The 57,388-nt window shown below is 31.4% G+C and carries 67 protein-coding genes and 2 tRNA genes (1 of these 69 cut by a window edge); 43 read left to right on the top strand and 26 right to left on the bottom strand.

Features of this window, described 5'->3' with window-relative positions; all coding sequences use genetic code 11:
* Positions 1-325, bottom strand: partial view of a LexA family transcriptional regulator gene (locus HYY52_00365; protein ID MBI2995151.1) — the 5' portion only. 257 nt of this gene lie to the left of the window's left edge; only the first 325 of its 582 coding nucleotides appear in the window; it begins with the start codon at positions 323-325; its stop codon lies beyond the left edge, outside the window.
* A gap of 191 nt (positions 326-516) precedes the next feature.
* On the opposite strand from HYY52_00365, the gene HYY52_00360 reads away from it, so the two are divergent.
* The 8 genes from HYY52_00360 (at position 517) to HYY52_00325 (ending at position 7,339) form a co-directional block, all read left to right on the top strand.
* Positions 517-1,656 carry a Re/Si-specific NAD(P)(+) transhydrogenase subunit alpha gene (locus HYY52_00360; protein ID MBI2995150.1) on the top strand — a complete coding sequence of 380 codons (1,140 nt, stop codon included), beginning with the start codon at positions 517-519 and terminating at the stop codon, positions 1,654-1,656.
* A 16-nt stretch (positions 1,657-1,672) separates the two neighbouring features.
* A complete protein-coding gene (locus HYY52_00355) occupies positions 1,673-1,954 on the top strand; it encodes an NAD(P) transhydrogenase subunit alpha (GenBank protein ID MBI2995149.1) in 282 nt (93 codons plus the stop codon).
* A gap of 17 nt (positions 1,955-1,971) precedes the next feature.
* Positions 1,972-3,342, top strand: a complete 1,371-nt coding sequence (locus HYY52_00350) for an NAD(P)(+) transhydrogenase (Re/Si-specific) subunit beta (protein ID MBI2995148.1) — start codon at positions 1,972-1,974, stop codon at positions 3,340-3,342.
* A 60-nt stretch (positions 3,343-3,402) separates the two neighbouring features.
* Positions 3,403-3,693 (top strand): nucleotidyltransferase domain-containing protein, encoded by a 291-nt coding sequence (locus HYY52_00345; protein ID MBI2995147.1) that lies wholly within the window; start codon positions 3,403-3,405, stop codon positions 3,691-3,693.
* Positions 3,690-4,025 (top strand): DUF86 domain-containing protein, encoded by a 336-nt coding sequence (locus HYY52_00340; GenBank protein MBI2995146.1) that lies wholly within the window; start codon positions 3,690-3,692, stop codon positions 4,023-4,025. Before HYY52_00345 ends, HYY52_00340 begins: the two co-directional genes overlap by 4 nt.
* Positions 4,026-4,132: 107 nt before the next feature.
* Complete coding sequence (locus HYY52_00335) at positions 4,133-4,435, top strand: hypothetical protein (protein ID MBI2995145.1); 303 nt, start codon at positions 4,133-4,135, stop codon at positions 4,433-4,435.
* 211 nt (positions 4,436-4,646) lie between these two features.
* Positions 4,647-5,417, top strand: a complete 771-nt coding sequence (gene xth, locus HYY52_00330) for an exodeoxyribonuclease III (GenBank protein ID MBI2995144.1) — start codon at positions 4,647-4,649, stop codon at positions 5,415-5,417.
* 113 nt (positions 5,418-5,530) lie between these two features.
* Complete coding sequence (locus tag HYY52_00325) at positions 5,531-7,339, top strand: FHA domain-containing protein (protein ID MBI2995143.1); 1,809 nt, start codon at positions 5,531-5,533, stop codon at positions 7,337-7,339.
* A 78-nt stretch (positions 7,340-7,417) separates the two neighbouring features.
* On the opposite strand, the gene HYY52_00320 is transcribed toward HYY52_00325, so the two are convergent.
* The 8 genes from HYY52_00320 to HYY52_00285 form a co-directional block, all read right to left on the bottom strand.
* A complete protein-coding gene (locus tag HYY52_00320; protein ID MBI2995142.1) occupies positions 7,418-9,142 on the bottom strand; it encodes a sulfotransferase in 1,725 nt (574 codons plus the stop codon).
* Positions 9,111-10,238 (bottom strand): glycosyltransferase, encoded by a 1,128-nt coding sequence (locus HYY52_00315; protein ID MBI2995141.1) that lies wholly within the window; start codon positions 10,236-10,238, stop codon positions 9,111-9,113. The genes HYY52_00320 and HYY52_00315 overlap by 32 nt, the downstream gene beginning before the upstream one ends.
* A gap of 12 nt (positions 10,239-10,250) precedes the next feature.
* Complete coding sequence (locus HYY52_00310; protein MBI2995140.1) at positions 10,251-11,186, bottom strand: glycosyltransferase; 936 nt, start codon at positions 11,184-11,186, stop codon at positions 10,251-10,253.
* Positions 11,187-11,193: 7 nt separating this feature from the next.
* The gene (locus HYY52_00305; protein ID MBI2995139.1) at positions 11,194-12,165 is read right to left on the bottom strand and encodes a GNAT family N-acetyltransferase; all 972 of its coding nucleotides are present in this window, start codon (positions 12,163-12,165) and stop codon (positions 11,194-11,196) included.
* 176 nt (positions 12,166-12,341) lie between these two features.
* A complete protein-coding gene (locus tag HYY52_00300) occupies positions 12,342-14,609 on the bottom strand; it encodes a nucleotidyltransferase family protein (GenBank protein ID MBI2995138.1) in 2,268 nt (755 codons plus the stop codon).
* 17 nt (positions 14,610-14,626) lie between these two features.
* The gene (locus HYY52_00295; GenBank protein MBI2995137.1) at positions 14,627-15,388 is read right to left on the bottom strand and encodes a hypothetical protein; all 762 of its coding nucleotides are present in this window, start codon (positions 15,386-15,388) and stop codon (positions 14,627-14,629) included.
* On the bottom strand, positions 15,372-16,574 hold the full coding sequence (locus HYY52_00290; GenBank protein ID MBI2995136.1) for an SLBB domain-containing protein: 1,203 nt from the start codon (positions 16,572-16,574) through the stop codon (positions 15,372-15,374). Before HYY52_00290 ends, HYY52_00295 begins: the two co-directional genes overlap by 17 nt.
* Before the next feature lie 57 nt (positions 16,575-16,631).
* Positions 16,632-18,761 carry a polysaccharide biosynthesis tyrosine autokinase gene (locus HYY52_00285; GenBank protein MBI2995135.1) on the bottom strand — a complete coding sequence of 710 codons (2,130 nt, stop codon included), beginning with the start codon at positions 18,759-18,761 and terminating at the stop codon, positions 16,632-16,634.
* Positions 18,762-18,970: 209 nt separating this feature from the next.
* Here HYY52_00285 and HYY52_00280 point away from each other — a divergent pair, with 209 nt between their 5' ends.
* The 11 genes from HYY52_00280 to HYY52_00230 all read left to right on the top strand — a co-directional run bounded on the left by HYY52_00280 (position 18,971) and on the right by HYY52_00230 (position 27,096).
* Positions 18,971-19,138, top strand: coding sequence for a Flp family type IVb pilin (locus HYY52_00280; protein MBI2995134.1), 168 nt, complete (start codon positions 18,971-18,973; stop codon positions 19,136-19,138).
* Between the two features lie 95 nt (positions 19,139-19,233).
* Positions 19,234-19,401: a Flp family type IVb pilin gene (locus HYY52_00275; protein MBI2995133.1), complete on the top strand. Its 168-nt coding sequence runs from the start codon at positions 19,234-19,236 to the stop codon at positions 19,399-19,401.
* Between the two features lie 54 nt (positions 19,402-19,455).
* Positions 19,456-19,953, top strand: a complete 498-nt coding sequence (locus tag HYY52_00270) for a prepilin peptidase (GenBank protein MBI2995132.1) — start codon at positions 19,456-19,458, stop codon at positions 19,951-19,953.
* On the top strand, positions 19,944-20,819 hold the full coding sequence (gene cpaB, locus HYY52_00265) for a Flp pilus assembly protein CpaB (protein MBI2995131.1): 876 nt from the start codon (positions 19,944-19,946) through the stop codon (positions 20,817-20,819). Before HYY52_00270 ends, cpaB begins: the two co-directional genes overlap by 10 nt.
* Positions 20,820-20,906: 87 nt before the next feature.
* Positions 20,907-21,329: a pilus assembly protein gene (locus HYY52_00260; protein MBI2995130.1), complete on the top strand. Its 423-nt coding sequence runs from the start codon at positions 20,907-20,909 to the stop codon at positions 21,327-21,329.
* Positions 21,322-22,314: a hypothetical protein gene (locus HYY52_00255; protein MBI2995129.1), complete on the top strand. Its 993-nt coding sequence runs from the start codon at positions 21,322-21,324 to the stop codon at positions 22,312-22,314. The genes HYY52_00260 and HYY52_00255 overlap by 8 nt, the downstream gene beginning before the upstream one ends.
* Positions 22,315-22,387: 73 nt before the next feature.
* Entirely contained in the window at positions 22,388-22,696 is a 309-nt protein-coding gene (locus tag HYY52_00250; protein ID MBI2995128.1) for a hypothetical protein, read from the top strand.
* Between the two features lie 184 nt (positions 22,697-22,880).
* Entirely contained in the window at positions 22,881-23,108 is a 228-nt protein-coding gene (locus HYY52_00245; GenBank protein ID MBI2995127.1) for a CopG family transcriptional regulator, read from the top strand.
* Positions 23,101-23,460 carry a type II toxin-antitoxin system PemK/MazF family toxin gene (locus HYY52_00240; protein MBI2995126.1) on the top strand — a complete coding sequence of 120 codons (360 nt, stop codon included), beginning with the start codon at positions 23,101-23,103 and terminating at the stop codon, positions 23,458-23,460. Before HYY52_00245 ends, HYY52_00240 begins: the two co-directional genes overlap by 8 nt.
* Positions 23,461-23,683: 223 nt before the next feature.
* Positions 23,684-24,841, top strand: coding sequence for an ATP-binding protein (locus HYY52_00235; protein ID MBI2995125.1), 1,158 nt, complete (start codon positions 23,684-23,686; stop codon positions 24,839-24,841).
* A gap of 254 nt (positions 24,842-25,095) precedes the next feature.
* Positions 25,096-27,096 (top strand): hypothetical protein, encoded by a 2,001-nt coding sequence (locus HYY52_00230; protein ID MBI2995124.1) that lies wholly within the window; start codon positions 25,096-25,098, stop codon positions 27,094-27,096.
* 78 nt (positions 27,097-27,174) lie between these two features.
* On the opposite strand, the gene HYY52_00225 is transcribed toward HYY52_00230, so the two are convergent.
* Both HYY52_00225 and HYY52_00220 read right to left on the bottom strand, forming a co-directional pair.
* Positions 27,175-27,248: transfer RNA gene (locus tag HYY52_00225), tRNA-Pro, on the bottom strand.
* A gap of 45 nt (positions 27,249-27,293) precedes the next feature.
* Positions 27,294-28,154, bottom strand: coding sequence for an SPFH domain-containing protein (locus tag HYY52_00220; protein MBI2995123.1), 861 nt, complete (start codon positions 28,152-28,154; stop codon positions 27,294-27,296).
* 141 nt (positions 28,155-28,295) lie between these two features.
* Here HYY52_00220 and HYY52_00215 point away from each other — a divergent pair, with 141 nt between their 5' ends.
* The 11 genes from HYY52_00215 (at position 28,296) to HYY52_00165 (ending at position 35,098) form a co-directional block, all read left to right on the top strand.
* Entirely contained in the window at positions 28,296-28,865 is a 570-nt protein-coding gene (locus HYY52_00215) for a hypothetical protein (GenBank protein ID MBI2995122.1), read from the top strand.
* Entirely contained in the window at positions 28,849-29,535 is a 687-nt protein-coding gene (locus HYY52_00210) for a nucleotidyl transferase AbiEii/AbiGii toxin family protein (GenBank protein MBI2995121.1), read from the top strand. The genes HYY52_00215 and HYY52_00210 overlap by 17 nt, the downstream gene beginning before the upstream one ends.
* On the top strand, positions 29,535-31,496 hold the full coding sequence (locus HYY52_00205; protein ID MBI2995120.1) for a DEAD/DEAH box helicase: 1,962 nt from the start codon (positions 29,535-29,537) through the stop codon (positions 31,494-31,496). Before HYY52_00210 ends, HYY52_00205 begins: the two co-directional genes overlap by 1 nt.
* Positions 31,497-31,505: 9 nt before the next feature.
* Positions 31,506-31,967, top strand: a complete 462-nt coding sequence (gene dut / locus HYY52_00200; protein ID MBI2995119.1) for a dUTP diphosphatase — start codon at positions 31,506-31,508, stop codon at positions 31,965-31,967.
* A gap of 13 nt (positions 31,968-31,980) precedes the next feature.
* Complete coding sequence (locus HYY52_00195; GenBank protein MBI2995118.1) at positions 31,981-32,349, top strand: YraN family protein; 369 nt, start codon at positions 31,981-31,983, stop codon at positions 32,347-32,349.
* Positions 32,346-33,113 carry a site-specific integrase gene (locus HYY52_00190; protein ID MBI2995117.1) on the top strand — a complete coding sequence of 256 codons (768 nt, stop codon included), beginning with the start codon at positions 32,346-32,348 and terminating at the stop codon, positions 33,111-33,113. Before HYY52_00195 ends, HYY52_00190 begins: the two co-directional genes overlap by 4 nt.
* On the top strand, positions 33,106-33,471 hold the full coding sequence (locus tag HYY52_00185) for an aspartate 1-decarboxylase (GenBank protein MBI2995116.1): 366 nt from the start codon (positions 33,106-33,108) through the stop codon (positions 33,469-33,471). Before HYY52_00190 ends, HYY52_00185 begins: the two co-directional genes overlap by 8 nt.
* 7 nt (positions 33,472-33,478) lie before the next feature.
* Positions 33,479-34,309 carry a 4-hydroxy-tetrahydrodipicolinate reductase gene (locus HYY52_00180; protein ID MBI2995115.1) on the top strand — a complete coding sequence of 277 codons (831 nt, stop codon included), beginning with the start codon at positions 33,479-33,481 and terminating at the stop codon, positions 34,307-34,309.
* A gap of 85 nt (positions 34,310-34,394) precedes the next feature.
* Positions 34,395-34,574, top strand: a complete 180-nt coding sequence (locus tag HYY52_00175; protein ID MBI2995114.1) for a hypothetical protein — start codon at positions 34,395-34,397, stop codon at positions 34,572-34,574.
* Positions 34,575-34,616: 42 nt separating this feature from the next.
* Positions 34,617-34,781, top strand: coding sequence for a hypothetical protein (locus tag HYY52_00170; GenBank protein MBI2995113.1), 165 nt, complete (start codon positions 34,617-34,619; stop codon positions 34,779-34,781).
* A 74-nt stretch (positions 34,782-34,855) separates the two neighbouring features.
* Entirely contained in the window at positions 34,856-35,098 is a 243-nt protein-coding gene (locus tag HYY52_00165; protein MBI2995112.1) for a hypothetical protein, read from the top strand.
* A 27-nt stretch (positions 35,099-35,125) separates the two neighbouring features.
* Here HYY52_00165 and HYY52_00160 read toward each other — a convergent pair whose 3' ends face one another.
* The 4 genes from HYY52_00160 to HYY52_00145 all read right to left on the bottom strand — a co-directional run bounded on the left by HYY52_00160 (position 35,126) and on the right by HYY52_00145 (position 38,775).
* A complete protein-coding gene (locus HYY52_00160; GenBank protein ID MBI2995111.1) occupies positions 35,126-35,410 on the bottom strand; it encodes a hypothetical protein in 285 nt (94 codons plus the stop codon).
* Positions 35,411-35,551: 141 nt separating this feature from the next.
* Positions 35,552-36,796 carry an ATP-binding protein gene (locus HYY52_00155; protein MBI2995110.1) on the bottom strand — a complete coding sequence of 415 codons (1,245 nt, stop codon included), beginning with the start codon at positions 36,794-36,796 and terminating at the stop codon, positions 35,552-35,554.
* Between the two features lie 88 nt (positions 36,797-36,884).
* The gene (locus HYY52_00150; protein MBI2995109.1) at positions 36,885-38,183 is read right to left on the bottom strand and encodes a hypothetical protein; all 1,299 of its coding nucleotides are present in this window, start codon (positions 38,181-38,183) and stop codon (positions 36,885-36,887) included.
* Between the two features lie 118 nt (positions 38,184-38,301).
* A complete protein-coding gene (locus tag HYY52_00145) occupies positions 38,302-38,775 on the bottom strand; it encodes a hypothetical protein (GenBank protein MBI2995108.1) in 474 nt (157 codons plus the stop codon).
* Positions 38,776-38,789: 14 nt separating this feature from the next.
* Here HYY52_00145 and lpxA point away from each other — a divergent pair, with 14 nt between their 5' ends.
* Genes lpxA through HYY52_00130 form a run of 3 tightly spaced genes read left to right on the top strand, consistent with a single transcriptional unit; the run spans position 38,790 to position 40,981 of the window.
* Positions 38,790-39,572, top strand: a complete 783-nt coding sequence (lpxA, locus tag HYY52_00140; protein MBI2995107.1) for an acyl-ACP--UDP-N-acetylglucosamine O-acyltransferase — start codon at positions 38,790-38,792, stop codon at positions 39,570-39,572.
* A complete protein-coding gene (lspA, locus tag HYY52_00135) occupies positions 39,572-40,024 on the top strand; it encodes a signal peptidase II (protein MBI2995106.1) in 453 nt (150 codons plus the stop codon). Before lpxA ends, lspA begins: the two co-directional genes overlap by 1 nt.
* Positions 40,025-40,078: 54 nt before the next feature.
* Positions 40,079-40,981 carry an RluA family pseudouridine synthase gene (locus HYY52_00130; protein ID MBI2995105.1) on the top strand — a complete coding sequence of 301 codons (903 nt, stop codon included), beginning with the start codon at positions 40,079-40,081 and terminating at the stop codon, positions 40,979-40,981.
* Here the strand turns inward: HYY52_00130 and HYY52_00125 are convergent.
* Positions 40,950-41,414, bottom strand: coding sequence for a hypothetical protein (locus HYY52_00125; GenBank protein MBI2995104.1), 465 nt, complete (start codon positions 41,412-41,414; stop codon positions 40,950-40,952). The genes HYY52_00130 and HYY52_00125 overlap by 32 nt on opposite strands.
* A gap of 72 nt (positions 41,415-41,486) precedes the next feature.
* On the opposite strand from HYY52_00125, the gene HYY52_00120 reads away from it, so the two are divergent.
* Positions 41,487-41,684, top strand: a complete 198-nt coding sequence (locus tag HYY52_00120) for a hypothetical protein (protein ID MBI2995103.1) — start codon at positions 41,487-41,489, stop codon at positions 41,682-41,684.
* A gap of 9 nt (positions 41,685-41,693) precedes the next feature.
* Here the strand turns inward: HYY52_00120 and HYY52_00115 are convergent, their stop codons facing one another.
* Entirely contained in the window at positions 41,694-42,659 is a 966-nt protein-coding gene (locus HYY52_00115; GenBank protein ID MBI2995102.1) for a M28 family peptidase, read from the bottom strand.
* A gap of 17 nt (positions 42,660-42,676) precedes the next feature.
* On the opposite strand from HYY52_00115, the gene HYY52_00110 reads away from it, so the two are divergent.
* Both HYY52_00110 and HYY52_00105 read left to right on the top strand, forming a co-directional pair.
* Positions 42,677-42,844, top strand: coding sequence for a hypothetical protein (locus tag HYY52_00110; protein ID MBI2995101.1), 168 nt, complete (start codon positions 42,677-42,679; stop codon positions 42,842-42,844).
* A 237-nt stretch (positions 42,845-43,081) separates the two neighbouring features.
* Positions 43,082-43,900 carry a 3-deoxy-7-phosphoheptulonate synthase gene (locus HYY52_00105; GenBank protein MBI2995100.1) on the top strand — a complete coding sequence of 273 codons (819 nt, stop codon included), beginning with the start codon at positions 43,082-43,084 and terminating at the stop codon, positions 43,898-43,900.
* Here the strand turns inward: HYY52_00105 and HYY52_00100 are convergent.
* The 4 genes from HYY52_00100 to HYY52_00085 are packed head-to-tail and all read right to left on the bottom strand — an operon-like array spanning position 43,889 to position 48,180.
* A complete protein-coding gene (locus tag HYY52_00100) occupies positions 43,889-44,548 on the bottom strand; it encodes a hypothetical protein (GenBank protein ID MBI2995099.1) in 660 nt (219 codons plus the stop codon). The genes HYY52_00105 and HYY52_00100 overlap by 12 nt on opposite strands.
* Before the next feature lie 48 nt (positions 44,549-44,596).
* A complete protein-coding gene (locus HYY52_00095) occupies positions 44,597-44,959 on the bottom strand; it encodes a hypothetical protein (GenBank protein ID MBI2995098.1) in 363 nt (120 codons plus the stop codon).
* Positions 44,960-44,963: 4 nt separating this feature from the next.
* Entirely contained in the window at positions 44,964-46,952 is a 1,989-nt protein-coding gene (gene ligA / locus HYY52_00090; GenBank protein ID MBI2995097.1) for an NAD-dependent DNA ligase LigA, read from the bottom strand.
* Between the two features lie 10 nt (positions 46,953-46,962).
* Positions 46,963-48,180 carry an ATP-binding protein gene (locus HYY52_00085; GenBank protein MBI2995096.1) on the bottom strand — a complete coding sequence of 406 codons (1,218 nt, stop codon included), beginning with the start codon at positions 48,178-48,180 and terminating at the stop codon, positions 46,963-46,965.
* Positions 48,181-48,520: 340 nt separating this feature from the next.
* Here HYY52_00085 and HYY52_00080 point away from each other — a divergent pair.
* The 5 genes from HYY52_00080 (at position 48,521) to HYY52_00060 (ending at position 52,756) form a co-directional block, all read left to right on the top strand.
* Positions 48,521-48,594: transfer RNA gene (locus tag HYY52_00080), tRNA-Pro, on the top strand.
* Positions 48,595-48,668: 74 nt separating this feature from the next.
* Positions 48,669-49,778, top strand: a complete 1,110-nt coding sequence (locus HYY52_00075) for a tyrosine-type recombinase/integrase (protein ID MBI2995095.1) — start codon at positions 48,669-48,671, stop codon at positions 49,776-49,778.
* 95 nt (positions 49,779-49,873) lie between these two features.
* The gene (locus HYY52_00070; GenBank protein MBI2995094.1) at positions 49,874-51,046 is read left to right on the top strand and encodes a hypothetical protein; all 1,173 of its coding nucleotides are present in this window, start codon (positions 49,874-49,876) and stop codon (positions 51,044-51,046) included.
* Positions 51,047-51,048: 2 nt separating this feature from the next.
* Positions 51,049-52,251 (top strand): DUF262 domain-containing protein, encoded by a 1,203-nt coding sequence (locus HYY52_00065; protein ID MBI2995093.1) that lies wholly within the window; start codon positions 51,049-51,051, stop codon positions 52,249-52,251.
* Between the two features lie 22 nt (positions 52,252-52,273).
* Positions 52,274-52,756, top strand: coding sequence for a hypothetical protein (locus HYY52_00060; GenBank protein MBI2995092.1), 483 nt, complete (start codon positions 52,274-52,276; stop codon positions 52,754-52,756).
* A gap of 26 nt (positions 52,757-52,782) precedes the next feature.
* Here the strand turns inward: HYY52_00060 and HYY52_00055 are convergent, their stop codons facing one another.
* Entirely contained in the window at positions 52,783-53,007 is a 225-nt protein-coding gene (locus HYY52_00055) for a helix-turn-helix transcriptional regulator (GenBank protein ID MBI2995091.1), read from the bottom strand.
* Positions 53,008-53,130: 123 nt separating this feature from the next.
* Between HYY52_00055 and HYY52_00050 the strand changes: the two genes are divergently transcribed.
* Complete coding sequence (locus tag HYY52_00050) at positions 53,131-53,577, top strand: hypothetical protein (protein MBI2995090.1); 447 nt, start codon at positions 53,131-53,133, stop codon at positions 53,575-53,577.
* A 186-nt stretch (positions 53,578-53,763) separates the two neighbouring features.
* Here the strand turns inward: HYY52_00050 and HYY52_00045 are convergent, their stop codons facing one another.
* The 4 genes from HYY52_00045 to HYY52_00030 form a co-directional block, all read right to left on the bottom strand.
* The gene (locus HYY52_00045) at positions 53,764-54,144 is read right to left on the bottom strand and encodes a hypothetical protein (protein ID MBI2995089.1); all 381 of its coding nucleotides are present in this window, start codon (positions 54,142-54,144) and stop codon (positions 53,764-53,766) included.
* Positions 54,113-54,262, bottom strand: a complete 150-nt coding sequence (locus HYY52_00040; GenBank protein MBI2995088.1) for a hypothetical protein — start codon at positions 54,260-54,262, stop codon at positions 54,113-54,115. Before HYY52_00040 ends, HYY52_00045 begins: the two co-directional genes overlap by 32 nt.
* Positions 54,263-54,374: 112 nt before the next feature.
* Positions 54,375-56,249 (bottom strand): AAA family ATPase, encoded by a 1,875-nt coding sequence (locus HYY52_00035; protein ID MBI2995087.1) that lies wholly within the window; start codon positions 56,247-56,249, stop codon positions 54,375-54,377.
* A gap of 104 nt (positions 56,250-56,353) precedes the next feature.
* The gene (locus HYY52_00030; GenBank protein MBI2995086.1) at positions 56,354-56,539 is read right to left on the bottom strand and encodes a hypothetical protein; all 186 of its coding nucleotides are present in this window, start codon (positions 56,537-56,539) and stop codon (positions 56,354-56,356) included.
* Between the two features lie 488 nt (positions 56,540-57,027).
* Here HYY52_00030 and HYY52_00025 point away from each other — a divergent pair, with 488 nt between their 5' ends.
* Positions 57,028-57,270 (top strand): DUF4935 domain-containing protein, encoded by a 243-nt coding sequence (locus tag HYY52_00025; GenBank protein MBI2995085.1) that lies wholly within the window; start codon positions 57,028-57,030, stop codon positions 57,268-57,270.
* Positions 57,271-57,388 lie beyond the last annotated feature (118 nt).

The raw sequence follows: 57,388 nt of genomic DNA, 5'->3' as shown, positions 1-57,388 counted from the left end.
TAAAAGTTCTCTCATTATCAGCTCTCATATAGTTTTCAAAGTCAAATATTTCATAGCTTTCTTCAGCAAGAGCTGGATGACCAGCAGGAATTCTTGAATCATAAATTTTCAAGCAAAAGAGTTTTTTATCTAGGAATAAAAAATTATCAATTTTTTTAACTACTCCACTAAACATAAGAGTCTCCAAATAATGTTGTACAGAATTGTGAAACTTAAAATTTAAATCCTCAGCAATTTGTCTCATTGAAGGCAAAGGATTTTTTCTGTATTGCTTTTTAAGTGCTAAAAGAAAATTATTTTGATTTTCGGTGAGTGTAGCTAGCATTTAAGCTATAGACTTGTACAAACGTACAAAGGTTCCTTTTTATATAGGTTCAGACAAGCTGAACCTTCCTTGGGTCGCTCCTATCTTGCAAGACCGGTTTTGGTGAGTAAATCACACAAAACCTATATTTGCTATTTATAAATTATATTCTGCCTAAAAAATTGCTTTGACATTTATAATTATATTCGATTATGAAGATAGGTATTCCTAATGAAATACAAGGAAATGAAACAAGAGTTGCACTTGTACCTCAAAGCATAAAAAAAATTACTCAAAAAGGTATCGAAGTTCAGGTTGAATCTGGTGCAGGTGAAGCTTCTTTTTTTAGTGATAAAGAATATGAAGAAGCAGGTGCAAAAATTATTAAAGATACAGATTTGCTTTATTCTACATCTGACTTAATAATAAAAGTAAGAAAGCCAGAGTTTAATGAAATTGGTTTAATGAAAGAAGAGGCAGCACTAGTTTCAATACTACAAGCAACAATAAACATAGATACCTTAAAAAAATTAACTACCAAAAAGATAACAGCATTTTCATTAGACAGCATTCCTAGAATAACACGAGCCCAGAGCATGGATGTTTTAAGTTCAATGAGTACTATTAGTGGTTACAAAGCTGTTCTAATAGCAGCAAATCACTTACCAAAGTTTTTCCCAATGCTTATGACAGCAGCAGGTACAATTGCACCTGCAAAAGTTTTTATTATTGGTGCTGGTGTTGCTGGCCTTCAAGCAATTGCTACTGCTAAAAGGCTGGGTGCAGTTGTTGAAGCTTTTGATACAAGACCAGTAGTAAAAGAACAAACAGAAAGTTTAGGTGCAAGATTTGTTGAACTTGATTTAGGTAGTGAAAAAACTGAAGGTGAAGGTGGTTATGCTAAACAAATTTCAAAAGAACTTCACCAAAAAGAATTAGAGTTAATTGGAAAGCATGTTAAAAAATCAGACGTGGTAATTACAACTGCTCAAATCCCAGGTAAAAGAGCACCAATATTAATTACAGAAGCTATGGTAAAAGAAATGCAAGCAGGAGCAATAATTGTGGATCTAGCAGTTGATCAAGGTGGAAATTGTGAAGTTACTGAGCTTGGTAAAACAATAGTTAAAGATGGCGTAACTATTAGTGGACTTTTAAATCTTCCTTCAACAATGCCAAATCATGCAAGTCAAATGTTTTCAAAAAATATGGAAAGTGTAATTGCACACCTTGTAAAAAATGGACAGTTAAACTTTGATTTAAATGATGAAATAAACAAAGGAGCATTGGTTGCTCATAAGGGTGTGATTCTGCAAGAAAATATAAAACATCTTCTTGCAGGAGTACGTTAGAATTGGAGAATAAAAAATGTCATTTGGTGAACTTTTAATTACAATTTATATTTTTGTCTTAGCAATTTTTATTGGTTTTGAAGTTATTTCAAAAGTACCACCAACTCTCCATACACCACTTATGTCTGGTTCAAATGCAATTTCTGGAATTACCGTTGTAGGTGCATTAATTGCAACAGGAGATGTTAACACTACAACTACCTTTGTTGGTCTTGCAGCAGTTGTACTTGCAATGATAAATGTAGTTGGTGGTTATGCTGTCACGGACAGAATGCTAAAAATGTTTAAGAGAAAATGAAATTGGAGCATTAGACAGTGCAAGAAAATTTAATTAACTTATCTTATCTGGTTTCTGCAGTTTTGTTTATCCTTGGATTAAAAATGTTAAGCTCACCTAAAACTGCAAGGTCTGGGAATTTTTATTCTGCGCTAGGTATGCTTATTGCAATTTGTTCAACGCTAATAGATAAACATATTGTTAGCTACCAATATATTTTTCTTGGATTGTTAATTGGTTCAGCTATTGGTGCATATTTGTCTGTTACTGTAAAAATGACACAGATGCCTCAAATGGTAGGTCTTTTAAATGGCTGTGGCGGTTTAGCATCAGCACTAGTAGCAACTTCCGAGTATATAAGCCACTATAATAATCAAACCTTATATGGCATTACTACTACAACAATAACTTTAATCATTGGAGCAATAACTTTTACAGGAAGTGTAATGGCTTATGGAAAGTTAGAAGGCTTTATTAGCGGGCAGCCAATTACATATCCATTTCAAAAGACATTAAACTTATTTCAGTTTTTTGCAATCGTATGGGGATTAGGTTATTTATGCTTTCATCCGGAAAATTTTATTTGGTTTATTGTAGTTGGAGTAATATCTTTTATCTTAGGTGCACTTTTAGTTCTGCCAATTGGCGGGGCTGATATGCCAGTTGTAATTTGCTTATTAAATTCATATTCAGGTATGGCAGGATGTGCAGCTGGTTTTATCTTATCTAACTATTGTTTAATTATTACTGGTTCACTTGTTGGTGCATCAGGGATTATTCTTACTCAAATCATGTGCAAAGCAATGAACCGTTCAATGTTAAATGTTATGTTTGGAGCATTTGGAAAGTTAGATCTAAGCAGCATAGATAAATCAAAGACACAGACCGTCCAAGGATATACACCTGATGATGCAATTGTTGTTTTAGAAAATGCAAGTTTAGTAATTATTGTACCTGGATATGGACTTGCAGTTGCACAAGCCCAGCATAATGTAAGGGAACTTGCAGACCTGCTTGAAAAAAAAGGAGCAGAAGTTAAATATGCAATTCATCCTGTAGCAGGAAGAATGCCAGGACACATGAATATTCTGCTTGCTGAAGCAAATGTGCCTTATGAAAAACTTTATGAGATGGATGATGTAAACCCTGAGTTTGAAAGAGCAGATGTAGCACTTGTAGTAGGTGCAAATGATGTAACAAACCCTGCTGCAAAAAATAATTCAGCAAGTCCAATATATGGAATGCCAATTTTAGATGTAGAAAAAGCAAAGACAATTATATTCTTAAAACGCTCTATGGCTCCAGGTTTTGCAGGAATTGAAAATGAACTTTTTTTACTTCCAAAAACCATGATGCTTTTTGGTGATGCAAAAGATACAATTGTAAAGCTGGTTAATCTTTTAAAATAAGACAAGCTAACTTGCTGGATTTAGAGATTAGTGTGTATAATTTAGCTAGGAATTTTTATCATGGGACTATATGAATTAGTAAAAAGTAAGAGAAAAGAAATTTTAAAGCTTGCTCAAAAGCATGGAGCTTTCAATGTCAGAGTTTTTGGCTCAGTGGCAAGGCAGGAAGCAAATGAGAATAGTGACATTGACTTTTTAGTAGATTTCCGACCTGAAGTTGGACTTTTAGGCTGGAGTGAATTATGGCTTGATCTTGAAGATTTACTTGGTCATAAAGTTGATGTTGCAACTGAAAAAGTTTTAAAAGAAAGAATTAAAGATCATGTTTTAAAAGAAGCTAAGCATTTATGAGAGATGATAAATCAAGGCTCTTGGATATTTTAGAGGCTATGGAGCTTTTAGATAAGAACCTGTCCTTCGGTAAGTCTCTACACGAATTAGATGAATTAAAGTTTATGGGTGTAGTTAGATGCATTGAAATCATTGGTGAGGCTTGCAGATATTTATCAGAAGAATTGAAGAATAAGTATCCTGAAATACCTTGGCGACAGATTGCTAATATGCGAAATATTCTTGCACATCAGTATTTCAATATAGATACAGAAAAAGTAGAAAAAGCTATCAGAGAAGATCTTCCAAAGATCAAAGAAAAGGTGAAGGAAATTCTGGAAGTCATAGAGTAAACTTTCTTACCAAAAACCATGATGCTTTTTGGTGATGCAAAAGATACAATTGTAAAGCTGGTTAATTTATTGAAGTAATTTTAGTATTTGTACTATACTAATCAGTTATGCCTAAAAAATATTTGTTTAAGATCAATACTCCAATCGGTTTAAACATTAGAACTACTCAAGAGTACTGGGAACTCATACAAATAAAACACCCAGAAACCACAATGTGTTTAACATTGATAAAAAATACTTTAAAAATGCCTGACTTAATTACAAAAAGCAAGATAGATAATAATGTCCTGCTTTTTTATAAGAGAATAAACAGTTATTGGATTTGTGTTGTCACGAAATCTATGGACTTAGATGGATTTATAATCACAGCCTATATTACTGATAAAATAAAGGAAGGAGAAAAAATATAGCCAAGTTAAAAATAATTCATGACAGAAAAGGTGAAACCTTAACAGTATATTTTGATAAGCCTTCTAGAAATCAAGTTTGTGAAGAAGCTGGCGATGGGATCATATTAATAAAAAACAAAAGAAACAAAAAAATTATTGGCTTTGAAAAGCTTTACTTTAAGACAAGAAAAAAAGAAAAACTGTCTGTTCAGGCTATTTAGAAATTTAAACTATGAAGCTACTCTCCTGGAACGTAAACGGCATACGTGCTATTCAAAAAAAAGGATTTTTAGAATGGCTTCAAAAAGAAAGCCCTGATATTTTATGTGTACAAGAAACAAAGGCTCAGACAAATCAATTAAATAAAGAATTACTGGAGCCTAATAGTTATAAAACATTCTGGTCAAGTGCAGAAAGAAAAGGATATAGCGGAGTTGTAACTTTTACAAAAAAAGAACCCAAGAAAACTGAAACAGGTTTTGGTGTAAAAAAATTTGATTCAGAAGGAAGGATTTTAATTCATGATTATGGTGATCTTATTTTATTTAATATTTATTTCCCAAATGGTCAGAGAGATGAAGAAAGATTAAATTATAAGCTAGCTTTTTATGATGAGTTTTTAAAGTATGTAAATAAGTTAAAAGAGAAAGAGAAAAAAATAATTATTTGTGGAGATGTAAACACTGCTCATAAAGAAATTGATCTTGCAAGACCTAAAGAAAATGAAAACACAAGTGGATTTTTACTTGTTGAAAGAAAATGGATGGATAAGTTTGTAGAATCTGGTTACATAGATACTTTCAGGCACTTTGTAAAAGATGGTGAATATTATACTTTTTGGGATCCAATAACAAGAGCTCGGGAAAGAAATGTTGGCTGGAGAATTGATTATTTTTTTATAACTCTTAATCTTGTAAACAATCTAAAAAAAGCATTTATAATGTCAGAAGTTATGGGATCAGATCATTGTCCTGTTGGAATTGAGATTGAAAATGTTCAATAGCAATACCATTTTATTTAGGAAAATTTAATTGTTTCTTTAACTTTGCCTCTGGATTTATCATTGGAAAAGGAGTAGTATACTTTTAACAATAATATTTTATTTAAGGAGGTTAGATGTTAGTACCTGGAGCAAATGTCAGTGCTGTAGCAATAGCACTGCCACATAGGATTCAAGGAGGAGAAGTTGGTAATAAAAAATTTCATGGTGAAACACCAATAATAGTTATTGCTGAGCAAGGTACAGCACCTTCAGGGAAAAAACCTATTTGTCAAGTACCTGTTGGAATTGGCGCTGGCGGAGAGGGTCAGAAGATATCTTTAGTAGAAGAATCAAGTCCTCCTCAATTAGCAACACCAAAATATTACAAAGTCCCGCATATTGTAATTGGGCTTGATAAATCTAGAAGTATGATTAACCACATTACACCTTCTGATAAAACTTCAAAACTAGAACATTTTAAAAAAGTAATTCAAAGCTTGCGAAATATTGGATTTCCACCAGAGTCAAAAATTACACTTTTGGTTTTTGATCGTAATGCTAAAGTTGCATACGATCCTCAAGGAAGGCCATATGAATATCGAACAGATCTTAACACACTGATTGATACTATTGGAGCATTGCAAACTAATAGCGGCACTAATATTCAAAGCTTAGTAAAGTTAGCATGTGATAAAGTAAGAGGAATTCAAGAGTATAAAGAATCTGATCCACCAAGAAGTTTATTTATGGGATTTACTGATGGACAAAATAACCCCGTGGCAGCTAGTCCTTTTATTGATAGTGAAAGACTACGAGACTTAAATGTGACTTCTATCTGGGGTGGAATAGGTGCTGATTACGATCAAGCTATGCTATATCAACTTGCTTCATGTTCAGGTCCTTCATTTCTTGTGCATACTCCATCACAAGGAGATATCCTAGGTAAATCTTTGCCTGTAACACTACAAGGTTTATGTGAGTCAGATTTTTATTTAAGACTTACTGGGGAAGAGTTAAAAGATTTTTACAGAATAACTCCTTCAATTGGAGATGGGACATATCATCCTTCTGGGACAAGATTTCTTAGTAATCCACATCATCAAATTTGGGGTGGTTATCAAAAGCACTCAGTAAATCTTGCTTTTGCAAATGATCCTAGAAAGGTAAGACTAATGCTTAGGCTAGGACAATATGCAACAGGAGATTTTGATGAAAGGGAAATACCTGTGATTAATTTTGATGATGCTCCTGCATACGGTGAATTTGAAAACGCTCAATTAGCAGATAGAGCACTAAATATATTTCTTTCGTATTTCAGAAAGGCCGATTCTTTGCAAAGTGGAGTTGTTAATGATCCTCAAATAAGACTTAATTTTCTTGAGGATCTCAGTGAGATAGGCACAAGTATGTCACTTCCTGATTCACCGCAATCAGGATCACGAGTAAACCCATACTCCAGGGTAGAGAGACTTGATCCAGGAAGTGGAGATCCATCTCCCATTAGTCAATCATTCAGTTCTTCTCCTGGATTACATTCAGGCATTGTTGCTCCATTAGATGTACCACCTGGAGAATCTATACCACCTGTTGAAGGACCAAAAGATATAAATGCAGGAGCTTATGGAAAACCGCCAGTTAGATTTACACTCAAAGAAGAAGTTTCTGGTAAAGAGATGGACTTTGAACCACAAGAAGGAGAGAGTCGTACTTTTGGAAGAGCAGAGTCAAAAGATTCCCATGTGCAAATCCCAGGCTCACTATCTGTTAGCAGATATCATTTTGAAATATACAGGCAAGGAGAATTTCTTTTGATAAGAGATTCAAATTCAAGCAACGGTACTTTCTTAAATGATGAACTACTTTTACCGGATGATGGTGTTGAACTTAAAGACAATGATTTAGTAAGAGCTGGTGGAACTGTATTTAGAGTTCGTATTAGATGATCCTTTTAAATTCGAGAAGCAATGTAGAAGATTAAACTTTATACAATATTGTGCATGGAAGAACAGATTTTAAAGATATTATAAACGTAAAGCTTCTAGTACCATAGTTTCAAAGCAGTTAAAGTCTTCTCCATACTTTAAGTTTAGTGTTTTGTAATATTTGCCATGATATTCAATTCCTTTTAAAAAATCATCATTGCTTTCTTGTGGCTTAAAAAAAGTTACATTAATAAATCCTACTTTTTCTAAAGTCATCTTTAGTATTTCGAAATCATAGACAAATTTATGTCCAAAGTTTTTAAATATACTATTTATTACAATTATATCTTTTTGAATTCCTATGCTTGAGTTGTAGTTATTAGAAATAAAATTAATATAACGTTTTTGAATATTACTTTTTTGTGGATTATATAAATCAATAAATACTTTTAAATCAGGTGTAGCAATCCGGATTTTACCTTTTGGTTTTAAAATACGGTAACATTCTTTAAGCATATGTAAGCCTTCAAAATAACTTAAGTGTTCAATATGATGTTCACTAAAAATATAATCAAAAGTATTATTCTTAAATGGGAATTTTTTAGTGCTGTCAAGAAATACAATGTTATTTGAACATGGATTACTATCTGTATTAAGCCAACCTGGAAGAATGTTAGAACCAGAGCCTACTTGAAGCATTTTAATAGGGTGTAATTTCAAATAAGTTTTTATTTTTACTGGGCTTCTTATTTTGTGACTAAAATCTATAATATTATTTTTAATAGTCTTAATAAATAAGAGCCTTTTACTAAATTTTCTAATTGACAAGGATTTTATTTGTTCTATTTCTACTATGCCTCTAGTAAGTAAGTAAAAAGTAAAAGGTAATATAGCAGTAATTGAAATTTTCGTACCTGAATCAGGATAATTTAAATTCTTTCTAAATTCTTTTGTTCTAAGATCTATAAAAATTTTTTCAATTCCTGTTAGCCCTTTTTCCCATCTATTAACTGGTATTTTTGAAAACCCACTTTTTTCTTTTATATCACCAAAAAAGGTGTTTCTTACTTCTACATTTAACATTGCTGGCTCAAATTTTTCACCTAAAAAATCACAAAGTTCTATAAGTTCTTTCTCAGGTAAGTTAACTAAGTCTTCATATTTTATTTGATAGTATTGTTTAGGAATGAACTGCTTAAGTTTTTGTCCATTTGTAATAGCCCTTCTCCAAATAGAAGAACATTGTATGGGTTTGCCTTTTTTAAAATACGAGTGATTAACATTATTCCAGGAGTGATAAACAGCTCTAGGATCCCTATAAATTTCAATAAACTTTGCATTTGGATAAATTTCTAAAATAAAAGGAACATTAAAAATCTGAAAAGGTGTTTTTTCTACCCATCTTATTTTATTTTCTTTTAAGGTTAAAAATGTTGCACATAAATCAAAAATATCAAACCTTGTAGATACTGTTTTAAATTCTTCTAAGCTGCTTATGTCCTTAAATATTTTAATTATTTCAGGGAATTTCTCACCTAGATATATTTTTTTTTGCATGAATTCTTCAGGAGTAACAAGATAAAACATCCTTGTCAATATCACTAAGGTAAGAGTTTCAATGTCATTAGTTCGTTCAAGTTTGTCAAGAATAGCTTGATTCTTGAGATTATAAAACAAATGTGTTTCTTCTTTAACATTGTAAATGTTTGAGTGCTTCCCAATAGTGTTTGCTAATAATGTAGTTCCAGATCTTGCACAACCTACAACAAAAATTGGCGGCAGTAATTCTTTATTAGAAAATTCTTTTAAATAGTCTGTTTGCATAATACCTTTCTGTAGTAGCTAGTGAAATATTCTCTAAATAATTTAGATATTCTTGTTTAAGAATTTTATTGTAATTCAAAAATTCCTTTTTAAATATAAGCTCAAGTAATCGTGGGCTAATTCCAGTTAATGGGTTTAATACTCTTACAATTAAAATTGTTTGAAATAAAATTAGTAAACTCTTAATTTTTCCTTTTAGAGTATGAAAGTTCTGAAGTGAATATTTAAAACATTTTATTAAAGAGCCAGTTGCAAAATAACAATTTAACAAATCATTAAACCTCCATTCATTGTGGTTTGACTCTAAATGCTTGATCATTTTTAAGATTCTTGGTATATTCTTTTTTTTATATTTGACTCTTAAATTTCTTATGTCCTTGTTTAATAAAACTGTTTTGTGTGTAAGCCTGTCTGTTGACAGGTAAAATCTGTATACATAGCCTGGAATAGGGGCTACTATTGTTTTATCAAGCAGCTCATCTGAACACATTATTTGAAAATTAAGATCAATATCATCAGAAGAGTGAAACATAGAATCAAAACTTAAGATTTCAAATGCTTTCTTTTTAAATGTGATTCTAGGAGGAAGAAATACATCTCCACTTTTAATTAAATAAGGAAGCTTGTTAAACATTTCTTTTTTATTTAAGAATTTTAAGTAGGTATCTTTTATATATACTTTCTTCAACCTGCTAGCTGAAAGGAGTATTAAATTATTAAATGCTACAATCAAACAGTTATTGTTTCTGCTAAATGATTCTATAACTTTTTCAAAATACCATGGTAAAAATAAATCATCAGCGTCCAGGAATAGGACTATATCTCCCTGAGCAGCTTCTACGCCTTTGTTTCTTGTGTATGATATCCCGTAATTTTTTTCAAAATGAGTAATGCTAAACCTGCTGTCATTAAGACTTTCAATATAATTTTCTAAAAGCTTTTTATTTTCAACTTTACTCCCATCGTTTAAAATAATTACTTCCCAGTTTTTATGCGACTGGGCTAAAACGCTTTCAACTGCTTCTGTAAAATAATGAAAAGGAGGATTGTAATAAGGAATTATAGTGCTAATTTTAGGTGAATGATTTTGATTCATGCTCTTATTTGTTTAGAATATTTTTTTATAGATATTAACAGCATGTGATTTTATATTTTTATCTTGAATTACATTTAAGTAATGAGTGAACTCATTTCTAATTTTTTTGTATAGATTATACTTAAAATTAATTAAAACTCTAAGATATCTATAGTCTATTCCAAAAAATGGAACTAGTGTTTTTTTAAGTGTAATAGTTTGAACAAAACTACCACTAGTAGAATCTTTCCCTTCATATTTTCTTTTAACTTTTTCTCTGCCTTCTAAAGCTAGTTTTAGATTATGTGTAAGCCTTTTATTGGAAAGGTGCATTCTATATAAGTAGCTACTTCTTTTAAGTAGTAAAGTACTGTTTTGAAGCTTATTGTTTTCAGATATTTGAAGACATAAATCAGTATCTTCTGCATAAAATAAATTTGTATCAAACAATATATCTTTAAAAACCTCTTTTTTAAGAGCTAAGCGAGGCTTAACTACCTGTTTGTAATTTATACATTTTTGATCCCAGCCTTCGTTAGGAGTAACAAACAACTTAATCACTCCAAGGAGATCTACATAATAAATATTAGTAGTATGCAAAATTAAACAATCTGGGTTTTCATTAAAAGTATCAACAATGTCTTTATAAAACCATGGTAGATGAATGTCATCAGTATCTAAAAAAGTTATAATTTCTCCACTTGCTGATTCAATCCCTTTATTTTTTGCAAATGAGACCCCATAATTTTTATCAAGATGGATGATACTAAATCTTTTATCATTTAGTGAATTAATTTTATTAATTAAATAATTCTTATAATCAAGACTGCTCCCGTCATTTACAATTATTGCTTCTAAGTTTGTATATGACTGAGATAAAATGCTTTCTATTGCTTTATCAAAATATTTAAGAATAGGATTGTAATAAGGAATAATGATAGATATTTTATGAGAATAATTTTTTTCCATTTTTTCATCAAGGGCTGTCTATTGGTGTTATGTAAAGAAAATCTCTATTCTTTATTTTTTCTTGTGAAATATTAGTTTCTATATTTGATATTATAAGCCTTGGTTTCCCAATTTTTATGAAATTGTTAAAACTTAGTATTCTATCAAAGTATTGATGTGAACTTTCAAAAATTACACCATCAAATTTTAGTTTTTTAGTTAAATATTTAGCAGCATTAATTATTGCGATAAAGAGTTCACTAGTATGATTTGGGACTTTGTAATCAACAATTTCTAATACATTTAATCCTCTTATGTATGACTTCTTAACTGTAAAATATACTTGTGGACTGGAATTCTCAAAGTAATAAAAAGTATGTTTATTAATTTTACTAAAAATCTTTCTCTCTAAGAATTTATATGGTCTAGAAAATTGCAATGTATTATTTCCCCAAAAATAATCTTGCCAGTTATTTATTGATTTAAGATTTGTAAAATAGTTTCTGCCTGTATAAATTGAGTCAGTAAGTTCTTTTGTGTCACTAATAATAGAATACTTTCTTAGTGGGTTTGTAAAAATTTTTATTGGAATATAAGAGTTCCTAAACCATACAAATTTCTGTGAAGAACCAATTATTTTGCCAATCTTATAAGCTAAACTTTTAGAGAAATTATTTACACCAAAGGCAAACCAAGGTTTATGCTCTGTAGTAGCTTTTTTAACTAAGGAGCTTCCAATGCCTTTATTTCTATGTTCTTGAAGAACTAGAAAATTACAGTAAAAATTACCACTAGTGATTACATTATTTAAATAAAATTCACAAGGATAACAAGTAAGATGACCAACTATTTGACTATTTTTATTTACTGAAATTATTACATTTGCTTTTTTTAATATTTCATTTTTAAATAGTTCTTTTAAATTCCTATTTGGATAAGCTCGATCCAAAAACTTAAAATAGCCATCAAATCTATCTTCTGTGAGATTACAGATGTTCATAACATGGATCATTGTATATAATAATGTTAAAAAAGGAGAAATTAATGGAGAGTAAAGATTTTTATTTTATTACAAAAGAACAAGAAAAATTATTAAATATTGCAGAGAATCTAGAAAAAGAAAAATCTTCTTATGTTTATAGAGCTGGTACTGGTAGTTAGAAAACAGTAGACTTTTTACAGTTTAGAGATTACTTTAAGTATTTTTTTATCATGTTTAACTGAAATTGGATTATCGTAAAAGATCCTGTTATCACCTTTTGTAATTAAAACAATATTGTTTTTATGTCTTATTAAATATTTTGTTCTGTGTACTTGAGGAAAATTAAATTCATTAGTAAAGCAAACCATATCATTTATTTTTATATTGTTTGGGTAAGCCTCTTCTACAAGAAGTAAGTCACCATTCTTAAATGAAGGCATCATACTATCTCCACGTAACTGAACAAGAGGTAATAAGCTTGATCCAAATTTAATATTTTTATTTGGGTTATTTATCCACTCACGTATTAAGCTTATTAATCTTTTATCATCTTCTAATGAAAACTTAATTTGTGCTAAATGAGTTAATTGTTTAGAAAGGTTTATTATTTTTTCTGTAGTTTTAGCCCTTATAATTCCTCCATCATCTATAGTAAAGTCTGCAATTGAATTGTTTAGTAATATTGCTAACAAGTAATTTATGTCTAAAGAAGTAATTTCATATCCTCCAGCTACTTTAATTAAATCTATTATTCCTGAAAGTCTACTCTTGTTAGATATAACTGGTTCTTGGTTTTTACTCATAAATGGTGTTGGATAGACATACCAGGTATCATTTTCTTCTTTTAAAAGTACTGTATCATCATTAATACCACAGGCGCCATTTTTAACTAAGAGATTAAAAAATGTCGTTTTGCCACAACTTGATCCTCCAGGAAAAAGAAATGTTCCATTGTTAATTCTTATAGCACCGGAATGTACTAGTAGCAAATTATTTTTTGTAAAGCTTAAAGCTCTAAAAAAACATAAAGCAAAAGTACGTACATCCCAAAAAGTGTTTGCAAAAAGTTTTCCTAATCCTTCTAAATCTGTCTTTCCATGGACATTATCTGATAGTTTCATATAAAAATAATTGTTGTTAAAAGCTACTTCATAAGTATTTTCTGGCTTTGAATTATTAGTTACTTTCTCAATATTAATTACTTTATCTAGATGATCATTACTTATAAAACCTGACCAAATATATTTTAGTTTGTCATAGAACTCACCAGGTACATTAAAGGTAATTTTAAGGTTATCTAGTTGGACAGAAATTAATTTTTTTTCTTCTGAATAAATCTTGATTTCTGTATTTTCTTGAAAAGATTTAAAAGATTTTATTGAGTTCTTGGTTTTACTTAAAACATAAAACAGTTTAGTAAAAAAGTTTAGAAACGAATTAATTGTAAAAGGATTTTCGTCTATTGTACTTAATAAAAAATTGTTTACTATGAAAAAATGTAATGAGTTAAATATTGAAAAAAATATATTGCCATTTGCTAGAAAAATTCCTTTTGAAAGAGCATCTAGTAACCTGCTTTTTACACTAAATTTACTTGCATTTATAATGTTCTCGATATTAAAACAATATTTTTCTAAAGGATTTATTTTAAGATTGTCACTATTCGAATGATTGCAGCATTGATACAGAAAAAATAAACTAATTTTAAATAAAAAGCTTTGTTTTGTTTTTATGGCATGTTCACTTAGTAACTTAAGACTTGTTTTATTTCCTTTAATAATTAAATAAGAATCAAGAATTAGTTGAATTTTTGAGAAAGGAAAATCTTTTATAAATTGAAAGATATTATAAAGCCAAAAATCTTCATTTGACATTATTTTAATATTTGATAATTTTTCATGGCTTTTTGCTCTTTGAATAATTTCACCTTCAAGTTTCTTGTTTTGTTTAGTAGTTTTAGATACAGTCCCTAAAGGAGAAAATAATTTAAAATGAATATCAATTTGATGATCATTGTAAAGAGCAAGTACATTACCAAGCCTTTTTAACTGTGCTTTCCAGTCATTACTTAAGGATATTATTTTTTGATTTGCTAAACTTTCTAAAAATTGTTTAAAATCAAATGTTTTGCATGGACTGTAAATAAAAATATCCAGATCTTGGCTTTCACGCAAAGCAGGGTATTTGTAAATTCCTATTAATCTTGAACATGCACCTTTTAATAAAAGAACTTGAATGTCTTCTTGTAAAGCATTTGAAAGTACTTTTAAAAAATCCCATTCCCAAGGATTATTTAATAAAGTCTCACGAAGTTTTATACCTCTTAAAAAGTTTGTATAATTTTCAAGTGAATGTTTTTTTACAAGTGTTAAAAAATCTTTAGTATCTTCTATAGCTATATTATTTTTGTTATTAAAAATTAAATCAATTAATAACTTCCAAGCTTTATTAGTGGTAGACATTAAGATATATTTTAAATCTATAATGATATCTTTTTTATGATTTCATTGTATATTTCTGTTTGGCCTGTTTTTACAGATAGTTCCAGAGCTCCCGTTAAGTCTCCCCATTCTAGTAATTTATTGATTTTTTTAATAGCTTCTTCTTTACCGATATCAATATATTCAATATTTTCTTTTTCTATTCCTTTACTGATTTTTATATCTTCATTTAAAACAAATGGGATTTTTGTTCCACTAGTTAAAAATATGTCCGGTTGTTTTCGAAATATATGTTCTACAAATGAAAATCCTCCCCCGTTTAATCCTCCCCAGATAAAATCAGATATTCCATTCTGGTATGCAGAAAGTAGTCCACTGATTAAAAAGCTTATACCTATGCTTGTACCAAATGTTAATGGAGTACTTGCAACTGATAGTCCTAGTAATGCTCTTGCTATTCCAGAAGAGTTATTATTTGCATGTGGTGGATGGATACTAGTAATTACTGGAGATGTTGCTGAAATAAGAATTTCTTGACCATCTTTTAAGTAAAGTTTGTTTGTTGTAAGCTGAAGATTTGATGACATTGCAAATCTTTTTCCTTCTGTAAAAACATCATTTAATAAGACAAGATCTATTATCTCTTCTTTTTTTATTAAATTAAATTTATCTAAGGAATCTAAATTTATTTTGTAAATATCTAAATTAATTTCACTTACATTTTGAGCACAAACAGGAATCCTATAAAAGCAAATAAAAGCTATAAGCATTAAAACTAGAATTTTATTTACTGTTTTCATTAATAATTCTTTCGGTATTGCCTATAATTGTTATTGGTGAAGTAAAGTTACCACCTGAACCACTAGCTTTTGTTGAACCACGAAGCCTGGAACTTCTATTAAATAAGTTGTCTTGAACAACAAATTGTCCAAAGCTTGCACTAGCAGCACCAGCAACAATTGGGATTAAATTAACACCAACCTGTCTAAAGAAACTTTTAGTTTGTTTCACTTTTGAAGCTTCAATTTCAATAGTATCGTTTGGTCTAAGTGCAATTTGATCAAATGTAGCTCCTTTAAGAAGTAAATCATTTATGTTTACTTTAAATATTCTGTAAACACCGTCATCATCATATCTTGAAACTTTTACTTTTTTCAGGGAACCAACATTTGTTAGACCTCCTGCCTTGCCTATTGCATCAAAAAAGCTTGCATCGTTGGTTAGATTATAATTGCCTGAAGTTTTTACTTCTCCTGTTATGCTAATTGGTACATCTTGATATGCAAGTTTTCCAAGAAGTTTGACATGGCTTTGTGCTTGATCTGCTTGGTTCTCAGCAGGGTTTGCATATATTGTGTCTCCAGGTTGTAAATTAATATCCTGAGTAGGATCTTCCCCTGATAAGTATGCATGTAAGTTAATACTTTTCTTTTCTGCATTTGATCCTCTTGTAATTATTAAAGCTTTTATATTAGCTCTTGGTTTTAAGCCACCAGCTAATTGAATAGCTTCACTTATTGATACGCCTACAGTACTTGCTGAAGGTTCAATTTTGTAAACACCTGGTTTAACAATCTCACCTCCAATATATATGTTTAGTGGTCTATATCTACTAATCTGAACAAATACAAGTGGATTTTTCAAAGTTCTTCCAAATAATTCTCTAACTTCTTTTGAAAGTTCATTAAGTGTATAACCTGCAGCTAAAAGATTTTCTTGTTTACCATCTGGTAATGGTATAGAAATATAACCATCTGTTGAAACCTTTAAAGTATATTGTTCAACCTGTCCAAATACTTCTCTTAACGTTCTATCAATGATTGTTAACTCATCTCCAGGACCAATTACATACATAGGAGTAAGAACTGCTTCAAGTTTAACTTTATTTATGTCTTTATTTTCTTCTGCAAAGACAATTTGGTTAAGTAATAATACTATTATAAGTATAAGCATTAGAAATATTTTTAGTTTACTTTTATTTTTCATGTGTTCTTTCCCCCTTTCCCCAGTTCCCCGTCTCGCCGTCTCGCCGTCTCTTTCCCCTTATGCTGCTGATTCACCTTTTGCATACCTTTCACTTTCACCATAGCCATAATAACCATACCCGTATCCGTATGTTCCAGTTGCGCCGGATGGAACTGAATTAAGTACAACCCCGATTGCAGTTACATTTGATTTCTTTAGTAAATCAATTGCTGCCATTAATTCTTTTCTTGAAGTCTTGTTATATCTTGACACCAGTCCAACAACATCTACATAACGTGCTAGTAGTAGTGCATCTGAAAATAATCCTAAAGGTGGTGTGTCTAGTATTACTAGGTCATAAATATGTTGTGCAGTTTCAAGCAGTTCTCTCATTCTATCTGATTCAAGGAGCTGTATTGGATTTGGTGGGATTTCACCGCTTGGTAAATAATCAAATCCAATTATTCCTAAAATACTTTTTTGTACTACATCATAAAAGTCAATCTCATTAATTAAGGTATTACTTATACCAACTGTATCTTTTGGCCTTGCCAGGTACTTGTACAATGATGGATTCCTAATGTCACTATCAATTAATAAAACTCTCTTCCCGCTTTGTGCATAAGTAATTGCTAAATTTAATGACACGGTAGACTTTCCTTCATGTACGCTTGGGCTTGTAATAAGTAAAAGTTTTTTATTTCCTGAAAGAGATAAGAATGAAAGATTTGTTCTAAGTGCATGAATAGATTCTGTGTATTCTGATCTTGGTTCTTGATAAACAATTGGTAAGTCACCAATATGGACTTGAGGCAATTGGCCTAAGAACGGGCAACCCATTTCACTTGGAAGAGTGTCAACGCCTTTAATAACATCATCAAAATATTCAACAATGTAAACTACAATAAGTGCAAGAATAAGTCCAAAAATAAAACTTGAAAATAAAGCAAATGGAATATTAGGATGTATTGGGGAAGTTGCTAATGATGGAGGATCAATAAGTCTTATATTAGTAATATGAGAAGCAATCACACCCTTCATTCTTGATTCAATTAGTTTCTTTTCAATTTCTTCAAGACGTTTTTCAGCAATGTCATTTTGTCTTAATAACTGAGTATAAATATATTTTTCATTTGGTAATTTTTCAAGTTTTTTTAGTACTTCATCAAGTGCTTCATCAATTACCTTTAGTTGTTCTTTAATAGCTAGTTCAGCTGTCTTGGTTTGAAGTAGGTTTCTAGTTAATTCTGCACGAACCGGATCATTAGAAAATGAAAAGGATTTTAAATTTACTTGCTTGCCAACTAACTCTTTAACCCTTTCTTCTATAAGTTTTTTATCTCCTTCAATTTGTTGTTTTATTTCTTCAAGTTGATAATGACCAGATTTTACTTTGGTTTGTAATCTTACTAACTGTGTTTCCTTTTCATACAAGTCTTTTCTAAGTGCAGTAAGAAAAGGATCTTCGCTAACAGTAATGTTTAAAAGTGAATCACTTAGACTGGACATAAGTTGTTTAGTAATTTGTTCCGAGGCTGTTTTTGCTTTAACATGTTCACTTTCTGCTGTAAGTTTAATGCTTCTAAGTGAATATAGGCTTTTTACTATTTCTTGATTACTTTCTAAACTAATTGTTTTACTTTTATGTTCAAATTCTCTTAAACGTTTACTAGCTTCAAGAGCTTCTCTTTCTGCTTTATTTCTTTCTTTTTTTAAAAATCTAATTGCACTTGCAGTATCACTTGCTTTTAATTCAATTGTTTTTTCTATGTAACTGTCAGTAATAGCTTGTAAGATGTGTTTTGCATAATTAGGATCAGAGTGTTTAAACTTTAGTTCAACTACGTCAACATTTCTATCAGCAGAAACAGCAAAATTAGCATTTAAGTTTAAATAACTTAAGTACTGTCCTTTTCTACTACCACTTTCATATCTCATATTAAATTGCCTGATAACTTTATCTAAGATTGTGGCTGATCTTAGAATTTCAATCTGAGTTTGTATAGGGTCACTTGCTCTTGCAATTGTTCTAAATGGTTGAGCTTGTTGTCCTTCAAATCCTAAGTCTTTTACTTCTATTAGGAGCCTTGCTCTACTCTCAAAGATTGGAGTAATTGACAGTGCAATTATCCAAGCCATAGCAGGTACAATAAATACAATTAACAGGCCCAGTCTTAAATGGTTTTTTATTGCTTCAAAGAAATTCAATCGTTATACTCCCTAACTAAAGAGCAAAGAACTTACGTTCTATATTTTTGTTACCCCTAGAGTCTTAGGGTTAAACCTTGTTAGATTAAACAGGTGAGTAAAAAATAATTAGAACGTAGAGATAGCCCTGTGAAACAAAGGGTTAACAATAGGTATATTTTTCCTGGTAAGTGGGTATGTAATAAAAGTTAGTTTATGATAGGAGGTTAATTATGGATACAATCATTAAATTCATTCGTGATGAAGAAGGTGCATCAATGGCAGAATATGCACTGCTCTTAGGACTTATTGCTGTTGGTGTTGCATCAGTAATAGTCACAATGAGAGGCTCCATCAAGACCATTTTTACAAATGCTAATACTGAACTTACTAAGTAAGCAGTAAAGTAGCATTATTGAGTTAGATGAGTTCTTGGATATGTTTTATCAATAGCTAATTGCTAGATCAATTGCTTAGGATTGGGAATAACTTTATGGACATAGTCATTAGATTTATTCGTGATGAAGAAGGTGCATCAATGACAGAATATGCACTGCTCTTAGGAATTGTTGCTGCTGGTGTTGCATCAATAATAATCTCAATGAGAGGCTCAATCTCGAATATTTTTACTAATGTTAATACTGAACTAAATACTCAATAAATAATAGTTAAAGAAAATTTGACATAGCCTGCCTGATAAGGCTATGTTTTTTTTATGAGTAAGGAAATATTACTTTTAATAATATCTGTTTTAGGTGGTTTTTTTGACTGGAAGTATAGAAAGATTCCTAATTGGCTTATTTTTGGTATTTTTATTTTTATTTTTTTAATAAACATTTTTTCATTTAAACTTCAAGGGATTGTAAATTGTTTACTTGGCTTTACTGTTGGGATCTTACTTTTGATAATTCCTTACTTAAAAGGCGGGATGGGTGCTGGTGATGTTAAGCTTCTTGCTGTAATTGGCTCTATTGTTGGAGTTAAAGATGTAATCTTTATTTTTTTCTACAGTGCATTTTGTGGATTATTATTAGGACTAGTTTGGATAATATTTAATTCAGGTCATTTTAAGTTTCTGATAACAACTGGACAAATGTTACCAGTTGTAGATAAAAAACAAAAAGTGCCATATGGAGTTGCTATTGCACTGGGTACAATTTTATATATAACATTTGGAATCAATGATGAAATTTTTTCAAAACTATGGCAATAAATCCTTCACCCCTGTCACCAAAAACCAAAAACAAAATTAATTCACTTGTGGTCATGGCCTCACTTGCAATGTTCCTGGGATTAATTGCTGCAACTGGTGTTTGGCAATATTTAAGCAAGACACAAGAAAAGGTAAAAGCACTCTCAGTTACAAAACCAGTTGTTGTAGCAGGTAAACAAATTCTAGCAGGTACTAAATTACAAGAAAGCGATTTAGCAATTAAACAATTTCCTGTACAAGCAGTTCCAAAAGATTATCCAAGTTCAATTTCATCTGTTAAAGACCGTATAGTAAAAGCAACATTACAAGCTGATGAAGTAGTAACTGAGACCAGACTTGTTGGTCAAGGTGCTAGTGGTGGCTTGCCTGTTGTAATTCCAAAGGATCTAAGAGCAATAACAATCCGTGTAAATGAAGTAGTTGGAGTTGGTGGATTTATTAATCCAGGTGATCGTGTTGACATTGTTTCAATTTTAAAAAGTAATGAACAACAAACATTTTCAAAAACAATTTTACAAAATATTTTAGTCTTGGCAGTAGGAGATAAAATTCTAGATATAAATTCTATTGCAGAACCTCAAGCTAAAATAGTTGCACAAGTAACCCTTGCACTTGGCTCAAACGATGCAGAAAAAATAGCACTAGCTAGTGAGGTTGGCCAATTACACTTAGTGTTAAGGCCATTTGGAGAAGATAAGTTAGCTGCAACTAGTGGGGTTAATTTAGAAGATATTTATGGTGATCTAATTCAAAAGCCAGAAGGGGCACAAGATATTTCACAGACTCAGGCAATAATTTCAGCAAATGAAAATGAAAATGCAATAGAAATAATTTTAGGAGATGAACGCTCTTATTATTATTATTAGGGCTATCATGTAGGGGTATCATTAGATTTTTTGTAAACCTTGCCTTTTTAATAAAATAAAGGTAGAACGAGGTTATAAATTTAAATTATGAAATTTTTATTTAGATCTTTTAAAGGAAGTGTAATGGCAGAAACAGCACTAGTTATTCCAATATTACTTGGGATAGTTCTTTTTATTTATGAATTTGGCAGTGTGTTTTATATATCAAATAGTTTAAGTCAAATTGCAAGATCTGCAGTAAGGTATGCATCGGTTACATCATCTTATACACAGCAAAATGTTATTGATGCTTCAGGAGCTAATTCTCTATTGCCAGATATTGCAAAATTTACTTTAACTATTACACCATCTCCTGGAATAGTAAAAAAAGTAGGAGATGTCATTACTGTAAATGTTCAGTATAATTACACACCGATAATAAATCCTTTTGGACTTTTTAATTCAAGCCAGCCATGGGCACCTGTTTTAAAAAGTACAGCAGTAGCAAGATCTGAGGTGTCAAGTGCGTAATAAACATGGAATGGTTATACCATTTTTTGCACTGCTATTAATAGCGGTATTAGGCTTAGGTGCTATTACGATTGACTTGTCAAACTTCTATACAAAAAAAACAAATGTAAAAAGTGCGATTGATCTTTCAGTACTTGCAGGCATATCTCAGCTGGTTACTAATCAAAATATTTCTGGTGCAAAAAATGTAACCTTAAATTATTTAAATAATAATCTAACTAAAACAATTCCTAATTTTGTATCTTTAACACTTGACAACAATGATTTATCCATTCAAGTTGGAGTCTATGATTTTAATAACATGACTTTTACATGGGATGAAAATCATCCTTCACCAAATGCAATTATGGTTTCATATACATATAAAGCAAAAACATTTTTAGGTATGATTTTTAATATTAACGAAGTTCAAATTTATGATAAAGCTACTGTTGCAAAAAGAGCAGCAGGAAAGGCATTGGCAGGTTCAGGGTTTCCATTTGTAATTGATAGTTCAGTATTGCCAAGTGCTATAAACAATGGAAATATGTTGAGGTTATATACAGGCAGTGATATAGACAATGCTCATTGGACTGATTATACAAACAGTAATCCCAGTACAACCGACATTAAAAATGTTATTGATTATTTTCAATCAGGTATAGGTACTAAGCCGCCTGGAGTTACAGTCAATGATACTTTTAATGTAAATGATGGTGGAATGGGAGCAGTTATTATGGATATGGACCCAAATATTTTAGTTGGAATGACTTATTTGTTTCCTCTGGTTTCTTCAACAGACATGGCCAGTGAAGTAATGACTGATGGTTTTCTTGGTGCAGAAATTAATGCAATAGTTGATTCAATGGGACAAAAATACATAGATATAACAATTACACCAAGCTATGTTGACAATACTTTTGGTGGACTACAAGTTGGAGGAGGAACAAATATAAGTTCTGATTATCAATCATTGTTAGCTCAGGCATTTGGATTAGTAGAGTAGTTATATTAAGCAATGGTCAGCTCCTTATGGACCCGAGGATTACTATATTTTTGAAAATCTTGTAATCAGTGAATTGGTAAAAAGAAACTTTGCAACTGGAGGACATAAAAACTTTTTTTTCTATAAAGAAAGCAATGGTGTTGAGGTTGATTTGCTAATTGAACATGGGGATAAATTGGATGTCATAGAAATAAAATCAAATGAAACACCTACAATGAATCATGCAAAAAATCTTGAAAAATTTTACTCATTTTTAGCAGATGCAAAAATTACCAATCAAAAAAAGATTAATCTTTTTCTCTTAAGTCCACAAATAGAGAATTTTAAAATTAAAGACATTAATTTTAACTACTTTAAGGATCACGTAGTAAAGGACTGGTAATTTAAAAAGTACTGAATAGTCATCAAACTTTGTAACCCAAGGTTACATTCGTTACGTTTCTAAACTACTCGGGAGCAAGCTCCCGTGGTTTACGCTACGCGGCTAAATACCTTATTTAATTAGGTTTTAATGATAGGTGGGTAGGATTTATAGTAGGATAAAAAGTAGGAAAAGAGGTAAGAAAATGTCTATAAAAATCTCAATCTCATTAGACGATGAGCTTGCTAAGTTGATTAAGAAGGAAGCAGAAAAGACTGGCCGAAGTGTTAGTGAATTAATAGCTGATGCTATTAAAGCTTACAGGAAATTAAAACGTGTTCAAGCATATGCCAGATTTGCTAAGTCAAAAGCAGCAGAGGAATTGTCAGCTCTTGAAAAAGCACAATTTGAGGTAGCAAAAAGTCTTGGATAACAAAGAAATAAAAAAAGGTGAAGTATGGCTAGTTAATTATGAGCCATCCCGCAGAGGTGAGCTTGGCAAAACTGCAAGACCTTCAATAGTTGTTCAAAGCAACGAGGGGTGTACTTTACTAGACACAATAACAGTTGTTCCTACATCTACAAAGGTAGAGCAATACGATGAGATTTACATCTATCTTAAACCAACAAAACAAAGTGGTCTAAATAAACCAAGTGCAGCAATTTGTTCTCATGTTTATACAGTAAGCAAAAATAATTTTATTAAAAAAATAGGCATTCTAAATGAACAAGACTTTAGCAGTGTAAAAAAAGGGATGGCTTTACATTTAGATATTGAACTATAGTAAAATCGGGCCTCAGGTACAAAGTGAGAACTAAATTAATGGAATATAGAGAGCATATTTATATACCAGGCTTGGCTCCTGCTGCGTGATGTATCCCCTAGTGCTCTTCACTATTGTTTATCCTTACTCACAGGGACAGGTTTGCTTTATTGTTGCATTCCCAGCTTACACTAAACGAAAGATTGATTGCATATAGTTAAACCATATGATAGTATGCTTACGTATGGTCCAAAGAGATTTCTGGTTAGAAAAGATAAACAATGCTTGGAAAAGCAGATCTGTAATATGGCTTAATGGTGTAAGAAGAGTAGGAAAAACCTACCTATGCAAATCTATTCCAAACATTGAATACTTTGACTTTGAGCTTTATGGAATCAGAAAACAAGCCGAAAATCCCGAGTTATTTCTAAAAGGATTAAAAAAGAAGAAAGTTATCTTTGATGAAGTTCACAGGCTAGATAACCCATCAGAGCTATTAAAGATAGCTAGTGATTATTTCCCTGATATAAAAGTTGTTGCAACTGGTTCATCAACACTTGGTTCATCAAAGAAATTTAAAGATACGCTTACTGGAAGAAAATGTTCAATTTGGCTCACTCCTTTAATTACTAAAGATCTAAAGAATTTTAATAATCAAGACTACAGTCATAGATTTTTATTTGGTGGGCTACCACCTAATTTTTTGCAGAACAAGGTACCAGAGTATGAGTTTGAGGAATGGATAAGCGAATATTGGTCTAAAGACATAGAAGAATTATTTAAGCTTGAAAAGAAAAGTTCTTTTCAAAAGTTTATTGAACTTTTGTTTGTAAATAGTGGTGGGATTTTTGAAGCAACAAAATATGCTAAGCCTTGTGAAGTAAGCAGAGTCACTATTAATAACTACTTAAATATTTTAGATCAAACATTTGTAGCAAATATTGTTAGGCCTTTTAGCACCTACAAAATAAACGAAATAGTAAAAGCCCCAAAAGTGTATGCATTTGATACAGGTTTTGTTTGTTACTATCGTAGTTGGAACTCTTTAAGACCAGATGATATGGGAGTATTGTGGGAGCACTTTGTTTTAAATGAAATAAATGCAGAAACACAAACGAAAAAAATAATGTATTGGAGAAATAAACAAGGGAATGAAATAGATTTTGTTATTTCCCCAAGAGGCAAAGATCCGATAGCAATTGAATGCAAATGGAAATCAGACAATTTTAATTCTTCCAACTTAGAGATTTTCAGAAGAACATATCAAAAAGGTCTAAATTATGTAGTTTCTCATGATATTGATAGAACGTACAAAAAGAAATATGGAAGTATAGAAGTTACATTTGTTAGCTTAAGAAATCTGGTTGGCGAAATTATAAAAGCTACAAGTCGGGTTTTATGAACATTGAGCTAAAAGATTAATTGCAGACTTTGTAAACAAAGCAAGCCTCGCTCTTTCAAAGCGAGAACTAAATTAATGGAGTATAAAGGGTATATTTTTATAACCGGACTTAGCTCCTGCTGCGTGATTTAACTATCCTCCTAGTGTTTTTCACTACTTTCAAATAATTAAGGAAATTTTATTTTGAAGAAGTTTATTAATATCAAAAATTTTTAGCTTATTGCCTTGTATTGTAAGACATAGAATAGAGGGTTATGGTTAATTTAATTGGAACAATCATTATATTAGGAAAGAAATCATTAGCGAATTTTGAGACTAGCACAGAAAAAAAAATTACAATAAAGCCTACCACTGAAGAAATTGATAATGATCAATTCATAAGCAGTGACATTCAATTTGTGGCTTTCACAGATCCTCAAGGTAAAGAAAGCACAAAAGAACTTTTACCTCTTCTTACTGACGAGCCATTTGAATTAGATAAAAGCAGAGGAAGGGAAGTTAAAAAATTGAAGGACGATAAACTTGCTTTTATTGAAATTATTGGTGAAGACAAAAAGTTGAAAGAAAAAGAAGAATTTACTTATGATAAATTAGGGAGATTAAAGGAAAGAAGTGTTACAAAAAGGAGCAATAATGGGCTTATCCTTACTACTGTAGATTTTGATGCTAATGGAAAAAGAATATTCAAATACGTTCAAGAAATGGACAGTGACTATAAAGTAAAATCAAGAATTTCAACAGAATATAGTGAAAATGGTTTGACAGTAACTACAAAAGAAGAAAACATAGATTTTAAATTAGTTTCCACAACAGTAACAAAAATCAGCGAGGATCGTTTATCTTCAGTTACAGAAACTAAAGACGCAACAGGAAAATTAACAGATAAAGAAACAATTAAAATTGTAGAAGATGGAACAACTGTAGTTGAAAAGAGTACTGGAAAAGGCTGGGTTTACAATAAACTTGAAACTAAAAAAGACAAAGATAAGGATCTAACTACAGTTATAGAAACAAAATCACATATAAAAGGCACAACGGTTATTGCAACTGTAAAAAACAAAAAGGGAGAATTTGTTGAATCCAGCATTGAAGAAATAAGTTTAGATGGTACATTTTCGGAAAAAACAATAAAAGATGGCAAAGGAAAAGTACTTCAAACTATAGCTACTACTTACTCTAAAGACAAGCTTTTAGGAAGAACTGTTGTTAGGGATTGTGATGGAAAAATTGTCAAGACTTTTGATATCTCAGCAGATAATAAAGAAAATAACAGGGAAACTGTAACTGTTAAAGAATATTCTGCCGACAGAGATCTCGTGGGTTTAGTAGAAACAGAAAATAATATAAAAGACGGTAAAAAATTAATAACCAGCAAATATACTATTTCAGTTTTTGACAAATTTGGTAAGCCAGTTGAATCTGTTAGAGAGCACTATTTCAAAGGTGTTTATGATGGGAAGATCACTTCAAAATACACTCATGATAGACTACTTGAAACAAGAAAGAGCTACGATAAAGATGGTAAGCTTTGCTGGTCATCTCTTGAATTAAGAACTCCTGGCAATGATGGTAGATCTAACAAAGAAATTAAAGAATTTTATAATGCTTATGGAAAGTTAAAAAAAAGAATAACAAGTGATTCAACAGGAACAACTAGTGAAACATTTGACTTAAATGAAAAACTAAAAGAAAGAAGATCAATAAGAACTATAAGATTTGATGGTAGAAGAGCTGATTTTGAAGCTATTACAGAAACATATATAAACGGAGAATTTGCAGGTAAGATAATAGAAGTAACAAGTAAAGATGAACCAACTATAACAAAAAATTATGATGAAAATAATAAATATACTGGGCAAAAGGTTGTGACTTCCCAAAAAGATATTTATACCGTAGAATTATTTGATAGCGATGACAAACTAACCAGTAAGAAAGTTACCCATAAAGATGGCTCTGTAGATGAGGAATATGATGGTTCAGGGAAATTGCTTTTTAAAACAGAACATACTTACAATAAAGATGGTAGAGAAGAAATAAAATATAATGCAGAAGGAAAACTTGTTGAAAAGAAAGTAATTAAATATGTTGTTGCTGATAAAGGTCCTATTGAGGAAATATTTGGTCCAAATGGAAAACGCCTATTAAGACTTGAGAGAAAGTGGCTTCGTTATGAAGATGCTTATGAGGATACTATAACAAAATTTGCAGAAGACGGTGAAAAGATAATTGAAACAAAAACCGTTAAACAAAGGTGATAATTTTTAAATAGATCCACTGGGATTTGAACCGTGATTATCAAATATTTGTTTGAGATGAGCTTTAATTTTCAAAAATCGGACCGGAGAGATTTGAACTCTCGACCCCTTCCACCCCAAGGAAGTGCTCTACCAAGCTGAGCCACGGCCCGTTCTAGAGAATCAGAGATCAGTTTAATTTATATTATAGCTTTCTTTTAGGATTTACTTTGATTGCTTGCAAACTTTCTTACAAGATCATAAAGTTCCACTGGTACTGCGAGTACTACTGTATTTGATGCAGTAGGCCCAAGCCCATCTATTGTTTGTAAAGTTCGAAGCTGCATTGCACCAGGGCTCATTGACATTGTCTTTGCTGCTTCTGCAAGATTCATTGCAGCAAGTTTATCACCTTCTGCTTTTGTAATTGTAGCTCGCTTTTCCCGCTCAGCTGATGCTTGACGTGACATCATTTTCTTTAAATCTTCCGGAACATCTACATCCTGGATTTTAATTCCTTTAACTTCAAGTCCCCATTCTTTTGATTCTTTTTCAACAATTGATTCAATTGATTTCCCAATTTGTTCACGTTCAGCCAGCAGATCATCAAAAGTCATTCCTCCTACTACATCTCTTAAAGCTGCCTGAGCATACTGGGAAATTGCATATGAATAATTTTGAACTTTTATAACTGCTGCTTCAGGGTTACTAACTAAAAAATATAAAACACCATTTATTGAAACTGGTACATTGTCTTTCGTAATTACTTGCTGTTTTGGAATATCCATTGTAAGGATTCTTGTGTCTACTATTCTAATTTCGTCAATCATTGGAATAATAAAAAATACTCCTGGACCTTTTATAGAACTATATTTCCCAAGCCTGAACACAACTGCCTTTTCCCATTGAGCTGCAATTTTTATCCCAGATGAAATAAATAAAGCAACAATAAACACTAAGCTAAAAAGCACTGAACCCATAATGGGTTTAACCATCATTAATGGCGAAAGAAAAACAAAACCTAAGCCAGAAATAACAAAGAAAATAATCATTGAGATGTAGTTTGTGATGAGAATCATGATGCTTACTCCTTATAATCAAGAAATATTATAGCTCTAAACATATATTTTCAGCTTTTGATACAAAATCGTACAGAAAGCAGTGTATATGTTATAATTTGAGCTAAAGGTAAGAAATATTCTTACCTTTAGCCTATAAACATGGATAAATCTGATATTTTAAAAATATATAGCTCCAAAAACACGGTCTTTACTTTTAAAGATATCTCATTAATCTGGGGTGAAACAGAAACAGATCTTGTAAAAAGTAAGATTAATTACTATGTAAAAACCGGCAAGTTGTATGCAATAAGAAGGGGAATTTATGCTAAAGACAAGAACTATGACAGGCTTGAACTAGGAACTAAAATTTACACACCATCATATGTTAGCCTTCAAACTATTCTAGAAGAAGAAGGAATAATATTTCAATACCACAAAAGTATTTTTGTAATCAGTTATCAAACAAGAGAAATAACATGTGGAGGTAACAGAATTGTCTATAAAAAAATTAAAGATATTGTTTTAAGTAATAAAACCGGTCTTGAAAAAATGGAAGGATACTTTGTGGCATCTAAAGAAAGAGCATTTCTTGATACCCTTTATCTTTATGGAGAATATTACTTTGACAATCTAAAACCTATAAAGTGGGATCTTTGCTTTCAAATTCTTCCTATTTATAAAAATAAAAACCTTGCTAAGAGATTAAAGAAATATGCTGGACATAAATAAACACAGAACAATGCTACTTCAAATACTTAAAGAGATTTATTCAGATACTTCTTTAGGTCCGCTTCTTGGCTTTAAAGGAGGGACGGCTGCTTATCTTTTCTATGATCTTAAAAGGTTCTCAGTTGATCTGGATTTTGATTTGCTTGACTCAGAAAAAGAGGAACTTGTTTTTCAAAAGATTGAAGCCATAATTAAAGAATATGGTGAAATCAAGGACAAGTTTTTAAAGAGACACACTATATTTTTTCTACTATCTTACGCAAAAGGATCTCAAAAAATAAAGGTGGAAATAAACAGAAGAGATTTTGGCTCTAAATATGAATTAAAAAATTATCTTGGTATTTCTATGCTTGTAATGATAAAAGAAGATATGTTTGCACATAAACTCTGTGCACTGTCTGATAGAAGAGAACTAGCAAGCAGAGATATTTTCGACATATGGTTTTTCTTGAAAAACAATTGGGATATAAATGAAACAATAATTAAAAAGAGAAAAGGACTTTCACTTAAAGAATACATAAAACAATGTATTGAAATTATAAACAAAATAAACGAAAAATATATTCTTCAGGGAATTGGTGAACTACTGGACGAAAAGACAAAAGAATGGACAAGGAAAAACTTAAAAAAAGATGTGGTGTTTTTGATGAGAGTAAAACTTGAGAGTTAATGATGACAGCCATCTTCACCCTCGATCCTTTTCAAGAAGAAGCAATTAATGCTCTTAAATCTGGAGTTAGTGTTGTAGTTAGCGCTCCTACTGGATCCGGGAAAACTGCAATTGCAGAGTTTGTTATTGAAGAAGCTTTAAAAGGAAGTGAGAGAGTTTTTTATACGACTCCGCTTAAAGCACTGAGCAATCAAAAGTTTCATGACTTTCAGAAAAAATATGGCAAAGAAAATATTGGAATAATTACTGGTGATACTTCAGTTAACAGTGATGCACAAATTGTTGTTATGACTACAGAGATTTATAGAAATATGCTCTATGGTACAGTGCTTGGCTCTGTAGATGAAAACTTAAAACACTTAAGATACTTAGTTTTAGATGAATGTCACTATATGAATGACCCTGAGCGAGGAACTGTATGGGAAGAAAGCATAATTTATTCTCCACCAGGTCTTCAGGTACTTGCACTTTCAGCTACAATAGCAAACGCAAAAGAGCTTACAGACTGGATTTCAAATATACATAATAAAACAAAACTAATAGAAACTTTTCATAGACCAGTCCCACTTAGGTTTTATTATTTTAAACAAAACCATCTCTATCCATTACTGTTACAAAATAAAGAGTTAAATCCACAACTTAAAATCCATAAAGATTCTTTTAAAGCACATAAGCAGAAGTTTAAAGATATGAAAAGAAAAGGTAGCAAGGAAGGAAGAATCCCTGATGTAGTAATAGAACTTCATAAGAGAGGACTTTTGCCTGCAATTTATTTTGTTTTTTCAAGACGAGGTTGTGAGCTTGCATTAAAAGATTGCCAACAATTAGGTTTTAATTTACTGACGCTAGATGAAAGAAAAACATTATCAAAGCTAATTCAAGAAAAAACATATGGGAATGATTACCTTTTTAAACACAAACATCTTGGGTTTTTATATCAAGGAATGGCAGTACACCATGCAGGACTTTTACCTCAATGGAAAACAATTGTAGAAGAACTTTTTAGCAAAGGTCTAATCAAGGTTGTCTTTGCAACTGAAACACTTGCTGCAGGAATCAATATGCCAGCAAAAACAACTGTGATAAGTAATCTTGGAAAGCATGGAGGCGCGGGACATAAGAATCTTACAAGCAATGAATTTTTACAAATGTCTGGCAGAGCTGGACGCAGAGGAATGGATAAAGTTGGAAATGTTGTAATTAAAGAAACTATTGATCATTCACCAGCATTTGCTGCAAAACTAGCAGCAGCTACAGCTAATCCTCTTACTAGTCAGTTTACTCCAAACTATTCAATGGCGTTAAATCTTCTGCAACATCATTCAATGGATCAAATAAAAGATCTTTTAAATAAAAGCTTTGGGCAATATTTGCTTAGCAGTCATGAGGATTTTTATTGGGATGGATTTTTAAATTTAACAAAGGTTTTAACTAAGCTTGGTTACTTAAAAGACAATATTCCAACTGAGCATGGAATAATGGCATCATCATTGCGTGGTGAAAATATTTTGTTAATTAGTGAGATATTATTGAAATGTGATTTTGTTCTACAGCCACAGGAATTCTCTGCATGCATTTCATCTCTTGCTATTGATGAGACTCGTCCTCGAATATATATAAGAGCAAAACAATCAATAAACGTAGAAGATACTTTTATTTCAATGCAGAAGATAAGCAAGAGTTTAATTAAGCTTCAAAGAAACTACAATATAGAAATGTCAGCAAACATAAATCCTCAGCTTGCAGGTTTAATAGAAATTTGGTGTAAAGAAGAAACAAGATGGGAAGATCTACTTAGACTTACTAATTTAGACGAGGGGGATCTTGTTCGTGCAACAAGAAGGACAATGGATCTTTTGCGTCATATTAAAAATGCACCGTATATGAATCCACAAATTATTGATCTTGCAAAAGAAGCAATAGAATTAATGAATAAGGAACCAGTAAAGGAAATAGTGTAAAATAACACCATGCTAACCTTCACAGAAAAAAAATTAACTGTTCAATTTGTAAAAATCCATCCTAAAGCAAAGCTTCCTTTTTATGCTACAGAAGGTGCTAGTGGAATGGATTTAGTAAATGTACTTGAAGAACCACTTACATTAAAACCAGGCGAACGTGCAAAAGTACCAACAGGATTAATTATGATTTTGCCTCCTGGTTATGAAGGTCAAGTAAGACCACGATCAGGACTTGCAAGTAAACATGGAATTACACTTACCAATTGTGTTGGAACAGTTGACAGTGATTACCGTGGAGAGATTTGTTGTCTTATGATAAATCTTGGAGATGAATCTTATACAATTCAACCAAATGATCGAATTGCACAATTAGTCATTTCACCAGTTGTACACGTTAGTACTGAATTCGTTGAAGGACTTCAAGAAGAAACAAAAAGAGGTAGTGGTGGATTTGGAAGCACGGGAAAATAATTGAGAATTGAGAATGACCACAAACCACAAACTTGGCAAACAAGGCGAAAAGCTTGCTTGTGATTATTTAAGAAAAAATAAATTTTTAATTCTAAAACAAAATTGGAGATCTGGAAAGTATGGTGAAATTGATATTATTGCAAAAGATCCAAATAAAAATGAGCTTGTTTTTATAGAAGTAAAATCCAGAACTACAAGCCTTGATGAAGCAAAAGAACTTGTAACAAAGAAAAAACAAAGACAGCTATACAAACTAGCAACAGCTTATTTACATTTAACTAATCTTGAAAATACAGCTTGCAGATTTGATGTAATTGCTATTAAAATTAGTCAAGAAGGCAATAAGCTCGAACATATTAAAAACGCATTTTATTTACAGTGAAAGAAATTATTGAACAATTTATAAACCAAATTCTAGAAGATCAAAAATTTTCTTTGAATACGAAAGCTGCTTATAAAAGTGACTTAAATGAATTTTTAGAATATGTTGTTTCTACAAACACACAACTTCAAGACATAAACCAAGGCTGGGTAAAAAGTTACTTAAAGCATTTAGAAGAAACAAACAAAGAACAAAACTCTTTTAATAGAAGAGCATCAACATTTAGGCTCTTTTTAAGATACTTATACATTCACAAGCTTATACCAGCTAACTATTCATTAATAGTTACTAACCAAGCAACATTTTTTAAAACAGAAGAAAATGAGCTTGAAAAAAATGACATTAAGAAAATTATTGAAGACACCAAGTTAAGAATTGATCAAAGGTTAATTTTATTACTAATTGGTAAGTTAGGGCTTTCTGCAACACAAATTGCACGGGTAAATACTTTTCAAGTTGACTTTGAAAACAAAGTGATTGATTTATCTGATACAGAGAAAATTTATCTGCCACATGAAATATTTACCTTGCTTAGGGAATATTTGCTTGAAGTTAGAGCTAATTTAGCTAGTTCAAGTAACTGTTTAAGCTTATTTTTAAATGAAAAAGGCAAACCAATTTCTGAAATCGACATTTATGGATTGATTAAAAAACTAAGTGAAGACTTAAACTTACAAGGCAAATTGACAATAAGAAGTTTAAAAAAACTATCAGCAGATAAAATTGATACTATGTCAATGCAAAGAGAGATTTTTAATGCTTAGAACATTCTTAAAAAGTAAAATCCACCGTGCAACAGTTACTAAGTCTAATCTTAATTACATTGGTAGCTTAACTATTGATTCATACTTAATGGAACTGGCAAACATAAAAGAATATGAACAAATTCAAGTTCTAAACATTACAAATGGAGAAAGGCTCATAACATATGCAATATCTGGTTCTAAGAACTCTGGCACTATTTGTGTAAACGGTGCAGCAAGTCATAAAATAAAAACTGAAGATATTGTAATAATTGTTAGCTATGCACAACTTAATGAAGAAGAAGTAAAAAACTTTAAGCCAAAGATCATCCATGTAGATAAAAATAATATCCCTGATGAAGTTGTAGTCTTGTTATAATTTTTATATGCCAAAAGATATAAAAGTATTAGTTTGTGGTGCAGCTGGAAAGATGGGACAAGCTGTTGTAAGAGCAGTATCTGCAGAAGCAGATTTAAAACTAGTTGGTGGTGTTGATAGATCAGGCAATCCAAATTTAGGAAAAGATATTGGCTTACTATGTGGAATAGATGAGACTGGTGTAAAACTTACCGGTGATTTAAAAGAAACACTTGTTAAATCTAATCCTAATGTAATGGTAGATTTTACAATGCCTGAAATTGTAATTGTAAATGCTCAAGTTGCCTTAAAAGCTGGTGTTCGTGTTGTTATTGGAACTACTGGAATGACAAAAGATGATGTTAACGAGCTCTCAAAAATTGCAAAACAAAATGCTATTGGTGCAATTGTTGCACCAAACTTTGCAGTAGGTGCAGTACTTATGATGAAATTTGCAAAGGAAGCCAGTAAATATTTTGCCAATGCAGAAATTATTGAGTACCATCACGATAAGAAGTTAGATGCACCAAGTGGTACTTCTATAAAGTCAGCTGAACTTATGGCTGAAAACAGAAAATTATTTGGAAGTAGAGCCATGCGGCCGCATGGCTCTACTAGCAAAGAAACTATAAAAGGAGCAAGAGGAGCTGTAGGAGAAGGAAATATTCATATACACAGTGTCCGTTTGCCAGGAGTAATTGCAAATCAAGAAATTATTATGGGCATGACTGGACAAACACTTACAATAAGACATGATACTTACGACCGTACTGCATTTATGCCTGGAGTTTTAATGGCCATTAAAAAAGTTATGGGATTAGATCATTTAGTTTACGGGCTAGAAAATATTATTTACTAGACTTATTGCGGAATAGTAACAAAAGAATAAGGATAGGCCACAAAAAGTTAGGGCAATTAGTCTGAAAGTGTAAGGAGATACTTTCATGATTAATGCAAAATCCGGACTAAAAAACGATTCAATTTGTAAATCACTTACAGGTATAACGGTAAAAGAGTTTCAGGGTATTCCTCCTGATGTTACTTCTAATGTTGATAAAGGGTTTGATGGAATTACAACAGAATATTCAAATCTGAAAGTAAGAATGCCTAGAAAAAAGCCTTGAGGTAAAGAACTTACAGAAGAAGAAAAAGAAACTAATAAAAATATTAGTAAAAGAAGAGTTGTAAATGAACATGCCATTGCTCACATAAAAAAATACAATTCTGTCTCTCATATCTACAGAAACAAGGGAAATGATAAAGCTGATAGATTTATGCTCATTGCTTGTGGGTTAAATAACTACCACATTGATCAGAAGGAGGCTGCATGACGTAATTAAAAATTGAAAACTTAAGTTTGACAGAAAATTATTTCTCTTCCATTTGATTTCGCAATAAGTCTATTGTGATAAATCAACTAGACAAGCCTACCAAGAAACCTACAATGAGATGGATATATCAACTATTTCAAGGTATTCATGTGGTTTACATGCAACTTGCAAACATTATTAAAACTCAAGTTACAAATATTAGGGATTATCATAAGCATATCTTAAAATTACTTGGTCATCAATATGAAAAAATCTACTACTTTCATACTGTGACTTGCGGAAATGTTTCTGCATGTTTTGCTAATTGTTATATTTAAGATTCAATCTTTTGGTTGAGACATTATCTATGCTGCTTGATCTAAGTGGTGTCCAGCATTATGAGTTGTTGTTATTGAATTTTGATGAGCTTGCAGTGAAGACATATTATGAGGTAAGTGATCTTTCTCATATTGTAAGATTCTATTTGCAGATCTAGTACCAATATAAAATGCGTCTAGTTCTTTACTAATCAAGGATGGATTTTTTACCAGTGCTTTGAGTAAAGCTGGATTTTTAAATCCAATTACATATATTGCAGCTGTGCCAACAATACTTAAAACTGAATTACTAAAAAAACCTGTTCCGCTCATATAAAATCCTTTAATAATAAACTTTGAATGTTTACATCTATATAAAGTAAGTAAGAGAGTAAAGTTGATAGTTTATCTATTTAACGTTTCGTTTCTGCCTAGTAGGTAGCAGGCTGAAAAGTTAATGTACGGTTAAAGAGCTTAAAAAGCCAAATTCCATGGAAGGGCAATAATCTTTTTATCAACTAATATTGGTTCCTGTCCTCTGTAGATTACAATTCCGAAAGGCACATTTTGATAACTTTCCATGAAGCTTTGTATTCCTCTTAGTTCATAATGATTTATTTTAAAACCTGATTTTACTTCAATAGGGTATATGTTTTTCCCTGAGGCAATTACAAAATCAACTTCTGCACCGTTGCTTGTTCTCCAAAAATTTATTGATGGTTTTGGAGTAATGTCTTTTATTTCTTTGTATAGCTCTGAAAACAGAAATGTCTCAAGTATTTTTCCCCATTCTCCACCATTGAGCATCTGCTCATTTGTATGGTTCTCATAAAAATAATTTATTAATCCTGTATCCAGATAATGTACTTTAGGTCTTTTAACTAGTTGTTTGTTTGCTTTCATACAGAATGGATAAATTAATTTGCACTGATATGAAGACTCCAGAAGAGAAATATATTTTTTAACAGTCTTTGAATCGATTCCTAAATCTGAGCTAATGTTATTTATGTTTAAAATGTTGCTTGTCTGAAAAGCAAGAGTTTTATATACTTTCTGGAAACTGTCCAGATTTACAATCTGAGATAAGTCTCTTAAATCTTTTTCAATATAAGTGCTTATATATGATTCAAACCACTTGCTGGACTGGTTTTTATCTAGTTCGTGAACTTTTGGAAATCCACCTCTTAGTATAAATTCCAACATGTCTGATTGCTTTGTTTTCTTGAGTCTGGCTAGCTTATTTTTAAAATTTATTATATCTTTAGAAGAAATCATAAGCTTTATTATCTTCTTGCTGCTGCTTGAGATAGCTTCTGAAACAGAAAATGGCAGTAATTCAAGAATGCCTACTCTTCCTGCTAAAGATTCTGTAATTGATTTCATAAGCAGAAAGTTTGCAGAACCTGAAATAATAATTTTGTGCTTAAATCCGCTATCGACAAGTTCTTTTAGTGAATGGAATAATTCCGGAGCTTTTTGAGCTTCGTCAATTGCTGTGTTAGAGTTCAGTGAGTTTGTAAAGAGAGAAGGATCTTCTTTTATCTTCAACAAAATTTCCCTGTTGTCTAAATTATAATATTTCCAGTTTTTTGACTTACTAGAAATTATTTTTATTAAGGTTGTTTTTCCTGATTGCCTTGGTCCAGTAATTGAAACAACAGGAAAGATTTTAAGAAGTTTATATATTTCTGGCTCAATCAACCTCTTTTTATAATTCATAGGAAAAAGTATACCACGAAATTTCAGGCGCCTAGTCCAAAATTTCGACTTATGAAATATTTAGTTTTTGTGATTTAATAATTAGTGTTTAAGCTCTAGCGATTGCAGTTCTTGCTGCAATTGCCCATTCCGCAAGTGCTACTTGGTGGTTGTTTAATGCAGCAGCATGTGCAAACATTTCAGCATTTGTTGCCCCATCGTGTAGTGGTAGGGGTGGAGTAGGTCTCGGTGGTAAATTAATGGTAGATGCAGATGGATTTATAGAAGGTGGTGGTGGTACCACTGATGCTCCGGCTGGCGATGGTAATGCAGGAGATGTTATTGGTGTTGACGGTACTGTGGGTGGAGCTGCCGTTGGACTGACAGCAGCTTTTGCTTCACCACTTACAGCAGTTTTTCCTTTTTTAAACCATGTAGCAAAACGATCAAAACATTCGTAACCACTCCTACCATAAATACCTCCAAGTAATTCTCTCGAGTAAACACTGTAATCAGTTCTAAGTTCAATGTTTGCAATTCGATTAAACTCAGCTAGTGCTCCTTCATTAGTTGGCACAATACGTGCAGCAGCTTCTTCAGTAGCTTTTAATTGCTTTATCATTGTGTCAGCATTTTTTTGTGCGACTTGGAGTCTTTTCCATTCTACTGCTAACTTTCTGAATTGTTTGTACTTTTCTTGGTCACCTGCTAATAATGCCTTATGCATGTCACGAATAAGTTTGCTGGTAATTAGTTGATTTTCTCCAGTGGTAATAAACTTTAGAAGATCATCTTCATTTGATTTAATTATTTTCCCTATTCCTTCAAAGCCTTTTTCTAACCTTGTTATTCCTTGTGTTAATCCTTCTTTTGTTCTTGCTAAAGCTTCTCCCAATTTAGCTACTTCTTTTAGTTCATCACCTTTAACTACTCTAAAACTTTTTAGCTTTGCAAGTTGAAAAGCTTTTCCAACTCCTACTCCAACGCCAGGTAGTATGCAAAATATACTAAGCCCTGTTGCTGCAGCGTTTAATAATGTACTAAAACTAAATACTCCTTCATTTTTTGCAGATGATAGTGTGTTTTTTAAGCTATCAAGTGCTTGTAGTGCAAACCAGCCAGCTGTAACAGGTATAAGCCATGGTAAAAAGAAAGATGCAATTGGTAATCCAATACCAATTAAAGTAAGAGGATTAGTAACAGTACCTGAAATTAAACTAGTTATTGCAGTCATGACACCGTTTCCAAGTTGTAGTTTTTGGATTTGATCTGCAGTTTTCCAGGTGTCTTTAAATGTTTCTTTAATACCGTCTTTAGAGACCTTATCAAAAACTCTTGATAAGTCTGCTCTTATAGTTCTTGCAGTTGTGGCTGCTATTGCTGCTGCATCTACACTAAGTACAAACATTTATTTCTTTCCTAAAATATTTTTCTTAAATAAAACGATCTTATAAAAACCAGTTTCCTGGTTCTGTTTATAAAAAGGCCTTTTTTATAAAAGTTGATAGCTTAAAAATTAAGAAAGATTATGAAGAAATTAATTCTCTTCCTAGCTTATAAGCTTTAACTAAACGTTTACCTAAAAAAAACCCATTGTACATAACTTTTATATGTGAGCTGACTTCACCACCTACATTAATAGTACATGCTCGTAAAAGTCTTACAAACTCTCTATAATGCATAAAATCATTTTTTTCAAAATAATCTTTTAAATAATCCTGTAAATAGTTTTCCAGCTCTTTATCATTATCGTTAAAAGGTTTCGAGGTTTCAAGGTTTCGAGGTTTTTGTTTACCTAGTTTATAAACTAATAAATATCTCATACTTTTTCTTGCATTTTCAAAACATCTTTTTAAGCTTGAAGCAAGTGCATTACTTTTTTTTCTTACAATGTCAAGGTAGTCTTCAAGATCTTTTAGAATCTCTATGTCTATTGAATTAGACAATGCTTTATCTAAAAGCTCAAATTCTTTAATATTTTCTATAGCCAGATCATTCATGATAAACTAATTTTATGCCAACTTTAGAAAAGTCTAAGATTCATTCAACAGCAATAATATCACCCAAAGCAAAGATTAGTCCTGGTGTAGAAATTGGACCATATTCTGTTATTGGACCTGAAGTTGAAATTAATGAAGATACTTATATTGGACCTCATGTAATTATAGAAGGAAGAACAGAAATAGGCCCGCATTGCAAATTACTTGGAGCATGTAGTATTGGATTACCTCCACAAGATCTAAGCTACAAAGGTGAGGACACAGGAGTAAAAATTGGAGAGAATACTGTTATTAGAGAATATGTAACTATTCATAGGGCAACAAAAGAAGGATTTACAACTATTGGAAAAAATTGTTTTTTAATGAACTATGTTCACATTGGCCACAATGTTCAAGTTGGAAATAATGTAATCATGGCAAATTCTACAATACTTGCTGGTTATGTTATTGTTGAAGATTATGTTTTTATAAGTGCACTATGCACTATTCATCAGCATTGTAGGATTGGTGAGTCTGCAATGGTCGGTGGTATGACAGGAAGCAGACTTGATCTGCCTCCATATTTTATAGCTGATGGAAGACCTGCAAAAATAGTTGGAGTAAATAATGTAGGTTTAAGAAGACGTGGTGTTAGATTAGAAGTTAGAAATGCTCTAAAGGAAGCTTATAAAATTATTTATCTTTCTGATTTAAATACAACAAATGCTCTTGAAAAAGTTCAAAATGAACTTATCCAGTTTGATGAAATTAAAAAACTAATCCAATTTTTTAAATCGACAAAAAGAGGCATAGTTTAGTGAAAAGAATATTTTTATATTTTTCAATATTTGTCATTGTTGTTTTATTAGATCAATTTACTAAAAGATTCATGCTTGAAAGTGTAGGATTAAATAATAGTAAGCCTTTTATTCCAAATGTAATGCAATTTTTAGTAGTTCAAAATAGCGGTGGTGCTTTTAGTATTTTTAATCAGTATCCAGTTTATTTTAAAATTATTGGAGTAATTAATGTATTTATTTTTTCTTATTTAACATTTTGTTCTGTAGTTAAACTTAGTAACTTTATGAAAATTGGTTGTAGCTTGGTTTTAGGTGGGACAGTTGGGAATTTAATAGACAGGTTTTTGCTTAATGGTGTTATTGATTTTTTAGATTTGCAATTTATTAATTTTGCTGTGTTTAATTTAGCTGATGTGTTTATTGATCTTGGAGTTATATTAATCCTAATTGAATGGATAAGGAAAAGGTAAGTGGTAAGAGTAGGGGCTTACCATGGTAAGCCCTATAAAAAGGAAAGAACACTTATTGTTTCAGATAAATTTTCTGGGGAAAGGTTGGACAAATTTGTTTTGAATCAGGTAGGAGCAGATCTTGTGTCTGCTATTTCTCGTACATTTATAAAGAGATTAATCAATGAAAATCAAATTCTTATAAATAAAAAAACCACAAAGTCCGGCTATAAAATAAAGAAAGGTGACATAATTTCTGTTTCTCTTCCTGATTTAAAAGAGATTCAAGTTGAACCTGAAAATATTAAATTAGATGTTGTATTTGAAGATAAGGATTTAATTGTAATTAATAAACCACAAGGGATGGTAACTCATCCAGCTAGTGGGATTTACAAAGGAACACTTGTTAATGCACTTCTCTATCATTGCAAAAATTCTCTCTCAGGAATTAATGGTGTTTTAAGGCCTGGTATTGTTCATAGACTAGACAAAGATACATCTGGTTTAATCATTGCTTGTAAAAATGATAAATCACATAAAGAAATTGCAAAACAAATTCAAGAAAGAAAATTAAAGCGAAGTTATTTAGCCATTGTTCATGGGAAACTTGAATATGATCATGGAACAATTAATAAACCAATTGGACGAGATAGAATTCACAGACATAAAATGGCTGTTGTTGCGGGTGGAAGAAAAGCAATCACGCATTATAAGAAAGTAGAGACGTTTGGCCAAACGTCTCTACTGGAATGCACATTAGAAACTGGTCGTACACATCAAATACGTGTTCATATGAAAAGCATTGGACACCCAATTGTAGGTGATAAAATCTATGGTAAGAAAAATGATCCTGCTAATTTAATGATGCTTCATGCATATAAGCTAGTGTTTTTACATCCAAGAACTAAAAAAGAGATTAAGTTAGAGTTAACTATTCCAGTAAGATTTATTGAGTTTCTTCTAAATCAAAAGCAGTAGGATGTACATTTAGAGCACTATGTAAAAGATTTAAAAACATTTTTGTTCTGTATTCTTCTTGTGGAGTATCAGTTAATGAAGCTTGTATGTTACCTTCAAAAAGTAAATTTGGTTTATTTTCAATTAAATTTAGTAAGTTAGCTAACACTGCTGTTCCTTCTGGAGGAAATTTATTAAATAATTCATCAATTTTTTCATTATCTGCTATTTCTTCCAGTAATGGTTTAATTTTTCTTATTAAGAGAAATTCTAAAGTTGGATGTGTTGATTTAATTTGTTTTTCAAGTTCTTGGTTATAGCTAGGATCATTTGGGTTTGCTTCAAATTGTACTAACTTTCCTTCTAATTCTGTTCCTTTTAATGGATGAATTATACACAGTACAATTTCTTTTATCCGTGTGCTTGTTTTAATTAATATTGGGTCTAATGTCATAATTGTAAATCACCTTAATATCAGTAATCCCATAAATGACAATTTTAAAACACCTTAAAGTACAATAAATCTATGAAAAAATTCTTTAGATTATCAACATTAGTACTTATTTTACTTGTAGCATTAATGATTTTTCTTAACAGTTCCAATAACATAATGCTGGAGTCAAGCTTTTTAAGCTTAAGAGTAAATGTAGGATTTTTAATTTTTTTCTCAGCAATACTTGGTAGTATTATTACTTTACTTTTTGGTATTTCAAGGCGTGTTTAAAATCTGCCCTTACAAACTTATTAAAGTCCCATAAACACCTTTTACTATTTCTGCCATCTTCTCATAGCTTAAAGTATCTGGTGTATCTGTACTTTTATGATAATTTGGATTCCTAAAATCAGCTGTATCAGTAACCATTAGAGCTTTGTATCCATGAGCATAATAACTGTCATGATCAGAACGGCTAATATCCGGAATTATAATTCTGGGAATGCTAATTGATCTAACATCAATCGAGCTATGTTTTTTTAAACTACTTTTTACTTTTTGTATAAAATCAAAACTATTTAAATTTCCAACTACACCAATAAAGTCTCCAGTAACTGGATAAAAGAGTTTAAGTAATTTGGAAGGATATTCCTGGGAATTTTCCAAGTCAGAGAAATATCCAATCATTTCAAGAATAATTGCACCAACTACAGGTACATTTTCTTTTTTTAATGATTTTGCATGGACATAACTTCCCATGTAAGGCACATGTTTTACTAGCTCACCATTGTCAAGTGCACAATGTGGTCTTTCTTCAGTAGTGTATGCAACAACATCAATTCTTTTTGTTAGTCTTGGATTTTTTTCTTTTAATAATCTGCTAATTTCAATGATCCCAGCAATTCCGCTTGCATTATCATCTGCACCAGGAGTTAAACTTTCTGCTTCAGAGTCATAGTGTGCACCAAGAATTATCCTTGGTGCATTTTGTGGTCCAAAAGAAACTATTAAGTTTTTATATTCATTTGAGTCTCCTGATGGACCCTCAAATTTTTGTTCAGTAACTTTCAAACCCATATTATTCCATTGACTGCGGATATAATCTCCAGCTTGATTTAAACCATTTATATTGTTTACATGTCTTTGTAAGCTTGATAAGTAACTTACATGGTTAAAAAGATTTTCTTTCATAGGGGTTGAAATGTTAGTTATTGGTCTTTGCACAGACGTAGAAAAAAGCTTAGAAGCCAATCTAGATACAAACATAATTAGTTTTTAAAGTATTGTTAGAAAGTATATCACGAAGGGTAATAAAGACTTTTGTAGAGTTTGAAAGCAAACAAGAAGAACTTAAAGAAGTTAATAAATTAATATCTCTTGGTGTAAGTTACATAATTACGAATCAAGCAGAAGAATTGTATAAAGTTGTAATTTTGCATGATAATTGTTAAAAAAATATAATAATGTTAGGTTAATCTGCTGATGTGGTATAAAGTAATAAAACTAGCAATGATTAATTTATCTACAAGCCATGGCAAATTAGTTAAAAGAAATAATTCTTATTATTTCTGGTTTTATTTAAACTTTGCAAGAGCAGGTAGATTTTAGTTGTAATTATAATTTGTAACTTATTAACCCTGCTCTAAAAAAAGCAGGGTTTTTTATTTTTAGGAGGAGAAGAAGGAAGTATGAATAACAAAAGTAGTGATGGAAAAATTCAAGTTGGTGATATAACCATAAACCCAGGTAAGAATTTTTACATAGCTGGGCCATGTGCAATTGAATCAGAGAGCCAAATATTTACTATTGCAGAGCACGTTGTAAAAAGTGGTGCTACCTTGTTTAGAGGTGGTGCTTATAAACCAAGAACTTCTCCTGATTCATTTCAAGGCTTAGGTACTTTAGGCTTAGAATTATTATTTAGTGCAGGAAATAAATTTAATGTACCTGTTGTTACTGAGGTTATAGATGCAAGCCAGATAAGTACCATTACTTCTGCTTCAAAAGGGCATCCTTTTATTTTTCAAATTGGTTCAAGAAATGCCCAAAACTATTTTCTTCTTAAAGAAGTAGGTAAAACTGGTATTCCTGTACTTTTAAAAAGAGGCAAAGGATCTACTGTAGACGAAATGGTTTTAGCGGCAGAATATGCAAAGGCTGGCGGCAGTCCAGTACTAATGTGTGAAAGAGGCATTACCACTTTTAGCTCTGCTTCTGGCACTGGTAGGTTTACTGCTGATCATATAGCAATTTTAAAATTTCAAGAAGCAGGTTTTATTACAATTTTTGATCCAAGCCATCCAGCAGGGAAGAAAGAATATGTAACTCCTCTTGCACTATCTGGAATTGCACTTGGTGCAAATGGATTAATTATTGAAGTTCACAACAATCCAAAAGCTGCACTTTGTGATAAACAGCAAGCATTAGAGTTAGATGACTTTAAAAAATTAATGGAAAAAGTAAAAAATATTGAAATGGCTTTAAGAAATGGTAAACTATATGCCTAATTGCTCATTACTGTTTTGCTTAATCATTTCAAAGACTATTTCATTTCTAACAAAGCCTTGACACTCAGGAGTATATTCAATTTCATATCCTTCGCCAGAAATTCTATCTCTGGAAATACTCTTGGTTATTATTTTCCCTCTATAAAAAAGTTGCCTGACATATGCTGGGTTTTCCAGATGGTTTATAAGTTTTAAAGTATAAGCGTAAGTAATTTCTTCAGGGATAACAACACCTTTTAAACTAGAATTTTGATACTGGGCTGTTTTAGTTTTGGTTAAATTCAAATAAGTGTCAACCGTAGCAGGATAAATAGATCTAAATACAAAAAAATCTTGTCCTCTTGAACTAAGAATTATTTCTTTCTCAATTTGGTCTTCTTTAAATGGTAATCTTGAATTACAAAGTGAATGAGTCATCGGTTGGCGAAGAGGAGCTTCTATTCTTTTAATGGATTTCTTTTTAAGTATCCATGTCCCGTCAAGTACAGGCAATTCATCATGTTGAAAAGTAAGAACTAATGTTTTTTTCGCTTGTAAATTATCTAACTTATTTAGCAAGTTATCGTACCGATCAATGCTTGTACTTTTTGCTGGCAAACAAAATGTTAAAAAAATTATTAACAGGCTTATTTTTAATTGAATTTTCATAGCACTAGTAAAAAGCATGATTAATTAAAGATTTGACAGTATAAGCAGTTATTTACCTTCTTCCTTGTCCCTTTTGATGCTAATCTCAGTTTCTGGAGTTTTTTCTGATTCGCTTTGTAAGCTTTCTATTTTTCTTTTTAGTAGATTCTTATCAAGTAAATCCTTATCAGTTACTTTATGTGTTTCAATTACAAACTCAAACTTAAATATCCCTAATATGCTTAGTGTAATTAATATGATTAACCAAAGTATTAATGCTTGCCAAAAGTTGACAGTTAAATCTGTAAAATTTTTCCCAATCGCAGTATTCCAAAATAGTTCAATCATTGTTATTGGCAGGAAAGTTACCAAACTAATAATTAATAATGCAACAAGAAATGTAGTTAAAGAATTTAGTTTATATATTTTCATGGCTTTATTCTACCAATTTTATAAATTCTTGCTCAGTTAAGACTGGAATATTTAATTCTTTAGCTTTTTTTAGTTTTGATCCTGGATCTTGCCCTAAAACCAAATAGTCAGTACTCTTACTTATGCTAGAAATTGCTCTTCCTCCAAGATTCTTAATTAATTCTTCAGCTTTGTTTCTTGTCATGCTTTCTAATGTGCCTGTTATTACTAAAGTCTTTCCAGCTAGTTTACTGTCTTTTATTTTAGTTTTTTTAGCATGTGTTTCAATGTTTGCTTTTTTAATTTTATTGATTAGGTTCTTTGTAGAGTCAAGTTTAAAATATTCAATAATTGATATAGCAATTTTTGGACCAATACCATCAATATTTGAGAGCTCTTCAAATGTAGCTTTAGAAAGTTCTTCTAAAGAATAAAGTCTTGTTGTAAGTAACTCAGCAATTGTTTTTCCTACATGCCTAATCCCAAGTGCATAAATTAAACGATCTAAAGTTCTGTTTTTACTTTTTTGAATTGAGTTAATTACATTGCTTGCTGATTTTTCTGCTATTCTTTCTAGATTTTCAATTTGCTCTTGTCTTAAGAAATATAAATCAGCAGGATCTATTATTAATTTGTTTTTTAATAATTGTTCAATAATTGATTCACCAACACCATCAATATCCATTGCATCTCGTGAACACCAATGTTCAATACGTCTTTGAACTTGTGCACTACAAGTAAAATTTATACACCTAAACGCTGATTCTTCTTCTTCTTTTTCTACTTTTGAGTTACAGATGGGGCACTTTGTAGGAAGTTTATAAGGAGGATTTTTGTGTTTTCTTTTTTCTTGATCTACTGAAACAACTTCAGGTATAATTTCACCTGCTTTTCTAACAGTGACGATATCTTCTTCTCTGACATCAAGCTTGTCGATAATGTCTTGATTGTGGAGACTGGCTCTCTTTACAAGAGAGCCAGCTAATAAAACAGGTTCAAGATTTGCTACTGGTGTCAGTACCCCGGTTCTTCCTATATCACAAACAATAGATAAAACTTTTGTTTTTGATTCTTCAGGTGGATATTTATATGCAATTGCCCATCTAGGGCTTTTAGCAGTATAACCAAGTTCATCATGTAATAAAAAATCATTTACTTTTATTACTATGCCATCAATAGCATAAGGAAGCTCATGTTTTTTTTCATACCAGGAGTTACAGAATTCTTCTACTTCTTTTAAGCCATGGCAAAGCCTTGATGTTTTATTTATTTTAAATCCTAATTCTTTTAATCTTTGTAAATTATTCCAATGAGTTTTAGTTTGCCAAACACTTCCATAAACAAACATATCTAAATCCCTACTAGCTGTAACTCTAGAGTCATATTGTCTTACTGAACCACTAGCAGCATTTCTTGGATTTGCAAAGATTTTTTCTTCTTTTTCTTTTTGCTCTTTATTTAATTTTTCAAAACTTTTAATTGGCATAAAGACTTCACCACGTACTTCAAGAAGTCCTTTAAATGGTTTATTTAAAACAATAGGAATTGATTTTATTGTTTTAATATTGTTTGTAATATCTTCACCAACATCACCATCTCCTCTTGTTGCACCAAGTGTTAAAATGCCATCTTCATATGTAAGTGCAACTGCTAGCCCATCTATTTTCATTTCACAAACATAATCTATTTTTTGTGGACCACCAAGAATTCTAAAAATTCTTTCTTCCCAATCTTTTAACTCATCAAAGTTAATAGCATTGTCTAAGCTATAAAGAGGAGTCTTATGAGTAACTTTTTTAAACTCAGAAACAGGTTCAGTACCTACTCTTTGGCTTGGACTATCTAGGGAAATCAGCTCAGGATATTTTTTTTCAATCTCAATTAACTCCCGCATTGCTGCATCATAAACAGCATCATCTACTTCTGGATTATCCAGAACATAATATGCATGATTCCATTGGTGAAGTTTTTTTCGAAGCTCTTCGGTTTTTTGTTTTATTTCTTTAGTTGACATTTTTATAGGTTTATATTTCTTCTAAATAGTCAGTTAGATTTTGAAGATTTACAATTCTTGTTTTGTTCATTTCGTATGATTCAGTACCACCATAAATAATGACTCTTGATTTTAATTGTTTTGGAAAAAGTTTTTCAATATAGTCTAAACCAATAAAGAATTCTTCATTTATAGTTTCAGAAGATTTAATTTCACATGCAACAAATTTATTAGACTGCTTGTAAAGTAAATCAATCTCTTTGTACTTGTCTTTAAAGAAATCTATGTTTACTCCTCTCCCCTGATTTAATCTGAACTTTAAGACTTCAGATACTATTAAGTTTTCAAAGATGTTTCCTCTAAGAGGATGATCTTGTAAAAGTTGAGGGCTGTCAATTCCAAGCAAATAACAAATCAGCCCTGTATCTGTAAAATATAGTTTTGGAGATTTAACTAGCTGCTTATTAATATTTCCATAAAAAGGCTTAATAAGGAAAATTATATAACTTGCTTCAAGAATTGACACCCATTCTCTTAAAGTAACAGAAGATACACCAACATCACTAGCAATATTACTAAGATTTAAAATTTGTCCACTTCTTGCAGCACAAAGAGATAAAAATTTTCTAAAGCTATTTACATTTTTAATTTCTTTAATTTCTCTTAAATCTCTTTCAATATATGTTTTAGTGTAATCTCCATAATAAACAGTAGGATTGATATCTTTATCATAGATTCTAGGGAATAGCCCAGAGTACATTAATTTATCGATCTGAAACTTTTCATTCTTCATTTTAATTTGTACGTTTTTTTTCTTTTGGAGAAAAGATTTTATATATTTTGATTTTAATAGTTCTTTGTAACTTAAAGGTAAGAGTTCAATGATGGAAGTTCTTCCAGAAAGGGATTGACTTACAGATTTTATTAGAGAAAAATTCCTACTTCCTGTTAAAACAAACATTGCATCTTTTTTTCTTTCATCAACAATGACCTGTATATAAGAAGTAAGCTCAGGTACATGTTGAACTTCATCTATAATTACACCATCAGGATATCTTGATAAAAATTTTTCAGGGTCATTTTGAGCAAAAGTTCTTTCTCTCAAACTTTCGAGGTTTACATATTCATAGTCTTTAAAGAACTCTTTTGCTAAAGTAGTTTTTCCTGATTGCCTTGGGCCAGTTATGGTAATTACTGGGTATTTCCCTGCTGTATAATCTAGAAATGATGTTACATCACGTTTTATCATATTATTATTATAGGCTTATGTAGATAAATTTAAACCACTACTTTAAATTTATCTACACATATGATTTAATTTCGTAGCATACTTCATGAAATGGTAACTACTCAGCATGTTAATTTATCTTAGGTTATCCTTCACGAAATTGTGCTATTTAATAAAGCGAGGCTTGATCCAATTTATTTGGGCGAGCCGAGCGGTCTATGGAAAGGTGGCTCGAGGAGCTATGTCACCGCAGAGCCACCTGAGTAATTACATAAAATGAATACATACTTCTTGATTGAGGTATATAATATATTAACAACTTAGAGTTGTAGCTGATTTCTGATTCTCTGATTCTCTAGAACGGGGCGTGGCTCAGCTTGGTAGAGCATCTGCTTTGGGAGCAGAGGGTCGCACGTTCAAATCGTGTCGCCCCGAGGGTTAGAACAATATAGATAGTAGTTTGTGGTGTCTTACTGTGTCCTGCTGGAAAGCAGGATAAGTTGGATACTTTGACACTTAATGAGGTAGCAGGGGATTTAAGGCTATCTAGACGCTCCATTTTAAGATTAGCAAAGGCTAAAGACCTACCTACAATCACAAAACCTTTTCCAGGTGGTTTTACATACCTTATACCTTTAAATAGTTATTTGGAATGGAAAAAGACTAGACAACTAAAAAAGAAGGAAGAAAACTCTCTATCAAACAAGACTTTTGTAAAAGAGCAAATAAGTGAATGGTTAGACTGGCTAAAAACAGGAAAACTCATTGGGAAACCACTTAGTGAACATACCATAAGACTTTATATTTATTGCTTCGGTATATATTGGAATAATTTAGTTATTAAAAGAGGAAATAGAAATTCTTTAATTTCTGTAGCAAACTTAAGGCAAGTTCTTGGAAGCATAGACCCTAAGAGCTTTAGCATAAAAGATAATCTATACAAAGCAATAAGGTCTTTTATTAAATATCTAATTATAAATGGCTTGGTGGATAAAAAATTCTTAGAAGAATTAAAAGAACTAAAACCCAAAAGGTTTTACCCTGCTAAAAAAGTTCATTGCAGTCAAGATGAATTTGAAAGGCTTTTAATAGAAGCATCAAGATGGCATAGTGGACAAACACCTTATGATGTAATCCTGAACAGTACAACAATTGCAACGATAGGTTTAGCTGGTTTAAGGGCAAGTGAGCTTTGCAATCTCAAAGTTCAAGATGTTGATTTAGTAAATAGAAAGCTCTTTGTCTATCTAGGCAAAGGTAAGAAAAATAGATTTGTAGGTATCAGTAACAGGCTTTATGATTATCTTGCCAATTATTTAAAATTAAGGCCAAAAACAAATCTAGAAAATTTCTTTGTAACTACTATAAGGTCAACTAGGGGTGAGCTTGTACCATTTAACACAGCCACCCTACTTAGAAAAGTAAAAAGGCTTTCAAAAAGAATAGGCATCGAAGTAAATGTTCATGGACTTAGAAGAACATTTGCAACAATAGCTGCTAATTCTGGTAAGCCAATTAATATTATTTCACTTGCTTTAGGACATGCTGATTTGAAAACAACACAAGGCTATCTTATGACTACACAGGATGAAGTTATTAAAGAGATGCAGGGGTGGTAATTATGGAGAGATAAGATAAGTGTCTTATTTAAAGATTAAATCTAGTGTAACTAGAATATTAAACCAACGTCTATTACTGATAAAATACTCTTAACATGGTAACTCCATCAACAAAGATTAAAAAGCAAGAATCAAGTATAAATTATTATGCTGGATTCAGCCACACTTTTGTAGAGCATGCAATTAAATCATCCAACATCAATGAAAAGACTGCTCTAATACTCGATCCTTGGAACGGATCTGGAATGACAACCTCTGTAGCTTATGATCTAGGTTATAAATCTATTGGAATAGATATTAATGAAGCAACATTGATATATTCCTATGCTCGATTAGCAGATTATTCAGTTTTAGAAGAATCTTTAAAATATGTAAGCACTTGGAAAGATATTGGAATTAAGAGCGTATCACCATTTGATTTTCTTTGGTTCACAAAAGAGAGCACTCAAAAATTGAGTGTTATAAGAAATAAAATTCTAGCTCTTAGAAAACCTATTATTCGAAATTTCCTGTCATATATTGCTATTAAAGCATTTAGAAAGCAGCTCATTGATTACTTTAGTTCAAACCCAACTTGGATTAAAAGACCCAAGAATGACGATGATTTAAGTAAATTTAATTTCGAAGAATGGATTGAGGAGTGTAGATCTTCTATAAATCACTTCTACGAACAAAATTGTTCTAAGAGAGTATCTAGATCTGTTTTGCCTTTATTAAGGACAGGATCATCGTTGGCTCTTCCAATAAGGTCAGGTAGCATAGATTGCATTATCACTTCACCACCATATTGTACTAGGATTGACTATGCTGTTATGACTCTCCCTGAACTAGTTTGGTTGGGTTACGATAATAATAAATTTAATGTGCTAAGAAGAAACCTTATTGGTACTCCAACAGTAAGAATTCTTTATAATTCTTTTAAGTTCTCAAGTAGGATAAAAAACTTACTCCATAGAATTAAATCTCACAACTCAAAAGCCTCGGCTTCCTATTACTACAAAACATTCCATGATTATTTCTATAATATGGAAAAAAGTTTTGACGAAATCGATAGGGTACTTAAATCGAAGGGGGCACTTCATATCGTTCTACAGGATTCAATGTTTAAAGATATTGATGTAAATTTATCAAAAATTTTTTCAGAGAGCTTAGAAAATAGAGGTTTTACTATTCTTGATGAATCAAGATTTATGGCTGCTGGTTTTAATTATATAAAAGGTAATGCAAATATAAATGAGGTAGTATTTAAATGCCAGAAAATGTTGTGAGTATGAATATTGCCAATGAAATAGCAGCCAAAAGAACTAAAGTAACTGTTGAAAAATTTACTTATGATTTATCATGGATAACTTCAAAGATTGAAAGTAAGCAACTGACAATTGCACCTTCGTATCAAAGAACCTTTGAATGGACTATTACTCAACAATCTAGATTTATTGAATCTCTTGCTCTTAATTTACCAGTTCCACCTGTTTATTTTGCGGAGAATGCAGATGGAGCATGGGAGCTATTAGACGGCTTACAAAGAATTAGTACTTACTTACACTTTATAGGAAAAACTAAATATTTGACTGATATTGACAGAGATAAATTAAATGAAGAAAGTCCTGAAGAAGATTTTGAACTTAATGAAGACGATGAATCAAACGAGGAGCCTACTGAAACAGAAAACACGGTAGACACTAATAATAATGTTGAGTACCTTGAATTAAAAGGTTGTGATATTGTAGAAGGACTAAATGGGAAGACCTACCATTCTATTGATGGAAAGATTCAACGTCGAATAGAAAATAAACCTTTAGATGTATATGTGTTTTCATATTCAAAAGATGATGTTTGGATGAGATATCACATGTTTACAAGGATTAATGCGGGTGGGACTAAACTATCTAATCAGCAGCTAAGAAATGCTTCTATACGTTTAATTGATAGTAAGTTTATTGACTTTATTAGTAATGATTTATCAAAAAACAAGCAGTTTTTAAATACTATTAAGTTAATAAAAAATCCTTCTACAGTTAAAAAAAATAAAGGCATGTTTTTAGAGGAACTTGTTTTACGATTTTTTGCATTTAAAAATAATCGGGACTTATATCAAAAAGATATAGCTCCTTTTTTGACAACTTATTTAGAACAGTGCAGCGCTAAAATTATAAAGTTTAATTATGAAATGGAAAAAAAGTGTTTCATAGATACTTTTAAGTTTCTCGCAGAGACTTGTAATAAAGATTCATTTAAAGTTAATCGTACAGTCAATCTAAATTTATATGAAACTGTTGTTTTGGTAATAGTCTCTCGAATAGACAGGCCTAATTTAATATCTGGTATAACAACTGAAATAATTAATGGTTTTACAAAATCTAGATTTTTTCAAAAGTCTGCTTATGTTGGTGGTGGGAAAAACACCAAAGATCTTTTACAAGTAAGGCTAGAAGGGTTTTCTAGTTATTTAGACTCAGCACGCACTGGTTAATTTTGAAAGTATCTTTCCTCTAATGTATAAACAAGAAATTGATAATTATAGCCAACAAATTCAGAATATTGCTGAGTCCGCAAAAGTTGAAGGATACTCAAAGTATTTCTTGTTATCAAGAGTTGTAATATTTGAAGGGTTTCTTGATGAAATGCTTGACAAGCTACCCAATTATGAAAGAGGTGAAGGTCTCGAGGAGAAAATAAATTCCTTTAAAAACAAGTATAAGATAAATCTTGATAAAGAAATAAAGAAGGAGTTATTTGCATGCCTTCATAAACTAAATAAACTAAGACGTATGATTGTCCATGGTGATTTTAATATACAAACTAACTTTGGTTTCTGTTATGAAATTGAAAAATATCTAAAAGATATAGAATACTTCTTTAACTGTAGTACTGAAGATGTAAGTGAATCTAGCTCTTCTAATAATCTTGAGTGGGCTTATATAGCATCTGATTTAAGGAACTTAGCAGATCAAATTGAAAACATCTACCTAAAGTAGCCAGATTAATAATGGATAATATACAATTAATAACTTTTTAAATCTAAAACCCAATCAGCACTAATATCATAAATTTCACACAAAGCTCTAAATTTTGACACTGGTATTTCAGTCTCTCCTTCTTCCAACTTATAAAGATTTACTCTATGCATTTTAATTTTGTGTGATTCATAGAGTAGATTTACTGCTCCTTGAAGTGACAAACCCATTGATTCCCTTGCTTTTTTGAGTTTTTTATACCACTTGGCCAACTGTTTAACCTCTTAAATACAGGTTAATTGGCTAAGAATGGTGCTGTTATATACTATATAACAACAATGTAGTATATGAGATAACAAGACTGTTCTTTGCTGGATTGTAAGGAGTTAAGAAATATGAAAACTGTAAAAATCAGCATACCCCTAGTATTAGCATTAATTTTATATACAGCATTCTCTTATACTACATACGCCGAAAGTGGTTCAGATAAATATACTCCAACTAAGCTTGAGTGGCTTGCAACTTACCTAAATTCAACCAACGAATTGTACAAAGGCTGTTTACCTAGTGAGAAAAGTTGCTCATTTGCTGACAGTCATAAAGCTCGTTTAATCTCAATATATTATTTACCAAATCCACCAAACACTATCACAGTAACAATTTTCCATGATAGTGAAAAAACAAGTGAAGCAGAGATTGAATCAGCATTTATTGGAGCAAGAATGGCTGTAGAAAATTTTGCAAAAAAAAAGAAATGGAAGTGGGTAAAAGTTCAAAAGAAATCAATTGAGCTACAGGAGCTTATAGACAGTTTTCAGACAATATATATGCACAGCAAGTGAACATAAAACCAAACCTAATCTAAACTTTCCCTCACTCCCCGCTCCACCCACCAGAGTATAGTTAAAAAGTTGAAGTAGAGCAAGAGTTAAACTTTTTGATTTTTTGAAATGTATTTTCTTTTTATTTACACTTATAGAATGTAACTTAGTCTACAAAGTTGAACTTAATAAAAAGCAAAGTAAGTATTATTTCTCTCGCAATGCTTCACAGTCCTTCTTTATTTTTATAAGCCAAGAGTATTCTTCATCATTAAGTTCATCTTCTTTTCTTTGCCAAAGGATTTGTTGAGTAATACTTTGTAGTTTAGGTTTTACTTTAGCGGTATAGGCATAGGGTTTTTCAGAGGTAAACCACCACCATAGTTTAGAAATGAAATCCAATAGTATGCTTGAATGCCCCCAAATTGCACCACATCTTCTATGATCATCACTATTGCAATATTCCTTGTGTACACTAGGTGTGTCTAATCTATACTTCCTTATAAGTTCAGAATAATAATGGTATTTTTCCTTCATTTCTAAAAATACCTGCTCTTTAGTGTTCTTCAGTCCAAGCTTGTCGCTCATCTGTAATATCTCCTGAATCAAGTTCCTGTTGTTTGAAATGATCGGCACCTGCAGAAGTCAGATATTGATCTGCAATCCAATTGAAAGATCCAAAATCTGATGTAATGACTTCAAACATAAAAATATCCCCCCTAAACTAGTTATTTACTAGCCTCCTTCTGTCTTTCCTTGGTTAAATTCTTATCGTCGTCATCATCATTTCCTGTGGAAAAAGTGATGACGACTAATTCTTAACTCGTATTTTGCCTAAACATTACATTACCCTCGTCATCCTTTTTAATCAAACCTTCAACCTCTAAATCATTAACTCTACGGTCAATGGTAGATTCGCTGGGCTTCCCATTCTTTTGCAAAGCCTGAATTAAATCTTTTCTAGTTAATCCAGGAGCAGGAAAACCTTTTACTAACTTTAAGATGTGTTCTGCAAGTTCATCTTTAGACTTTTTAATAGGCTCAATCTTTGCAACACCTTTATATTCAAACCCAGTTATCCCATTATTGTTTTGAAGTATATTCAGCTCAATAGGTGGTATCTTTTTAACATATCTGCACTTACCCATTTGTAATATCACCGTACTTTCATTTGGTTGACTGACATGGATCATACTTGCAGCAGCTCCTCCTAATGCACTTGAACCTCTAAGCAGATCAATAAGGTCACCGCCTTCGCCTTTTTTTGTGTGGCTTATTACAAGAACTGCACACCCTGCTTGTATTATCCTTTTAAATACTTGGTTGAGTTTATTTATTTCAGTAGAAGAATCTTCTTCGCCTTTGTGAATATCTCTAGCTGTATCAAAAACAACTAACCCAAACTTATGCTCTTTAATGCAAGCAATTAATCTTTTTACAGATTCCTCATTTTCAACCCTAAAAAGACCTGAATCTAAGTAAAAAGCTACTTGATCTGTCTCAAGTCCTCCAAGAGATCCAACTCTTAGTTTCATTTGGTATGGGTCATTGTCTTTATCAACAAACAATATCTTGCATTGTTTAGTTAAAAATTTGCCAAATGCAGGAATACCCCTTGCAATACAAAGTGCAAGGTACTGAGCTAGCCATGTTTTGCACACACCAGGCTTACCATAAATATAATTAATTCCTTTTTCAACAATTAAATTGGTTACAAGGAAAGATGTCTCAGGAATATCGTAATCTTTTAACTGATTCCAAAATACTACAGGTGGATCACCAAACTTCTCAACATCTTTGTTAATTTCCTCTTGCACATATTCTCTTGCTTCAGCAACAACCTTTCCATTAAGTGCACTTTTAAAAGTAGTTTCAAGCTCATTCAGCGAGAAACCTTCTTTTTTAGTGCGGTTATCATATAGCCATTTGACAATATCCCACACAAGGCTAGGATTTTTAGGAAACTTTGAATTAAGAGCAACTGAAAGGTGGTGGAAGGTGTCATTTCTATACTCCGCAATTTCTCCTTTATCAAGTTGCTCTTGTATTCTAACTTTTTTTTCTTGACCATGTTTTTCCCTATTTTCAGGAGTATCAATTAAATCTGGAAATACTTCATATGGAAATAAAGTTGGCGGATTTATTTCTATAGGATCTCTTTCTGTATATTCACCTACAGCACCTAGCTTATCTGACCAAGCTGTTGAAGGAGGCAGAGGAGTACCACCATCAAGAATAATATCAACACCTTCTTTATAACCAATAATCCTTCCAACTAAAGGTCTAGCTGGATCAATTATGTAATGGTAATGAAGACCACCACTAGGAGTTTCTACTACATAAGTCGGGTAATCTTTTAGTAATTCTGTAATTGCAAGAGCTTCATTAGAAAACTTCCCATCTTTTTTATCAATATCAATTACTACGCTAAGAAAACCATTGCTATTAAGTTTAATTATGTTGGAATTTGGATACTTCTTGAAAAACTCAGGTAACAGCATCCTATCTGGATAATCTCTCACATCATAAGATACTCGTTGGTTTTCCTTTGTTGGAAAGTTTATTTTAACTAAGTCGTTAAGTGGGAATTTTTTATCGGGTTCACCAGGCAAAGCATATAAATTTGCCTTTGCAAATGCATTTACTTTGTTAATAATTTTTAATTGTTTGTTTGTAAAGTTTTCAGATTGCATAGTTCACCTCTTGAAGGAGTCTATGAAATCAAGTACAATAAGAAATGAAAAAATAATTTGTACCTGATTTCTAAACTCCACTCTAACCAGTGGAGTTTTTGTTTTTATCCGACTGGAGCTAATTCTTTTTTCCTTTCTTTTGCATATTCTTTCTTTACAAGCCTGCGAATGTAACTTGAAATCGAACTTGACTCCTTATCAGCAAGGTATTTAAGTTCATTCCAAACAGATGCTATTGATAGGGTTTTAAGGTCATTCCTGCTATTTGGTTCAGGGATTAATTTATCCATGTTAAGGTGATTCCTCCTTTGTATAAGGCAATAAACTAACAGATATAAGTTACAAGGCTCTTATAAAAGCACAAAATATATAAAAACCAAATTACTTAGATTATTCGAGTGATACTTTGCTATTTATGTTAATTCGATTATTGATGTTGTTAAAGAGGATTTACTTCCCCTGTCTCCGGTTATGGTCGGTAGCCTTTATTTCGTTTTGCTGAGGACGTTCCTCAACACATAATCGTAACTCATAGGCTCAAGCCATGTAAATAAGTTAAACTTATTTATTAAGTTTTTGTTATGTACATTTTTCTCAAACCCAGTCTGTAAGCGGGTTCTAGTGTACACTAAGATTTGTTTTGATCGTGGTTGTGTGTTGTATACACTAAGCATTAAAAAGTTCTTCTATTATTATTGTTGTTCATCTATTTATACTAAGATAAATAAAAAAGCTATAATTAATAGCTAGAGTAAAAAACATTAGGAGTTTTAAATGTATGCATGTTGCAATAGATACAAATATTCTGCGTAAAGACTTCTTGTTGAAGAAGGTAGATTTGGATATTTTGTTTAAATATTTGAGAGAAACTAATTCTAAACTTATAATTCCAAGAATAGTAATAGAAGAAATCATTGGGAAACATAATGATTTGCTTAATGAGGCTTCAAATAGTTTGCAATCTGCTAAAAATAAACTGGCTGAAGCTGGACATGTATTAGAACGACTTGTGAAAAATTAAGTTCAAAAGCAGCTTAATCCACTTTGAGAATGTATGAGCAAGGTGAGCAACTCTCATTTCAAGTTTAGTGTAAATAGATTTATAACATCTGACATAACGATTAGCCATATGTTCTTGT

The organism is Candidatus Melainabacteria bacterium, from assembly GCA_016193285.1.
GTDB lineage: Bacteria > Cyanobacteriota > Vampirovibrionia > 2-02-FULL-35-15 > 2-02-FULL-35-15 > JACPSL01.
This window is presented reverse-complemented; position numbering and strand designations above follow the sequence as displayed.

Excerpts from the sequence above, each read along its gene's own strand:
- HYY52_00315 (MBI2995141.1), bottom strand. The coding sequence starts at position 10,238 with ATGAATCAAAATCATTCACCTAAAATTAGCACTATAATTCCTTATTAC.
- HYY52_00325 (MBI2995143.1), top strand. The coding sequence starts at position 5,531 with ATGTTAGTACCTGGAGCAAATGTCAGTGCTGTAGCAATAGCACTGCCA.
- HYY52_00095 (MBI2995098.1), bottom strand. The coding sequence starts at position 44,959 with ATGAAAATATATAAACTAAATTCTTTAACTACATTTCTTGTTGCATTA.
- HYY52_00230 (MBI2995124.1), top strand. The coding sequence starts at position 25,096 with ATGGTTAATTTAATTGGAACAATCATTATATTAGGAAAGAAATCATTA.
- HYY52_00210 (MBI2995121.1), top strand. The coding sequence starts at position 28,849 with ATGCTGGACATAAATAAACACAGAACAATGCTACTTCAAATACTTAAA.
- HYY52_00340 (MBI2995146.1), top strand. The coding sequence starts at position 3,690 with ATGAGAGATGATAAATCAAGGCTCTTGGATATTTTAGAGGCTATGGAG.
- HYY52_00035 (MBI2995087.1), bottom strand. The coding sequence starts at position 56,249 with ATGCAATCTGAAAACTTTACAAACAAACAATTAAAAATTATTAACAAA.
- HYY52_00320 (MBI2995142.1), bottom strand. The coding sequence starts at position 9,142 with ATGCAAACAGACTATTTAAAAGAATTTTCTAATAAAGAATTACTGCCG.
- HYY52_00355 (MBI2995149.1), top strand. The coding sequence starts at position 1,673 with ATGTCATTTGGTGAACTTTTAATTACAATTTATATTTTTGTCTTAGCA.
- HYY52_00145 (MBI2995108.1), bottom strand. The coding sequence starts at position 38,775 with ATGAATGATCTGGCTATAGAAAATATTAAAGAATTTGAGCTTTTAGAT.
- HYY52_00025 (MBI2995085.1), top strand. The coding sequence starts at position 57,028 with ATGCATGTTGCAATAGATACAAATATTCTGCGTAAAGACTTCTTGTTG.
- HYY52_00050 (MBI2995090.1), top strand. The coding sequence starts at position 53,131 with ATGAAAACTGTAAAAATCAGCATACCCCTAGTATTAGCATTAATTTTA.
- HYY52_00150 (MBI2995109.1), bottom strand. The coding sequence starts at position 38,183 with ATGTTTGTACTTAGTGTAGATGCAGCAGCAATAGCAGCCACAACTGCA.
- HYY52_00290 (MBI2995136.1), bottom strand. The coding sequence starts at position 16,574 with ATGAAAAATAAAAGTAAACTAAAAATATTTCTAATGCTTATACTTATA.
- HYY52_00185 (MBI2995116.1), top strand. The coding sequence starts at position 33,106 with ATGCTTAGAACATTCTTAAAAAGTAAAATCCACCGTGCAACAGTTACT.
- HYY52_00295 (MBI2995137.1), bottom strand. The coding sequence starts at position 15,388 with ATGAAAACAGTAAATAAAATTCTAGTTTTAATGCTTATAGCTTTTATT.
- HYY52_00205 (MBI2995120.1), top strand. The coding sequence starts at position 29,535 with ATGATGACAGCCATCTTCACCCTCGATCCTTTTCAAGAAGAAGCAATT.
- HYY52_00235 (MBI2995125.1), top strand. The coding sequence starts at position 23,684 with ATGGTCCAAAGAGATTTCTGGTTAGAAAAGATAAACAATGCTTGGAAA.
- HYY52_00060 (MBI2995092.1), top strand. The coding sequence starts at position 52,274 with ATGTATAAACAAGAAATTGATAATTATAGCCAACAAATTCAGAATATT.
- HYY52_00245 (MBI2995127.1), top strand. The coding sequence starts at position 22,881 with ATGTCTATAAAAATCTCAATCTCATTAGACGATGAGCTTGCTAAGTTG.
- HYY52_00175 (MBI2995114.1), top strand. The coding sequence starts at position 34,395 with ATGATTAATGCAAAATCCGGACTAAAAAACGATTCAATTTGTAAATCA.
- HYY52_00215 (MBI2995122.1), top strand. The coding sequence starts at position 28,296 with ATGGATAAATCTGATATTTTAAAAATATATAGCTCCAAAAACACGGTC.
- HYY52_00115 (MBI2995102.1), bottom strand. The coding sequence starts at position 42,659 with ATGTTTGTATCTAGATTGGCTTCTAAGCTTTTTTCTACGTCTGTGCAA.
- HYY52_00275 (MBI2995133.1), top strand. The coding sequence starts at position 19,234 with ATGGACATAGTCATTAGATTTATTCGTGATGAAGAAGGTGCATCAATG.
- lpxA (MBI2995107.1), top strand. The coding sequence starts at position 38,790 with ATGCCAACTTTAGAAAAGTCTAAGATTCATTCAACAGCAATAATATCA.
- HYY52_00065 (MBI2995093.1), top strand. The coding sequence starts at position 51,049 with ATGAATATTGCCAATGAAATAGCAGCCAAAAGAACTAAAGTAACTGTT.
- ligA (MBI2995097.1), bottom strand. The coding sequence starts at position 46,952 with ATGTCAACTAAAGAAATAAAACAAAAAACCGAAGAGCTTCGAAAAAAA.
- HYY52_00125 (MBI2995104.1), bottom strand. The coding sequence starts at position 41,414 with ATGACATTAGACCCAATATTAATTAAAACAAGCACACGGATAAAAGAA.
- HYY52_00360 (MBI2995150.1), top strand. The coding sequence starts at position 517 with ATGAAGATAGGTATTCCTAATGAAATACAAGGAAATGAAACAAGAGTT.
- HYY52_00195 (MBI2995118.1), top strand. The coding sequence starts at position 31,981 with ATGACCACAAACCACAAACTTGGCAAACAAGGCGAAAAGCTTGCTTGT.
- HYY52_00160 (MBI2995111.1), bottom strand. The coding sequence starts at position 35,410 with ATGAGCGGAACAGGTTTTTTTAGTAATTCAGTTTTAAGTATTGTTGGC.
- dut (MBI2995119.1), top strand. The coding sequence starts at position 31,506 with ATGCTAACCTTCACAGAAAAAAAATTAACTGTTCAATTTGTAAAAATC.
- HYY52_00030 (MBI2995086.1), bottom strand. The coding sequence starts at position 56,539 with ATGGATAAATTAATCCCTGAACCAAATAGCAGGAATGACCTTAAAACC.
- HYY52_00305 (MBI2995139.1), bottom strand. The coding sequence starts at position 12,165 with ATGAACATCTGTAATCTCACAGAAGATAGATTTGATGGCTATTTTAAG.
- HYY52_00310 (MBI2995140.1), bottom strand. The coding sequence starts at position 11,186 with ATGGAAAAAAATTATTCTCATAAAATATCTATCATTATTCCTTATTAC.
- HYY52_00300 (MBI2995138.1), bottom strand. The coding sequence starts at position 14,609 with ATGTCTACCACTAATAAAGCTTGGAAGTTATTAATTGATTTAATTTTT.
- HYY52_00180 (MBI2995115.1), top strand. The coding sequence starts at position 33,479 with ATGCCAAAAGATATAAAAGTATTAGTTTGTGGTGCAGCTGGAAAGATG.
- cpaB (MBI2995131.1), top strand. The coding sequence starts at position 19,944 with ATGGCAATAAATCCTTCACCCCTGTCACCAAAAACCAAAAACAAAATT.
- HYY52_00100 (MBI2995099.1), bottom strand. The coding sequence starts at position 44,548 with ATGAAAATTCAATTAAAAATAAGCCTGTTAATAATTTTTTTAACATTT.
- HYY52_00085 (MBI2995096.1), bottom strand. The coding sequence starts at position 48,180 with ATGATAAAACGTGATGTAACATCATTTCTAGATTATACAGCAGGGAAA.
- HYY52_00120 (MBI2995103.1), top strand. The coding sequence starts at position 41,487 with ATGAAAAAATTCTTTAGATTATCAACATTAGTACTTATTTTACTTGTA.
- HYY52_00345 (MBI2995147.1), top strand. The coding sequence starts at position 3,403 with ATGGGACTATATGAATTAGTAAAAAGTAAGAGAAAAGAAATTTTAAAG.
- HYY52_00070 (MBI2995094.1), top strand. The coding sequence starts at position 49,874 with ATGGTAACTCCATCAACAAAGATTAAAAAGCAAGAATCAAGTATAAAT.
- HYY52_00335 (MBI2995145.1), top strand. The coding sequence starts at position 4,133 with ATGCCTAAAAAATATTTGTTTAAGATCAATACTCCAATCGGTTTAAAC.
- HYY52_00270 (MBI2995132.1), top strand. The coding sequence starts at position 19,456 with ATGAGTAAGGAAATATTACTTTTAATAATATCTGTTTTAGGTGGTTTT.
- HYY52_00220 (MBI2995123.1), bottom strand. The coding sequence starts at position 28,154 with ATGATTCTCATCACAAACTACATCTCAATGATTATTTTCTTTGTTATT.
- HYY52_00105 (MBI2995100.1), top strand. The coding sequence starts at position 43,082 with ATGAATAACAAAAGTAGTGATGGAAAAATTCAAGTTGGTGATATAACC.
- HYY52_00040 (MBI2995088.1), bottom strand. The coding sequence starts at position 54,262 with ATGTTTGAAGTCATTACATCAGATTTTGGATCTTTCAATTGGATTGCA.
- xth (MBI2995144.1), top strand. The coding sequence starts at position 4,647 with ATGAAGCTACTCTCCTGGAACGTAAACGGCATACGTGCTATTCAAAAA.
- HYY52_00260 (MBI2995130.1), top strand. The coding sequence starts at position 20,907 with ATGAAATTTTTATTTAGATCTTTTAAAGGAAGTGTAATGGCAGAAACA.
- HYY52_00045 (MBI2995089.1), bottom strand. The coding sequence starts at position 54,144 with ATGAGCGACAAGCTTGGACTGAAGAACACTAAAGAGCAGGTATTTTTA.
- HYY52_00155 (MBI2995110.1), bottom strand. The coding sequence starts at position 36,796 with ATGAATTATAAAAAGAGGTTGATTGAGCCAGAAATATATAAACTTCTT.